The following is a 54,100-nucleotide window of genomic DNA, read 5'->3' on the forward strand; positions in this document are numbered from 1 at the left end:
GGTTATTAACATCTTACAATAGAGTGCCGTTTATGGGCATTTTTTTATGAAATTTTAAGAGTGTTGCACTTAATATTACAATCCGTCATATAGAATTAATTGATTTACTGTTTACATTTGTCTTTGTACTCTATTTACTTCACTCGATATTTTATCAATTTGTAGCCTTTAAACGAAAAGTGGACTATATTATAACACTTGGTTCTGGTATTCGGAGCGAAGAAGTTACGCCGTTATTGAAAAGCCGCTTAGATAAGGGGATTGAATATTACTATAAAAATAACAATGCGTATATGGTTGTATCAGGTGGACAAGGTCCTGATGAACCGATACCAGAAGCATTAGCAATGGCACGATATTTGTATAAACAAGGTATTCCAGAAGATAAAGTGATTATTGAAGATAAGTCAACAACAACACTTGAAAATATGAAGTTTTCTAAAGAGAAAATAGAACAACATATTGGAAATGAACAACAAATTGATGATAAAACAATCGTATTTACGACAAATAACTATCATGTCTTACGTGCTGCGATTTATTCTAAAAAAGCGAATTTGAAAGCGCATGGTATTGGCTCACCAACTGCCTATTATTTCTTACCGACAGCGCTTATTAGAGAATATATTGCGCTGATAGTGATGAATAAAATAGGTTTCGGTATATGCTTTGTACTCTATTTAATATTGGCAACTTTATTATTTATTAGAGTGTAACGCTTAGATTGTATATTTTTTTATAATGTTATTAATATTTAATGCTGAACTGAAGTACAATAAAGAAATTTTTAATATAGCAGGCTAGAAGCTAAGACAATTTGTGGTCTTAGCTTCTTTTTTTGAGTTTTGGTATTGATGTTTTGAATTCAGTACGTTGATAAGTGCTTGTGTAAAATTAAGATACGTTTATTTTAATCAAAATAGGTAATGAAACAGTAAGATAGATATTGGTAGATTAATGAGAGGGTGATTGTAATGGACTGGGAAATTGTAAATTTAGATATGACTTTTAAAGTGAAAGCAGATATAGAAACAGTATTTAAAGCGTGGACGGAACCGAAGTTATTTAAACAATGGTTTATGACAATGCCACAAACGAATAAAGTGGCGGAAAACACTTTAGAAGTCAATGGTGACTGGGAAATTGTGGACGTAAGAGATGGCATAGAATATAGAGCGATTGGCACGTATATAGATATCGTAGAACCTTATAAATTAATATTTTCATTTAAAATGCCACAATTTAGTGAATTAGAAGATATCATCACGGTAGAATTTATAGATTTACAAGACGAAACCGAAGTTAAATTCAATCACGGTATAAAAGTTCAAATAGATGATAAGCAAAGTGAACAAGAAATAGAAAAAGCTAAAAGTGATGCGAAATCACAAACAGAAGCAGGTTATGAAATGATGTTCAAAGGTTTAAAACACTTATGTGAAACAGAATCAAATGCGTAATAAAATTTGCGTAACAGATTGCATCTTAGCATGATATAAAAATAACCACCGCTGTCAGCAAAATATAGGCAGAGGTGGTTTTTCTATGGAAATATATGTGTTGTTACGACAGGAAATTATTAATAGCATCGACCAAACTGTAGATACCTAAGAAGGATACGACAAGAACAACAACGCCGCCGAGAAGATTGAGCCACAGCGTATTGACGTAATGCCCCATAAGATTCTTCTTATTAATAATAATAAAGATCAGTATGGCTACAATGGGCAATATAATACCATTAAGTGCTTGCGCAACAAGTAAAACTTGAAGCGGTTCAAAGCCTAATGCAGACGTAATAATGCCAATGATGATAATGGTTGTAAATACAGCTTTATACTTCTTGCTCTCCATACCGCCTTGCCAGCCAAGTAAGCTGCTTATTGTTGCAGCGGCGCCTGTAGGTGAAGCAATGGCAGAAGAAAGACCTGCTGCAAATAACCCAATACTTATCACGAAAGGCGCTGCATTACCAAGTACAGGTTCGAGTGGTCCAGCAAGTTGAATGACACTTGTTACTTCTTTACCTTGTATTAAAGTAGCAGCAGCGATTAAAATAGCAGCTGAAATGATACCGCCAATCGTAATTGAAATTACTGTATCCCAACGTGCGTATTTGAGTTCTTTTATATCTCCAAAGCGTTCGTGTACTGCTGTGGAATGAATGAAGAAATTATAAGGTACTACAGTCGTTCCTATAAGTGCGATGACAGTTATGATAGAACCATTTGGAATTGAAGGGATAAACATACCTTTTAAAATACCAGTAATATCTGGTTTAATCACGATCATTGTGGTTACAAAAATAATGCCCATTATTACCATAAGTACAAGCATGATTTTCTCTAAAAAGCGATAATTGCCAAATAATCCAATGAGTAAGATGATGACACCGATAATAGGGGCAACCCAGTGCTCAGGCAAATGTAATAAATAAGAAGCACCAAGCGAAGTACCTATTAAATCACCACTAATATATGCCGCACAACCAATCGTAACGGGAATTAATGTAAACCATACAATGATGAGTTTGCCAATGCTATGTTTAAATAAATCTTGTATCGCCTCACCCAAGCCTTCACGTGTAACGAGCGATAGGCGAATAATCATTTCTTGTAGCACGATTGTCGCAATAATAGAAAAAGCGACTGCCCATAATAAACTATAACCAAAACCAGCACCACCTTGCGTCATTGTTGTTACGGTGCCTGGTCCAATAAATGAGGCAGTGATAATCATCCCAGGGCCAATTGAACGTAGAATCTTCTTAGCATCTTTGAACAATGTAACCACTCCTCAATTATTTTGTTTGATTTAAATAAGCGACGTGGCCAGCGAGTACATATAAGACTGCTGTAGAGACAAAGTGTGCTGAGTTTTGATTGGTGTCCATCATTGGATAGACTTCAACATAATCCATTCCGCAAAGGCCGAGTTGGCCAAATTCATGAATCATCGTCAATAATTCATAGGAACTTAATCCATTGCCATCGACAGGGCCACCTGGGTTGAATGCGAAATCTAAGACATCACTACAAATCGTTAGGTAAACCACATCGACATCCTTTTGTGCTTGTGCATAAATATTGCGTGCATAGGCTTTTAAATCTTGAGCTTCACGAATGTCATTGATGGTCAAAGTGACCGCACCAGCTTCTTTAGCATATTTTCCAGTAGCTGGTTTATTGCGTGGACCATGAATACCTGTGTGAATAATGCTTTCATTGCGTATACCTTCCGTTTCGTATAATCGCATAAAAGGTGTGTTACGTGCATATGCTTCACCTTCATAATCAGGCATATTATCGTAGTGTGCATCTAAATGTATAATACCGACTTTCTTCCCAGTTTCTGTGAGCGCTTTAAGTATAGGATATGTTACGCCATGCTCGCCGCCAAAACCAACTAAGAATTTACCGCTTTCCCATAATTTCTTGGCAAAATCCGTAATATTGTCATAGCTCTGTTGATTATCGTGAGCAACATATGGAATATCCCCAGCATCTCCCATAGTCAGGTGTTCACTAATATCAATATGGTCTAATTCTGGTAAATATTGACTGTATCGCGCAGAGCATACACGGATTTGTTTCGGTCCTAATTCGACACCAGTGTAGTCTCCCCATGTACTTTCTCCTTCAAAAGGTGCACCATATACGATGACATCTGTATCTAATGTGTTTGTTTGAGTGAGATTTTTACTGTTTAAAAAACAAGGTACATTACCATAAATATTGTTCTTCATCATGTATTTCCTCCCCTTTGTTGTAGATAAGTATATAGATTATTAATTTGCATTTCAAATAAATCTGAAAATTCGAACATCTAACAAACAAATGTAGTAGAAGGTGAATGTGATTAAAGTAGTTGACTGACAAATTAATTATTTATTTTGATATTTTAATTCTTTAAAATGATAAAAAACAAAAGGGCTAATAATACATTGTTATTAAAATTTATTTATATCATTAGTTGTAATTTTCAGAAAAAAAGAATATTATACAACCAAGCATTATTGAGAAATATACGTGTATGTATTACATTAGTTTATTTTATGAAACAAAGGGGCTAATAAACTAAGTATATGGGTTTGATGATGCTTAAAAACAATTGAATGGGGCAAGATTTATGACAAATACTTTGAATAGAGAGTTGAGCAATAGACATATTCAACTTATTGCGATTGGTGGTGCCATAGGGACTGGCTTATTTTTAGGGGCTGGGCAGTCCATTAGTTTAACTGGACCATCTATTCTACTCACTTATATTATTGTCGGTTTTGTATTATTTATGTTCATGCGTGCAATGGGGGAGATGTTGTTATCTAACACAGAGTATAAGACATTCGCCGATATTGCTCATGATCAAATTGGTCCGTTTGCAGGATTTGTAACCGGATGGACGTATTGGCTAACTTGGATTACGTCAGGTATGGCGGAAATCACAGCAGTGGCAAAATACGTCGAGTTTTGGGTACCAGATTTACCAAACTGGATTACATCTTTATCTTGTATTTTGATACTGATGGCGTTTAATTTAACAAGTACGAAAATGTTTGGAGAATTAGAATTTTGGTTTGCAATTATCAAAGTATTGACGATTGTTGCATTAATTGTCGTTGGTATTGTCATGATTGTGTTTGCAATGCAGACACCTTACGGGAAAACGGGTGTATCTAACATATTTAATAATGGTGGACTATTCCCACATGGTGCTTCCGGATTTTTCATGTCATTCCAAATGGTTGTATTTTCATTTACAAGTATTGAAATACTTGGTATTACAGCCGGTGAAACTAAGAATCCAGAGACAACAATTCCGAAAGCGATTAACAGTGTGCCAATTCGAATCTTATTATTCTATGTAGGTGCGCTTGCAGTTATGATGTCAATTATTCCATGGCAAGATATTGATCCAAATAACAGTCCATTCGTGAGCTTATTTGCATTAATCGGGGTACCATTTGCAGCTGGTTTAATTAATTTTGTCGTATTAACGGCAGCATCATCAGCGTGTAATAGTGGTATTTTTGCAAACAGTAGAATCTTGTTTGGTTTATCAGAGAAAAAACAAACACACCATTTATTAATGAAAACAAATAAAAAAGGTGTGCCATATATAGCAATCTTAGTGACATGTTTATTATTATCCATTACCGTGTTACTGAATTATTTTATTCCTAATGCAACACAAGTATTCTTTTATGTAACTGCGATTTCAACAATATTATTAGTCGTGGTATGGATGTTTATTATGCATTCATACAGTAAATATGTTAAAGCACATGCTAAATCACATGCAAAAAGTAAATTTAAATTACCAGGCGGTGTGCACTCGGCTCGATTGGTGCAACTATTCTTTGTCTTTGTGTTGGGTATCTTATTAGTCGTACCTGATACAAGAATGGGTGTCGTATTATCGCCATTATGGTTTATCTTATTAGGTTTGATTTATTTAAGATATACAAGAAAAGCGCGTAAATTAGAATTGGAGAATCAATCTGATTCCAAGATTAAAATGGATTAAGCCGGGAATAGCATGATAGAGTTACGAAATGCAGAACAACTTATGTATTGTTAATCGAAAGGGGCAGAATGATATGGATGCTGTATATTCGAAAGATGATCAAGGTGCATATCAAACCTTGAAAATCACAATCGACAAAGATGTTGCAACGGTCTTTCATTATCTAAGTACTACAGAAGGTATACAACAATGGTTTCCGCAGTTAGCATTTGAATCACGACAAGTGGGCGGTAAAATGACGTTTCACATGGAAGGGCAAGACGATATGGAAATGGAAATCACTGCCTTCGAGGACAATGAAGCGATTGGTTATACTTGGGATAGTGGAACAGTAAGGTTTGATGTAATTGGTGAGGGCAATCAGACGATTCTCGTATTTGATGAATTTCTACCGTATGCCTTTCCACATATTGTACTCGATTTCTCAGGTTGGCAATTTCAAATGGAAAGCATAAAAAGCGTAGCAGAAACCGGGCAACCTATTGATCAAAGTGATTGTGATTTTGATAGTAAAAAGCAAGAAATCGCACAACAACTTGAATTAGAAGCATAAGACATATAAAAAAGCATCGGCCGAAGTACGATATGTACTTGGTCGATGTTTTTTTAATGAACTAAATCATTTACGTTATCTATTATTAAAATTTGTCTTTTAAATCTTTTGCTTTATCTTGTGCTTGATCTTTAACTTCTTGTTGTTTGTCTTTATCGTTTTTCACTTCGTCTACTTTGTCTTGCGCTTGGTCTTTAAAATCATCAAATTTACTCATTATAAAAGCCTCCTTTATGATTTGTGACACCAGTACTTTTCCACTTAAAAACATTATTAAACATTTTTATGTGGTTTTTATGTGGAATATTTGAAAATAAATATTTGGCTGAGATTGAAAACTTTGTAAAAATTGTGGAGAAAATAGGCTATATATTTTATAATATGGTAGATTATGCGCAACAGAACAATTTAATGGAGGTTTAATAATGGAATATACTTTACCAAATTGTCCAGAATGTGACTCGAGCTATACATATGAAGATGGCAACTTACTTGTTTGTCCAATGTGTAGCCATGAATGGTCAGCTGCTGAAAACAGTGAGAATGAAGAAGCAAAAATTACAAGAGATGTAAATGGTCATGTCCTTGAAGATGGGGACTCAGTAACAGTAATTAAAGATTTAAAAGTAAAAGGTACATCATTTGTCATTAAGCAAGGTACTAAAGTGAAAAGTATCCGTATCGTAGAACCAGAAGACGGTCATGATATAGACGCTAAGGTTGATAAAATCGGCTTAGTCGGATTAAAGTCTTCACTTGTGAAAAAGTTAAAAGGCTAATTATCAAGACAACCTGCATTTAATGCATTAAACCCCTCACTATTCGGCGTAGTGAGGGGTTTTTGATATGATTTAATCGTCTATTTTACTTTTGTAGTGCTTGCGAAGACCCTAGTTCAACACAAAATTGACTATCTTTAAATTAAAGTTCTTTAGGTAGTTTATAGTTTAAACTATGCTGTAATCTGAAGTAACCAAATGTTTCGTTAACGAGTCGCTTTTCTACCATGCATAAAGTAATAAAGTACGATTGAAAAGATAACGAGTATGGCCATTGTGACATATAAATTGCGGTAACCCATGAATGGGATGAGAATACCTAGAATAAATGGACCAATGCCTGCACCAAAGTCTGCGAACATATAGAATGTAGACGTTGCTAATCCAATTTTCGATTTAGGTGATTGTTGAATAGCAATGGCTTGGGCACTTGGAACGATTGTACCGTAGCCAATACCTACAAAGATTGCTGATATGAGTAATAACAGACTTGTATGTGTTAGCGCTAAAAGTGTTAAGCCAAGTGTGAAACTGATTAATACAGGATACATGATTTTATTTTCGCCGTAATTATCATAAATTTTACCGGTAAATGGACGTGTCACAAATGTGCTGACTGCATAAACAATAAAGAAGAAACTAGATGCAGTAGCGAGATTGATTTGTTCAGTATAAACCGTTAAGAAAGATAGCACACTTGAATAAGCAATACCCACGAAGATAATGACAAATGAAATTGGTAGTGCTTCTTTTTGGATATAAGCGCCCAATCCTTTTGTTTCAGCATTATTACTTTTAGTAGGTTGTGCTTTTGGTAAACGTTTTACAAATAACGCAGCGATAAATGCAATAAGTATAATTACGAGACTAACTACGAATATTGATTCAAAACCAAAACGTTGGTTTAAAATAATTCCACAAAATGGTCCAATAGCAGATGCGGTTGGAACACTCAGTGCATAATAGCCGATCCCTTCGCCTTTACGATTTTCAGGAATAATTCTAGATGAAATTGTACCAGTTGCTGTCGATGCTAATCCAAATGCGATACCATGCAATAGGCGAACAATCATTAATATCGCTAAACTATGAATTGCGAAATATAATCCGACTGTAATAATGGAGCAAATGATACCGAAGAGTAATACGTTTTTGGGTTGTAAATAATCAATCACGCGTCCGGCGGCAAGCCGTCCGAATAACATACCAATAATGAAAATACCGGCAGCTAAACCGCCCATACTTTCAGATGCGTGAAATTTATCTATTGTAAATATGGTAACTGTTACGATTAATGTATAATGAATTAAATACATTAAGAAATTGACCAATGTGATAAAGATAAAGTCTTTCGACCAGAGTTTATCGTACATATAATAACCGTCCTTTAACTATTTTGTCTGTACTATTTATTATAATGATTAATATATGCTAATGTAAAATTAGTATTTTTGATATTTCCATAAGTAACGCTTATATAAAAGAGGTGAGTAAATGAATTTTGAACAACTCGCATACGTTCAAAAAATATATGAAACTGAATCAATCGTCCATGCTGCAGCAGCAATGCATATTAGTCAATCTGCAATGAGTCAATCGATTGCCAACCTGGAGTCGGAGTTAGACGCTAAACTATTTGAACGGTCGCGTAAAGGGACGTTGCCAACAGATATTGGTAAGAAGTTAATTCCACGTATGATTAATATTTTAGAGGCGCAAGATGAACTGTTATCGGAAGTTGAAGCGATACATGCAAACATTTCAGGTTCATTAAAAATTGCAACGATACCAACGCTTTTTAACAAAATTGTTCCAAAAGCATTATCAGCGTTTAAACAAGATTATCCGCATATTGAAGTAGAAGTCATTGAAAGTGATCGTGATGAAATATTGAAAATGATAGAGATGAATACGGTGGATATAGGACTAATTGGTAAGACAGAAACGGAAACGTTTGGTCCACAAATTGATATGCATGCATTGAATATTGCTACAGATTTTAAGTTGATAGTTCCTAAAAAATCTAAATTAGCGTTACAAGATACGGTTCAAATGGAGTCCATCAGTGCCTATCCGTTTGTTTTATATGATCGAAACTTCTATCACCATAATTTCAAACAATTTGAAGAAGAAAATGGCCCCTTAAAAATCGTATTTCGTACCAATAATCCGAGTGTATTGATCAAAACGGTGTCAGAAGGTTTAGGTGTCAGTATTGTATCTAGTTTGATGTTAGAAGATGATCCATTTATCTTAAATGGGTTGATTGAAACGTTGCCGATTGGTGCACCATTTGATTATTATATTTATTTTACAGCCATCTCTCATTCAGATAGAAGTAATGCACGGACGATACAAACATTTATCAACTATTTAAGAAAATAAAATAGCGCCTATAAAAAAAGTGGGACAGAAGTCAATTTCTAAAAGAGATTTCGATGTCCCACTCCCAATAAGCGCGATTATTTTAAGTTATTGTATTTTATTTAAGAAATGATGGAAATGCGATAAATCTGATATTTGTCGGTTACAAACTGTACTATCGAAACAAATATAGTCGCCTTTTTTAGTATATTGTCCATCATTGGCTGTACGTGTTTTTCTCATAAATAGGCTAACACGTGATTCTTTATTACAAATTGAACAGAAGCCTTTGACTGTTTGGTTTGAAATATCACCATGAAAACCTTCAAGTTGACCTAATGTATTGTAATAAATGATATATTTTCTGTTTGAAGCAATATCATTCCAACCAATGAAGGTACTTTCTTTAAGGATTTCTTCACTGATTAGTGGTGTTTTTAATTTTTTGATTTTCCTAAATACCTTATCGACTTGCTTTTTAGTCGGATGTTCAAACGGGATGACATAGGATTGTAATGTTTCTAACACTTTTTCTGCTTGGCCCTTTGTTAATTGAACATTCATTAATTTTTCTACTTCTGAGTGAATCGTCGCATCTGGCGTTGGAAATGTGTTAAGGATTTCCTCGCGTGTGACGTCTTTAATAGAAGCAACCGTATTGGGATCATTCACCGAATTATAGACATTGACTAAGTGAGCGATACGTTCTTTTATATAATTAAATTGATAAGGTTGTATTTGTGGTTTCATTTTTAAAATTCCTTTCACATCTTGTTTGTCTGTATGCATAAGAAAGATGCTTTGTGAAAAGGAAATTGCTTACAAAGCATCGACTACTTAAATCGTCTGCTTTGTATTAATAATGTGGCATTTTTGTGCAACATATTATCATCTCCAAAAACGTTTAATATATATCTTATATCAACATCGGCAAAATATGTCAAATTTGTAAGTGTAAGTGGGGGACCTGTGCTGATGTTTTTAGATAAATAGCAAGATAAGTAATTAAAAAAAATCGTCCTTTGTAGCCGTAAAATATTAGACATTAGCGATGTACCTTGCTAAAATCCAATAGAATTGTTCACTCAATGTATACAGTAAAGCGCTTTTATTGTATAATGTGAGTGAAAATAAGAGTGTTGTCCACTTCAGAAATACATTACATTTTTTGTAATATACAAGGGAGATAGAAATATGAAAAAAATTATGATTACTGGTGCATTAGGACAAATTGGTACTGAATTAGTTGTAAAATGTAGAGAATTATACGGGAATGATAATGTTTTAGCTACAGATATTAGAGAACCTGAAGCAGGCGCTGCCATTGCTGATGGACCATTTGAAATATTAGATGTAACAGACAGAGAACGTATGAATGAACTTGTTGAATCATTCAAACCAGATACAATGATGCACATGGCTGCATTATTATCGGCAACTGCTGAAAAAAATCCATTATTTGCATGGGATTTAAATATGGGCGGTTTAATGAATGCGTTAGAAGTTGCTCGTGAACATGGATTACAATTCTTCACTCCAAGTTCAATCGGCGCATTTGGACCGTCAACACCGAAAGTAAATACACCTCAAGTGACAATTCAACGTCCGACATCTATGTACGGTGTGAATAAAGTAGCTGGTGAATTATTATGCCAATACTACTTTGACAAATTTGGTGTAGATACACGTAGTGTGAGATTCCCTGGATTGATTTCTCATATTAAAGAGCCAGGCGGCGGTACAACAGATTACGCTGTAGATATTTATTTCCAAGCAGTGAGAGAAGGAAAATATTCAAGCTTTATCGCTAAAGATACATTTATGGACATGATGTTTATGGATGATGCGATTAATGCCATTATTCAACTTATGGAAGCGGACGGTGTTAAATTAATTAACCGTAACGCTTATAACTTAAGTGGTATGAGTATTGAGCCAGAAATGGTTAAAGAAGCAATTCAAGAACATTATCCAGACTTCAAATTAGATTATGACGTTGATCCAGTAAGACAATCGATTGCAGATAGCTGGCCAGATAGTATCGATGTAAGTTGTGCGAGAGCTGAATGGGGCTTTGATCCACAATACGATTTAAATAAAATGACAAAAGTTATGTTAGAAGCTATTGAAGCAAAAGAAAAAGCATAGGGAGTGGGACAGAAATCTAATTTTATATTAAAGATTTCGTAGTCCCACCCCGGCAAAGATGACTAGGGTTGAAAAAAGCTTGATATAAGCGCATTTTCAATTCAGTCATCTACTGCCTAATTTGACACGAGCCTGAGACATCTATTTATGTCCCAGGCTTTTTAATTTTTAAGCAAGCGGATATTATTTTGGGGTGTAATACAACGTATAGTTTTTATGGCACCATTATTGTTATTGTATTTGAAATTTTTTGAAAATTATTGAACAGCAAACGTTGGATTGGTATAATTTAATATATTACTTAAGAAATGAACATTGGGAGGAAATCATCATGCCAGAAAAAATTAAGTTTGTACAACGTGAAACGCTAAAAGAAAAGCCAAATCCAAGTGAATTAGGTTTTGGAAAATACTTCACAGATTATATGTTAAGTTTCGACTATGATATTGATCAAGGTTGGCATGATTTAAAGATTGTGCCTTATGGTCCAATCGAAATTTCTCCAGCAGCACAAGGCCTTCATTATGGTCAATCAGTATTTGAAGGTTTGAAAGCATATAAACATGACGGCGAAGTTGATTTATTCCGTCCATCAGAGAATTTTAAACGTATTAATAAATCATTGGCACGTCTAGATATGCCTCAAGTAGACGAAGCAGTACTACTAGAAGGATTAAAACAATTAGTAGATGTTGAACGTGATTGGGTACCTGAAGGCGAAGGACAATCATTATATATTCGTCCATATGTGTTTGCGACAGAAGGTATCTTAGGTGTGCGTCCGTCGTATTCATATAAATTACTAATTATTCTATCACCATCAGGCTCATATTATGGTGGTGCATCATTAAATCCAACGAAAATCTATGTAGAAGACCAATACGTACGTGCAGTACGTGGTGGTGTGGGCTACGCCAAAGTTGCAGGTAACTATGCAGCGAGTTTATTAGCGCAATCGAATGCTACAGCATTAGGCTATGACCAAGTATTATGGTTAGATGGTGTTGAGCAGAAATATGTGGAAGAAGTAGGTAGTATGAATATCTTCTTCGTTGAGAATGGCAAACTGGTAACGCCTGAATTAAACGGCAGTATTTTACCAGGAATTACACGTAAAACTGTCATTGAACTTGCTCAGAATCTAGGCTATGAAGTGGAAGAACGTAAAGTATCTATCGACGAACTCATTGAAGCACATAATAAAGGTGAATTGACTGAAGTCTTTGGTACAGGTACAGCAGCCGTGATTTCTCCAGTAGGTCAGTTAAAATACGGAGAAACAGAAATTGTAATCAACAATAATGAAACAGGCGAAATTACGCAACGATTATACGATAATTACACTGGTATTCAAAGTGGTAAACTTGAAGATCCACAAGGTTGGAGAGTCGTTGTTCCAAGATATTAATATATAAATGCAGCAAGCTAGAAACGATTACTTAATTCGTCGCTAGCTTGTTTTTTTGATAAGATATTCAATTTTTAGGGTTAGCGTTATAGATGATTGAGGCGATACCTAAGCCAATTAAAAGGAAAATCAACAAATAAATAGAAAAGTTATTAGTACGAATATAGAAATAAAATAGTGAAAAATGGAGCAATGCCGCGATGAAATACACAGGTATGAAGCCTGGTTTCCAAAATATAGAGTCTTTCATTTCATTATTCATTGCATAACCTCCACTATTAAAAGTTCATAAAAGTTAATAGGAATTGAAAAACGCTTATATTATGCTTTTTTCAAACTTAGTCATACTTGCCGAGGTGAGGCAAAGAAATTTTTATTAGAAAATTTTATTCTGTCCCACTCTCATTAAAAATTATTTAGAATCATCTTCTATAGCACTTTCTTCTTTCATGCCCTCTTTAAATCCTTGCTTAAAAGCGTCTACACTATAAAAACCACTTACGATAACCATAGCAAAGGCAAGTATAGCAATACCTTTATACCAACTTGAAGGCGTCATTGGCTTGTCTCTTTTTGAAAAATAAACCCCAATAATTAAAGAAACGATAATAAATACAATGATATAACCCATCTTTAACACCCATTTGTTTTTGTTGAATGTATGACACAATATATATTGTTGTTGATTATATCCTAACACAACCAATAAGCATTGCAACTTTGCATTATTTTAAAATAAGAAATGTTTAAAGGACATGATTTGTTTAGTGAAACAATTTTGTATTAAAATATAATAGATAATAGATTTTAACTTAGGAATTTATAGGAGCTGTTCACGTAATGAAGTGGATTTTATTTGATAAAGATGGCACGATAATTTATTTTGATCGCAGTTGGATGAAGATTGGATTACAACTTGTCGATGATTTTATGGAAACATATGAGCACAGTATTGAAGATAAGTCAGCAGCATATGCGCATCTAGGTGTAGTAGATGATGAAATATTACCAGGAACAATTATGGCTTCAGGTGCACTGGATGAGATGATACAAGCCTTTTGTGATATAGCGAATCAAGACGTAACGCAATGGGCACAACGTCGTAGTCAAACGTTAGTAGACAATAGAGTGCCAGAAAATGTAGTTGTTGAAGGTATGTCAGAAACCTTGAAAACGTTACAACATCAAGGATATAAGATGGGAATCGTAACGAGTGATTCTAAAAAAGGTGTGGAGCAATTTTTAGAAGTAACTGATTTTGCACATTTCTTTGATGTTGTGATTTCTACGGAAGCGGATGCAGTTGAAAAACCTAATCCAGAAGTGTTGAATCCATTGTTTCAGCAGTACGATGTAGCGCCAGAGGATGTTGTTATTGTTGGTGATACAGCTAATGATATTCAAACGGGTGTTAATGCCAAGTTAGGTTTGAAAATTGCTGTACTGACAGGAGTAGGACTAGAACATGAATTCACACAGGCGGATTATGTTGTTAAGACGGCCAATGAAATTGTAGAGATATTAAATAAGTAGTTGGCTAAGCTAATATAGCATTAGCGATGTGCTCGAGACATACAGTTTAACTGTGTTCCAGTTTCATATGATAATGAGGTGATTGGATGATAGATGGAAAATATGCAGATTATCAATCAGAAACATATAAAGTTGTAGACATTAATGGCAATGAAGTTAAATTAGTGACTGAAGATGCGCACGCTTTAGCAAATGGTTTTGAGGCGGAAACAAGTAAACATACGGCGCATACACTTTATTATAAGCACGTGCCACGTGAAGATATTGATGAATTATACATGTTACAACAGGAAGCGAGATATGCTGGCGCAGTATTTGATTTATACCAAGACACAGAAGGTCAATTATATATCGGCACTGCAGATCAAGATAAAGCGAGTGCGTACGGATTATCACAAACAGTTGATCAGTATTATAGTAAACGCGTAACCGACGATGAAATTGAAAAGATAATTAACCGAAGTCCGATTGAATAAATAATAAGACTAGCGTAACCCAAAAAGCACGAGACTGGGACAAATATGTTGTCCTAGCCTCGTGCCATTTTATATCAAGATTAACGTTGATCGACTTTACGATATGTCTGAATGACATGGCGAATTTTATCGATAACAGGATTTAATGATTCTGGGTCCTCATGTAAATCATATTCATTGATGTTTACACGCACAACTGGACAGGCATTGAATTCGCTAATCCAGTCTTCATAACGTTGGAACAATTTCTTCCAATATGTTGCATCCGTTTCGATTTCCATTTGACGGCCACGTTGTTGGATACGACGTATAACATCGTCGTAATCACATTCTAAATAAATGAGCACATCTGGTTTAGGGAAATACGGTGTCATAACCATTGCATTGAATAATTGCGAATACGTTTCAAAGTCTTCAGGACTCATCGTGCCTTGTTCTTGGTGCATTTTCGCAAAAATATCGACATCTTCATAAATGGAACGGTCTTGGATAAAGCCACCACCATATTCAAACATACGTTTTTGTTCTTTAAAGCGTTCTGCTAAAAAATAAATTTGTAGATGGAAACTCCAACGTTCGAAATCATTATAAAATTTATCTAGATAAGGGTTATGATCTACATTTTCAAAAGATGTTCTAAAGTTAAAACGATCCGCTAAAGCTTTCGTTAGGGTGGATTTACCAACGCCAACGGTACCAGCGATTGTAATAATAGCATCTTGCGGGATACCATAGTTATTCATACTCATGTCCTCCAATCAGTGGGTTCACTAATTCTAAAATATATTGATAATCTTTGTCATATTTCATAAAATCAAGTTGTGTTGTATCTATACGGATGACACGCGCACCATCAGCTTTTAAAGATTCGTAATATGCATTATAGTCATGTTTTAAATTTAATAAATAGTCGTCGGCGATTTGATGTTCAAAACTACGATTACGATGTGCGATGCGTGCTTTTAAAGTTGCTAAATCAGCATCTAAAAAGATAATGATATTAGGCATTTCTAAATCTTCTGTTAAAATATCATAGATTCTTGAAAATTTATTATATTCTGATGAAGTTAAGGTGTTGTTTGCGAAAATTTTATTTTTATGAATGTGATAGTCGCTAACAATACCATCTTCAATTAATGCGAGATCTTGAAATTGCTTGTATCGGTTACATAAAAAGAACATTTCTGTTTGGAAACTCCATTTTGAAATATCTTCGTAAAAATCTGATAGAAAAGGATTTTCTGTAATAATTTCTTTTTCTTCATAAAAGTTATAAGTTTGACTCAGTTTATGTGTTAAAGAAGACTTGCCGACGCCAATCGGGCCTTCCACAGCAATAAATTGTTTTTTCATATTAAACGCTCCAATGTTAAAATAGACAATAAATATTGTACCATATGTGAGGTGTGTGAGATACATGACAAATCATCAATTTTATATGAAGGCTGCCATAGAAGAAGCTAGAAAAGCAGGCGACATAGGAGAAGTACCAATCGGTGCGGTTGTTGTAAAAGATAATGAAATTATTGCACGGGCCCATAATTTACGTGAATCTGCACAAGATCCTACTGCACACGCCGAGCATATCGCGATTCGTAAAGCAGCTATGGTAGTTCAAAGTTGGCGATTAGAAGGATGTCGCTTATATGTGACATTAGAGCCATGTGTGATGTGTGCAGGAAGTATCGTAATGAGTCGAATTCCGCATGTTATCTATGGCGCGAAAGACTCGAAAGGTGGCTGTGCTGGGAGTCTCATGGACCTTTTACAAGAGCCTCGATTTAATCATCGGGCACATGTCGAGACAGGCATTTTAGAAACAGAATGCAGTCAGTTGCTAACAGACTTTTTTAAAAATATAAGAAAACAAAAGAAAATCAGTCGAACAGAGGATAATACAAATGTATAAACATTTGGTAGAATATGATTATGTTACAAAAATGTGGCGAATTCGCACGTAATGTCATTATCTTTGTGTTATCGATTTTACAAAGGAAAGAGGTAAATAAATGATCAATTTAATTGCTACAGATATGGATGGAACGTTATTAAACGCGGCACATGAGATATCAGAAGAGAATATTAAGGCAATCAAATATGCACAATCTCAAGGAATTACAGTCGTTATTGCGACAGGACGTGCGTTTTATGAAGCGAATGCACCTGTAAATCAAACAGATTTGAAACTACCTTATATCTGTTTGAATGGTGCAGAAGTTAGAGATGAGTCGTTTAATATTATGAGTACATCTAATTTAAATCGAGAACTTATCAATAGAATTACGACAGAATTGAAGCACGAAGATATTTATTATCAAGTGTATACAAATTTAGGAATATATACTGAAAACCCACAACGTGATTTGGAAATTTATATTGATATTGCTGAACGTGCAGGTCAAAAAGCGGATGTCGAGAAAATTAAAGCAGGTATTCAAAAACGTATCGACAACGGCACGTTAAAAGTTGTAGAAAACTACGACAAAATTGAAGATACGCCTGGTGAAATTGTGATGAAAATATTAGCTTTTGATAGCGATTTAGACAAAATTGATCGCGTAAGTGAAAAATTGGCGCAATCAGAAAGTCTTGCTATTTCATCATCATCTCGAGGTAATATTGAAATTACGCATTCGGATGCTCAAAAAGGGATAGCATTAGAGACAATAGCAGAACGTCTTAATATTAAAATGGACAACGTGATGGCTATTGGTGACAATATGAATGATATTTCTATGCTAGAACGCGTTGGTTATTCAGTTGCTATGGATAATGCAGCTCCAGAAGTTAAAGAAATTGCTGCTTATACAACTACATCTAATGAAGATAGTGGTGTGGGTAAAGCAATTATGAAATTACTTCAAGATAACAACCAAAAATAGTATGAGGTGGAATTAGTAATGAAAGGATTAATCATAGTAGGTAGTGCCAAAATAGGTTCGCATACAACGGCACTGTCTCAATATTTAAAAGGTCACTTTGAAGAACATGACTTTGAAGTAGATATCTTTGATTTAGCAGAATCTCCAATACATCAATTAGATGTTTCTGGAGCTTCAAATCCTAGCGAAGATTATAAACAAAATCTGCAAACATTGAAAACAAAGGCGCGTGAAGCGGATTTCTTCGTGTTGGGTAGCCCAAATTATCATGGTTCATACTCAGGTATATTAAAAAATGCACTCGATCATTTAACGATGGATGATTTTAAAATGAAACCTGTAGGATTAATTGGTAACAGTGGTGGTATCGTGAGTTCTGAACCATTATCACATTTACGTTTGATTGTACGTTCACTTCTAGGTATCGCTGTACCAACACAAATCGCAACACATGATACAGATTATAAAAAATTAGAGGACGGTACATTTTATTTAGATAACGAAGAGTTTCAATTACGTGCACGCTTATTTGTGGACCAAATTATCTCTTTTGTTAAAAATAGTCCGTACGAACATTTAAAATAATAAGTGTAACTAAATAAGCCACTCAATTCTGTAATAAACAGTATTTGAGTGGCTTAAATATGTTTTGTTGTCTTATTCTATGGTAATTATTGACGATACAATCAACTGATATTGTTCTAATATTTCATTAATACGTTTAAAATCAATGTCATATAAATAAATGCGTCTTTCATCATGTTCATCTCGAGATTTTTTGAAAAGGCCTAAACGACTTAAATTATTAATTTGTATAGAAATAGGTGTGTTATCAATATTTAAGTTGTTTTTGAGTTCTACAGCGTCTATTTTCACTTTATTGAGATATTTAAGTTTATCTAAAATAATAATTTCTAAGAAGCTCAATTTTAAATTTTGTTTTATTGCTCTTTTGATAAGATTACGATGTTCTTCATATAAAATTGTATTCATAGGTGTCTTCTCACTCCATTTTAAATAACGGTTGAATTTAAGAATTCAGCAGTTTAAAAAATTGATTTAGTCTGGTAGATCATGCAGAGTTTTTAATCATTTTAAATAGTGTAGTTTGTGATTGATGTGGTAAATACTTTGAGGTTAATTCAAATAGTTCAAAGGGCATCAAACTAGTGGGCCAACTAATTTGATAAATTCTATATATGTACATTCATGAATATAGTAAATGTCACTTGGAAAATACGTTTCAAATATTGTGTTTTTAGAATTGAGATTTTAAAGAGATATTTTAAGAAGTACAACATTTCTTAGCTGTGATTCATTGATGAAACTTCTATCATAAATGCATAAATAGTTTCACTAAACTTAGTAAAAATGAAATAAAATTTCTGCATAATAATTTTAATATGAAAATTGTATAAATGACATTAGCTAAATTTAATTCTTTACATGCATTGTTTTAAAATTTTTTAATAATCGAGAATTTTATAGCTATTATTTTAATCAAGAGCATCAAAATTTTACACTGACAAATTAGTAGTAAATTTTGTTTAAAAAATAATTTACATGTAAAACGCAGTTATTAGTTAAGAAATAGGGTTGGGACAACGAAATCTTTTTATAAAATTTTATTTCTGTCCTAATTCCTAGGATTACAGAAAAAAGAACGTATCATGAGTGAGACGATATAAAGATAGTTTTTGCATGTGCAAGATGGTACAATTCAACTGTAATTTAATTTAAATTGATGAAAAAGGTGATAGTTAATACTTTTTACATCAAAGAACTAAGTTCGTAAAAATAAAGGAGAATTAAACACTTTACCAGCGCTAGTTTCAAAGTCAATACCCTTTGTATAGATTTCCCTAGATTTTCATGTAATATCATGATATTATGAATTCACAGAAGTCACATGTAAATGTGGGAACTTCTATAATAGATAGAAAAAACACCTAGCCAGGCTGCCAACCAAAGACTAGGTGCAAAAACATAGCACATATTACAGAGGTCTCAAACTCACAATATGTATCACAATCAGCCTATTCAGTTAGGTGCTCTCGTTACTCTAATAACGGGAGCTTATTTTTTTACCTTGTTACACTTATAAACAATATATAGAGTTCCAATAATCTGTAATGCAATTGATAGGTTTATCTCAATATTAATTGTCATGTGTTATCACCTCACAATCACAACCAAATATCATAGCTGTAAAGTGATACACATTTCGTAATAGGCTCTATGTTTTGTAATTTTATTATACATAGTTCTTTGGCTTAATCAATATGTTTGTATAGTAAAACGATACTATGTATTTGCTAAACATTAATTATTAATATTTCAAATTAAAAGGGATGGATTAGGTGTTAAATGTGAATTACGTATAGTGGTATGCTGAACTTAACAAGAAGGGTATTGAAGTTTCATTATAATTATTCGACTACAACTCAAAATATATTACGGGCAAATAAAACGTAAATAACCCCTTCGCAGTATTTCGCGAAGGGGTTGTCTACGTTAAGAAAGTCTGGGACATAAATAGATGTCCCACTCGCTTGTATATTAAAAAAATGTATATTATTTTCTATATTTTAGTTTGGCGAATGCGTCATGTTGATGAATTGATTCTTCATTACGACATTCGATATCAAATCCGTCTAGCCATTCAAAATCTACCAAATCAGCAGCAATTAAGCGTATTAAATCTTCAACAAACCTTGGATTTTCATAAGCGCGTTCTGTAACACTTTTTTCGTCAGGACGTTTCAAAATAGGATATAATACTGAACTTGCATTTGCTTCCATAGCATCTAAAATCGTATCTTTATAGTCTTCAGTCAAAGCTGCATCTTTATTAATGTAAGCTTTAACTGTGACGATACCGCGTTGATTGTGCGCTGAATATTCACTGATTTCTTTTGAACAAGGGCAGAGCGTTGTGACTGCAGCCTCAATCGTAATTTCTTTGCGCGTTACATCTTTTTGATCGATAGCCAAACCATAAGTGACATCTGCATGACCAACAGCTTTAATCTGAGTCACTGGACTGTAGCGGTCAAAGAACCATTTTGCAGAAACATCTAAACCAGCGGCATTTTGATTCATATTTTTTTGTAAACTGCGTAATACTTGATAAAGTGTATCGAAGTCTAACTCAATACCGTTATTATAGTGTTTTTCGACACTTTCTAAAATACGGCTCATATTGATACCTTTTTCATCTAAATTCAAACTTGTTGAAAAGCTAAAGTTTCCAGCTGATTGGAAACGATCAACAAATACAGGATAAATTAGGTTTTTGATACCTACTTCTTCAATTTCAAATAAAAAGTTTTTATTTGTGCTTTGTAAGTCTTTCATTTCTTCTTTAATCGTTGGTTTCGTACCTTCAATTGGGTCAACGGAGCCGAAATGTTTCCATCGACCTTCACGTGTAGATAAGTCAAATTCTGTCATGCTATTGCCTCCACTTAAGATTCAAAGTTATAAGTCCAATAAGGTTCTACTTCTAAGAAACTGTGAGCTTCTCCAGACACTTCTGGCGTTGCCAGTTGTTTCAGGAATGGTCCTGTTTGAGATGCGTGCGCCTCAAATGCGCGAAGTTTTACCTCTTTATAATCACTGATCTCATTTAGAATATCAGGGGCACCTAATTTTTCAGATGCATCATTACTAAATGCTACAAGTTGTAAACGTGGTCTTTCAGATGCGGGCATACGACCTACTGTTCTAACGACTGCCTCAGCCGTGGCTTCATGGTCTGGATGTACTGCGAATTGAGGATAGAAAGAAATAATGACAGATGGTTGTAATTCATCAATTAATGATTTGACCATTGCATCCATTTCATCATGTGGCTCAAATTCTACAGTTTTATCGCGCAATCCCATTTTCCGTAAATCTGTAATGCCAATTGCATCCATTGCGTCTTCTAATTCTTTTTCACGAATATCCGGTAATGTTTCGCGTGTTGCAAAAGGTGGGTTTCCTAAATTACGGCCCATTTGACCTAAAGTTAAACATGCATATGTGACCGGTACTCCATTATCAATATAGCGTGCTAATGTGCCAGCAGATGAGAAAGATTCATCATCTGGGTGTGGAAAAATCACTAATACTTGACGTTCCTCTGACATGATATATCCCTCCTTAAGCTTTAAATGGTTGCGTGCTAATTTCTAGAGCAGCTGCCAATTGTCCTTCGTAGTTAAATCCAGCTAATAGAAATTCGCCATTATCATTGATTTCATAATGTGTTAAACCTTGAACATATACCCAACCATTGTCTTTCAGTTTAAGTCCAACGCGAAATGGGTCTTTGTTGCCACCTTTAAGTTGTGCGTGTTCAAAGGTAACTTGTATGTTTCGTAAAAAGGTGCCTGCATTAAATACACGTTGATCAAAATGTGCGGCATATGCACCATTTGTTGTTTCAACATGCAGGTAGACCGCTTTATTTTCAAAAGATGAAAGTAAAGATTGCACGTAAGATGGGTCTATTTTTTCCAAATGATAGCCTCCTTGTATTTAAAATTCATTTATCGAATAGTCTTCATTTAATATTTGTTGAAAATAGTCTATGTCTTAGTTTAAACTGACTCGACTACATTTTCTACCACAAAAGTGAATTTTATAAATTATGCGTGAATTTTTGTTTATCTATCTATTTTACTAAAAAAGTGATAATAAATGTATCACTCTGCTCAATTATCGGGAAATTCTTTATTATTTATAGTAATTGAGTTATAGATTTCAATTGCTTTAATTCGCCAAAGAAACACGTATAATGAATCTTGTAATAGAAGAGTTGTGAAGTTCGATAGTATTTACTAATTTATGGGGGTAATGTAAATGAAGATAACAAATCTTGGGACACGTAGATATGCTTCGTTCTATGTGGCGTGCGAATTATATAAGCAAATGAGCCAACAGAGCCACAGTAAATTGGGATTGGCTACAGGTGGTACAATGGTAGACATGTATCAATTTCTAGTGGATTTATTGCACAAAAATCAATTGGATGTCAGTCACGTTGAAACGTTTAATTTAGATGAATACGTGGGGCTCGATACGCAACACGAGCAAAGTTATCACAGTTATATGGATAAGATGTTATTTAAGCAATATCCGCATTTTAATATAGAACGAACACATATTCCAAATGGGAATGCAGATGATTTAAATGCTGAAGCACAACGATACGAAGCTTTAATTAACCAAATAGGACCAGTCGATATCCAAATATTAGGTATCGGTGAAAATGGACATATCGGTTTCAATGAACCTGGTACAGATGTTAATAGCGCGACACATGTTGTGAATTTAACTGAAAGTACAATTCGTGCCAATAGTCGCTATTTTAATAATGAAAATGAAGTGCCGAAACAAGCAGTTTCCATGGGATTATCTACGATTTTGAAAGCGCAAAGAATTATTTTGTTAGCATTTGGAGAAAAGAAAAGAGCGGCTATAGAGCAGTTGACACGTAACGAGGTTAATAGTGATATTCCAGCATCCATCTTACACGCTCATCCAAATGTTGAAATTTATGTTGATGACGAAGCGGCACCAAGATCATAGCATATCGTTTTAAATTTTAAGAAACGGGTAGACATTTTAAGTGAAAGATTTTAAATAATCAGAGTCATTAAAGGACTTTAATCATTTATTTCAAGAAGGGACGGATCATATTGGAATTACAACTTGCAATTGATTTATTAAATAAAGAAGAAGCAGCAGAACTTGCAAATAAAGTTAAAGATTATGTAGATATTGTAGAAATTGGTACACCAATTGTTATTAATGAAGGTTTACCAGCAGTTCAACATTTAAATGATAATATTGATGGCGTTAAGGTCTTAGCAGACTTGAAAATTATGGATGCAGCAGACTACGAAGTGAGCCAAGCGATTAAATTTGGCGCAGATGTTGTTACGATTTTAGGTGTAGCTGAAGACGCATCAATCAAAGCTGCAGTTGAAGAAGCACATAAAAATGGCAAAGAATTATTAGTGGATATGATTGCCGTGCAAGATTTACAAAAACGTGCAAAAGAATTAGATGAATTAGGTGCTGATTATATTGCGGTGCATACAGGTTATGATTTACAAGCTGAAGGTGAATCACCATTAGAAAGTCTTCGCCAAGTAAAATCAGTTATCAATAATTCTAAAGTTGCAGTAATTGGCGGTATTAAACCAGATACTATTAAAGAAGTTGTGGCTGAAGAACCAGACTTAGTTGTAGTTGGTGGCGGAATTGCGAATGCAGACGACCCAGTTGCAGCAGCAAAACAATGTAAAGATGCGATTGAAGGCAGATAATATGACTGAGATCACAAATTATCGTCTAATCTTAGATGAATTAGCAAATACACTTAACCATATAAAAGATAGTGAAGCTGAAACCTTTGTATCAAAAATCGTTGACGCGAGACAGATTTTTGTAGCAGGTAAAGGGCGTTCAGGCTTTGTGGCTAATGGTTTTGCAATGCGTTTGAATCAATTAGGAAAAAGAGCGCATGTCATTGGTGAATCAACGACGCCTTCAATTTCTGAAAAGGATTTATTTATCGTCATTTCAGGCTCTGGTTCAACTGCACACTTAAAATTACTGACAGACAAAGCGCAAGATGTGGGTGCTGAGGTTGTACTATTAACAACAAAACCAGATTCGGATATTGGCGAACGTGCTGATGCAGTAATAGAATTGCCAGCAGGCACTAAATACGATGCTGAAGGTTCATCACAACCATTAGGTAGTTTGTTTGAGCAAGCATCACAAATCTTTTTAGATAGTATTGTCTTAGATTTGATGCCTAAACTCAAAATAGATGAAACGATGATGCAACAGAATCATGCAAATTTAGAATAACAGAAGTATAGTGTATTAAATTTGAATCTATATTAAAAACCAAAAATTAATTTAAGCTGCGAAGCAATCTATGAACTAGGTTAGTTTCGCAGCTATTTTTTTAATTTATTTTAGATAGTGGATGAAAGGTTATGGAATCGAACACTAAGTTTAACAGGGTTTTCTGTTAATTATATAAAAAAATGGGATTGGTAACCACAATGAGACTGATTTTGAAATATAAATGGTTATTGTAGGCAAAAATAAGATTTAATATGCCGTAAAAATGGGATGGTTATGACATTGAGCGCCATTTTGATTTTTGATTAAACTTAGAGTTAATAAACGAGCGAAATTTAGGTCGTAATGTTAACATGATTTATATAATAGTTTACAAAGAGTGGGATGAAGATGCCAAAATTACTAAAGCAGATACAATATTTTTCAAAAATAGCACCTAATCGCAGTGCCTTGTGTTTTGGGTCAGATAGAATTACATACGGACAGCTTAACGATGAAATCAATCGACTTGAGCTACAACTAACTCAAATACCTAAGGAGAGCTTTGTGGGGCTCATCGTTCAGAAACCTAGAATGACTATGATCTTATACTTGGCATTATTGAAGCACGACTGTGTACCATGTGTCATTGATATTCGATGGTCCCAAAAGCAAATTGATCAGATTGTGGCGCAATACAGCATTCCATATCTCATTAATGATGATTTAGAAATAACAGCTACGGATGAACTTCACAATGTATTGGAATGGCGTCGAGACTTATTACATATTGGATTTACTTCTGGAACGACAGGTCTGCCAAAAGCATATTATCGGGATGAACGTTCGTGGATTGCATCCTATGAGGCGACCGAAACCTTAATGAAAGATACGGTACATACATTAATAGCACCTGGACCATTATCGCATTCACTATCACTATTTGTGTGTGTGTTTGCTTTATATAGTGGGAGAAGTTTTATTGGTCAAGAACAGTTTGATGGATGGTTATTATTAGAAGCAATAGGCCAAGAGCCACAAGACAACGCAAGTGCCTTATTTGTTGTACCGACGATGCTTGTTGCATGCTTTGATGCTCACAAAGCCATACAAAAATTGCGCTATGTGTTTACTACAGGTGATAAATTGTCGGATCAAGTCAGAGAGAAAGTGTATAAATATTTTCCACATGCGCTGCTTATTGAATTTTTCGGAACATCAGAAGCAAGCTTTATTAGTTATAACTATCATAATGAAGCACCCACAGCATCTGTTGGTAAGCCATTTCCAAATGTCGAAATTCAACTTGAACAGCAAGATTCACAAGGTATAGGACAATTGAATATTAGAAGTGATATGACATTTAGTGGGTATGTTTTGGATGAGTTTAGTAAAAACGATTGGATTAGTGTTGGAGATTTCGCTTCTATAGATCAACAGGGCTATTTGTATTTACATGGTAGGCAACATGACCGCATGATTATTGGGGGACGAAATGTGTATCCTCATGAGATAGAAAATGTTGCCAAAGCTTATCCAGAAATAGATGAAGTGGTGTTGTTGAGTGAGCCACATTCGAAGTTTGGAGAAATTGCAGTATTACTTTATGTAGGTAAGACCAAAATTGCTTATAAAGAGATGAGTGCCTTTTTTAGCAAGCACTTGGCTAGATACCAAATACCATCAAAAATAATTAAAATACAACAAATGTCTTATACACAAAGTGGGAAAATTGCACGTAATACAATGAAACAGCGCTATATGAAAGGAGATTTTTAAAATATGAAAGATATTGTCATAGTAGCAGCAAAACGGACACCATTTGGTAAATATGGAGGTGCGTTCAAACATATAGAACCAGAAAATTTATTGAAGCCATTATTTGATTATTTTTCAGCGCAATACCCTGAAACTATGGCTGACGTAGATGATGTTATCTTAGGTAATGTCATTGGTAATGGTGGCAATATTGCGAGAAAAGCGTTACTTGAGGCAGGACTGAACACACAAATTCCTGGACTTACCGTGGATAGACAATGTGGTTCTGGATTAGAGTCAATTATGCAAGCATGCAGAATGATTCAATCTGGTGCAGGTTCAATTTATATTGCAGGTGGTGTAGAAAGTACAAGTCGTGCACCTTGGAAGATTAAGCGTCCGCAATCTGTCTACGAGACGCAGTTACCTGAATTTTATGAGCGGGCATCATTTGCACCCGATGGTCAAGACCCATCCATGATTGAAGCAGCTGAAAATGTAGCGCAAACATACAATATTAGCAGAGAGGATCAAGACAGCTACGCTTATCAAAGTCATAGAAAAACGATTAAGGCGTACCAACAACACATTATTTCCCGAGAAATACTTCCAATGCGTGTGAAAGGAGAAACATTACATCAAGACGAGAGCATTAAATCGCATTTAGATGAACGATTACTAAGCCGATTGAAACCATTAATAGCAGGTGGTTCTGTGTCTGCAGGTAATTGTTGTATGAAGAATGATGGTGCGGTACTTTTACTTATTATGGATAAAACAACGGCACTTGCCCACGGATTTACGAGTGGTTTGTCATTTAAATTAGGTGTGACTGTGGGTGTTGATCCAAAACTCTTAGGCATTGGGCCTGTGTCAGCAGTAACGCAATTATTGACTAATAGTGAATACAATATGAATGATATTGACGCAGTGGAATTAAATGAAGCCTTTGCTTCGCAAGTCTTAGCGAGTCAGAGAAGATTAAATATTCCTATTGAGAAACTTAATATCCATGGTGGGGCAATAGCTACAGGTCATCCTTATGGTGCGAGTGGTGCTGCACTGGTGACACGTTTATTTTATATGGAAAATCATAACAGAACCATTGCTACGATGGGAATTGGGGGAGGAATGGGAAATGCAGCCCTATTTGAACGATGGTCATGAAGCTAATATAATCCAGTTTGATGTTGAAGAAGTAGATGCATATAAACAATTATTTAATGATACTTCTCCGTCTAATCTAGTACCGCCATTATATTGTGCCAAATTATGGCCCCAGTTTGAATTGTTTCAGTCATTTATGAAAAAAGCAATATTATTGAAAGAAACCCAAGTTACTCAAATATATGATTTAGAAGTAAATTCACACTATTTAGCAAAAATTTACATAATAGAACAGAAGAAAGTACGACAATTTATGAAATATATCTTAAAATTAGAAATTAATAAAAATGAATATAACTGTATAACTATTACTCAAACTTTCATGGAGAGAATTTAAAATGATTCAAATAACAAGAGAAACAGTTGAACAATATTTGAAATTAACCAATGATCAAAATCCTATACACGATCAAATTGCACCTGGACAAATGGTCGCACAATTAATAATTTCACAACTACAATTAGATTGGTCCTCATTTAAAATTAAATATGTGGAAAGTATTGAAATAAATGAAATTATTAATTATAAGTATAACGCTGATAATAAGGTGATTGTGTCGAATGAATATGGGAAAATTAGGATGAAAATTTTTAAAAATTAAAAATAGAAAACGATGTCCAAACATATAAAATATCTATATAAAAATGTTTTTAAATAAAAAGACATGTCATATTTAATATACATTTTATGTATAAAAATTTATGAATAATACTTTTTGAATCGCAAAACAGTTTGACAATATTAATTTACTCCGTATAATTATGTAACATATTAAGGGAGTGGACATATTCATGGATTATGAAAATGATTTTGATAAAAGTAACATAAATAAGGTAGATGCGAAAACAGCTAAAAAAACTGTGTTTGCTACAGGTATCGGAAATGCAATGGAATGGTTTGACTTTGGTCTATACTCATATTTAGCAGTCATCATAGGACAGAACTTCTTCAGTTCAGTAGAAAATGATCAACTGAAAATGGTATTTACATTTGCGACCTTTGCAATTGCATTCTTACTTCGACCAGTCGGTGGTATCATATTCGGTATTATTGGCGATAAATACGGTAGAAAAGTAGTACTGACAACAACCATTATTATGATGGCGTTCTCGACGTTACTTATTGGGTTGTTACCAACATATGATCAAATTGGTGTTTGGGCACCGATATTGCTCTTACTCGGTAGAATTTTACAAGGATTTTCAACAGGTGGAGAATATGCAGGAGCAATGGTCTATATTGCTGAATCATCTCCAGATAAAAAACGTAATACGCTTGGTTCTGGTTTAGAAATCGGGACATTGTCTGGTTATATTGCGGCATCGGTATTAAGTGGTTTATTGTTCTTCTTTTTAAGTGAGGATCAAATGGCAACATGGGGTTGGAGAATTCCATTTATTTTAGGGTTATTCTTAGGAATATTTGGTTTTTATTTAAGAAGAAAATTAGAAGAATCACCTGTATTTGAAAATGAAATTGCAACGAAGCCAAAAAGAGATAATGTTGGTTTCTTAACAATTATAAGATATTACTATAAAGATATTATTGTATGTTTTGTTGCAGTTGCATTCTTTAACTGTACGAATTATATGGTAACTTCATACTTACCATCATATTTACAAGAAATTGTGAAGATGGATAGTGCAACTGTCTCTATATTAATTACATTAGTGATGGCGGTCATGATTCCATTAGCACTCATGTTTGGACGTCTTGCAGATAGAATTGGTGAGAAAAATGTATTCTTAATAGGATTAGTAGGTACAGCTGTATTTAGTATCTTGGCTTTTGTACTTTTACAATCAACTTCAATTGTCTTTGTTATTGTAGGTGTCTTTGTCTTAGGATTCTTCCTATCAACATATGAAGGAACAATGCCAGGTTCGTTACCAACCATGTTCTATACACATATTAGATATAGAACATTAGCAGTAACATTTAATGTTTCTGTATCTCTATTCGGTGGGACTACACCATTAATTGCCACTTCACTCGTTGCGAAGACTGGAGATCCATTGGCACCAGCTTACTATTTAACTGCAATGAGTATTGTCGGTATCATTGTCATTACATTATTACATGTTAGTACGTCAGGTAAATCATTGAAGGGTTCTTATCCGAATGTTGAAAATGATAAAGAATTTGATTACTACGCAAATAATCCTGATAAAGCTTTATGGTGGGCGAAAGATAAGCGTGTTTAAATAAATATCTTGAATCCGAGGAATGTGTTGCCGCAACGTCATTAAGATGTTGCGGCAATTTTTTTATTAAACAATTGTTGATTATTGTAAATTTATAAAGCTAAACGATTATCTTTACATAATAAAAAAATTATATGTTATGGTTGAACTTATATTAATAACAATGAAATGAGGCTGATGGATATGGCATTATCTGTTGAGCAATATTGGAGAAAATTTATAGAGACTTTTCCAGAATATAAGGGCGTGCAATTTGAAGCATGGTCTTTTGGAATTAATGAAGATGAACTAGCTGATTTAGTTAAGAAAGGTGAAAAAACTGCGACGACAAGTGGTTATGAGACCTATAAAGTAGAAGGCGAAAAATTGCCTGAAGTTGGAGAAATTAGCGTAATTCTAAATGAACAAGGAAATCCACAATGTGTTATTCAAACGACGCGCGTGTATCAAGTACCTTTTAATGAAGTTACAAAGCAGCATGCATTTCTCGAAGGAGAAGGGGACAAATCATTAGCGTATTGGCGTGAAGCACACGTCGCCTTCTTCAAACCTTATTATGCGTCATTAGATATTGAATTTAATGAAACTTCAATGATGGTCTGCGAAGAATTTAAAGTACTTTATGCATAAAAATAGTGGTACATGAGTTAGAACTGCTTCGAGGTTACTCTCCAAGCAAACAAAGGGGACAATCTTTGTCTAACCATGTACCACTAAGGGTGTGTGTTTATAGGGATGTTTTATTCAAGTATGTTTAAGGGGACAACTTAAACATACTTTTTTGTTTTAATACATATTTCTTAATAAGGGGAGTTAATTGTATATCGTTTCTTCTGGTTTCGCTTATTGCCATTTCTGTTTCATCTTGGATGTGTTGAAAATGAAACTAGTAACTCAATTTCATGTTATCAATGTCATTTTCTAGTAGAGAGAGTAACTTATATAATTCAGTCTTGTTGAAACTTTCATCGAATTTAACAGAAATTGTTTTGAAAGTCTGGGTGATAATTTCATATATTGGGTTACCATTTTCAAAAGCTTTCTTGTAGATAATCATGTTGTGTTCCCTCCTTCATCTCTCTACACTACATATAATAATAGAAATCTATGCGAAATACATGAGTCTGTAGTATCAACTTTAAATAGGACTAACGTCGTATATTATTAGAAAATTCAATTAAAATCATTTTAGGAGGTCATAAGTGTTGATTTAATAAGATTTGCACTACATTAAAATGTGTGTATAATATTGTTTCTTTTAGTTTAAATTTGCACTTTAGGTAATACTGCCGTAACATTGTAATCGAATCGTAACATAACATAATATGATTCAAAAAAAGGAATGGAGTGATACAGTATGAATAAGATTGCAAAGACTTTTGTAGCTGGTAGCATTGTATTGGGGACTGCATTAGGCGTAAGCGTTTCTAACGTAGACGTATCACAAAATGAAACACAAGCAGCAACAACACCTTATTATCACTATGATGGATACGCAGGTAATAATCCTAGTTTTTTACTAAATGGACAATTTAAAAATGGAGTTAAATATAACAACGTTACATTTAATGGTGTGAAAATCAGTAGTAAAACTACAGGAAATACAACAATTAAAAAATATGATCAAGCGTTTTCGGGTTATTCTAAAAAACACAAAACAGCGAGCAATGTAAATATACCTATAACAAGAAACCTAACATATAGCCAAGTGAAGAAAGCATATGGTAGTGAACTTCATAAAATGAAAGAACCGGAGAAAAAATCTAAAGGTTCAGGTGTTTATTATTATAAACCAAGCCAAGAAGGCGCAGCAGTGTACTTTGAAATGACAAATAGCAAAGTTACTGAAGTGAATATTGGTTATGGCGGTTATGGTGCATAAAGTAGCATGAAATCAATATTAGAATTAAAGTAATAATATAGAAAAACGCACACTCAAAATTTCGAGTGTGCGTTTTTTTCATTTTTATACTTCTGTAACTTCTACATCAATATGTTCAACGCGGTTATAAGCTCCGTGGTCTACTGGACCAACGAAATCATTCATCTTCCAACCATTTTTAATCGCAGAAGCAACAAATGCTTTAGCAGCAATCACAGCTTCTTTAGGTGATTTGCCATTTGCTAAATAGGCTGTAGTTGCAGCAGCAAATGTACAGCCTGCACCGTGATTATAGCTTTGTTGGAACATGTCTGTCGTTAATTGATAGAATTGTTCTCCATCATAGTAAAGGTCATATGACTTGTCTTGATCTAGCGCTTTACCACCTTTAATAATAACGTGTTGTGCACCTTGTTGATGGATAATTTGAGCGGCTTCTTTCATATCTTCTATAGATTTTAAAGTACCTAAGTTTGATAGTTGTCCAGCTTCAAATAAATTTGGTGTGACAACAGTTGCTTTTGGTAGTAAATGTTCAATCATGGCATCTGTATTACCAGGGTTGAGCACTTCATTTTCCCCTTTGCATACCATGACTGGGTCTACTACAAAGTAATCTGCACCAGATTCAACAAATGCTTCGCCAGCACGTTTAATAATTTCTTGTGTGCCTAACATACCAGTTTTTACTGCATCTGGCCCAATTGAAATTGCTGTTTCTAATTGTTTTTCAAATACATCGAATGGAATTGGTGTTACATCATGAGACCATGATGCTTTATCCATTGTCACGATAGATGTTAACGCTACTATACCGTAAGTATCAAGTTCTTGGAATGTTTTTAAATCTGCTTGCATACCAGCGCCAGCACTTGTATCTGAACCGGCAATTGTTAATGTTTTTTTCAATGCCATGGAATTTCACTCCTAAATATCTTTTACATGTATCATACCACGTTTATCAAGTATGCAAAATAAAGGAAGGTTGAATGGGAGGAATTGGCTATGTGAAATAGTTTCTACGACAAAACAAAGTTGAAGAAATATGTTGTGAAATGTAAGGATAAGTCATATGCTCGCTCACATAGAAGAAAAAGGATTACCTGATCTAAAGCTCAAAAAGTAAAGGAATACCTAGCCATTGAAGGCCATGCATAAACGCTACTAAACTTGTTGAAACAAGAAGTAGCGTTTATAATTTTTGCGAAGCAAAAAAGTATATAAAGGAATACATTCCCTAAAGAAGGAATACATTTGAGGTTTCAAATGCATAAGAGCGACTAAAAAACAAAAGTCGCTCTAATACTAATCTCGCCCTCGAGAAAGTACCACTTTATATGTTAATATATCATTGAGGTGAGTGACATGGAATGGTCGGACGTTTTTCACGACATAACAACGAAGCATGATTTTAGTGAGATGCATGATTTTTTAGAAAAGGAATATACGACACAGACAGTATATCCCGATAGAGAAAATATTTATCAGGCATTTGATTTAACTCCGTTTGAACAGGTAAAGGTAGTTATACTAGGACAAGATCCTTATCACGGGCCAAAGCAAGCGCATGGTTTAGCATTCTCAGTTCAACCCGATGCGAAATTCCCACCATCATTACGGAACATGTATCAAGAACTTGAAGAGGATATTGGTTGTGTCAGACAATCACCACATTTACAAGATTGGGCGCGTGAAGGTGTACTTTTATTAAACACAGTGTTAACTGTACGACAAGGTGAAGCGCATTCTCATAAACATATTGGCTGGGAAATATTTACCGACGAAGTCATACAAGCGGTATCAGAACATTTGAATCATGTTGTGTTCATATTATGGGGCAAACCTGCACAACAAAAAATCAAGCTCATTGATACATCAAAACATCATATTATTCAGTCACCACATCCAAGTCCATTATCAGCATATCGAGGGTTCTTTGGTTCTAAACCCTATTCAAAAGCAAATACATATTTAGAAGAAAATGGCATTCCACCCGTGCAGTGGTGTGAGAGTGAGGCATAAAATGGAAAAAGACAAAATAATTCAATTGATAGAACAAGAATTGGTACAGGCAGATGAAGCGAGCACTCAAGCGGATTTTGAAAAACATATGTACGCGATTCATACCTTAACGTCGTTAGTCACAGAAACTACGACAAAAGCAACATATAGTGATAATAGTTTTAATGTTTCGGCGTCATTTCCATCATCAACGAAACAGCAATCGACAAAGACCACTCAAGGTATCTCTAATGAAGAAATTAGAGCAATGGGTGGTAAAGTGTCAGGGACAAATAATTCAAATGTGACTTCTAATTCTACCTTGTCTTCCGATAAATTAGTTACGGATGACAATATAGGCAATGGTGACTCAATTTTTGATTTTTAAAATTTTAACAAGAATAGGTGTGAAACAATTATGGTGAAAGTGTTTATAATATTAGGTGCCTTAAATGCGATGATGGCAGTTGGTACAGGTGCATTTGGTGCACATGGTTTAGAAAATAAATTATCCGACAAATATATGTCAGTTTGGGAAAAAGCGACTACGTACCAAATGTATCATGGGTTAGGTCTACTGGCTATTGGTATCATTAGTGGTACGACGTCTATTAATGTTAATTGGGCAGGATGGCTATTATTCTTTGGTATTGTATTTTTCAGTGGTTCACTCTACATTTTAGCGTTAACGCAAATCCGTATTCTTGGCGCGATTACACCAATTGGAGGCGTACTATTTATCGTAGGCTGGTTGATGTTAGTCATTGGTACATTTAAATTATAGATTTATATTTGTTATAGGATTCATCTTGGGGGTATAATACAACTCACGAGGTGAATTTTTTTATGAGTCAAAATGATAAACAGATAGATAGAGGAGATTTAAAGCAAAACCTCTCTGAAAAGTTTGTGTGGGCAATTGCTTATGGATCTTGTATAGGATGGGGTGCATTTATATTACCAGGTGACTGGATTGGACAATCGGGGCCAATTTCAGCGGCGATAGGTATTGTTATTGGTGCGCTATTGATGATACTCATAGCTGTAAGTTATGGTGCATTAGTTGAAAGGTTCCCAGTTTCAGGTGGTGCCTTTGCATTTAGTTTTTTAGGATTTGGGAGATATGTGAGTTTCTTTTCTTCATGGTTTTTAACTTTTGGTTACATATGTGTGGTTGCACTCAACGCAACGGCATTCAGTTTGTTGATTAAATTCTTACTACCGGACGTGTTAGAAACTGGAAAATTATATACCATTGCAGGTTGGGACGTCTATATTACTGAAATCTTGATAGCATCGCTATTATTAATTGTATTTATGTTTATCGCAATTAAAGGTGCGAGCGTTTCAGGTTCGCTACAGTATTACTTCTGTGTTGCGATGGTTATTACAATTTTACTATTGTTCTTCGGTTCATTCTTTGGAGGCAATTTCTCTTTAGAAAATTTACAACCTTTAACAAATGAAAAAAAAGGTTGGTTTACTTCTATAATAATGATTGTAGCAGTAGCGCCATGGGCATATGTCGGATTTGATAATATACCACAAACGGCAGAAGAATTTGATTTTTCACCAAATAAAACATTTAAATTAATTGTATATAGTCTCTTAGCTGCGGCATTTACGTATGTGTTAATGATTTTATATACTGGTTGGTTGAGCACAAATGCGAAGAGCCTAAATGGTAATTTATGGTTAACTGGTGCTGTGACGCAAGAAGCCTTTGGATATATTGGCTTGGCGGTATTAGCAATCGCAATTATGATGGGAATATTTACTGGATTGAATGGCTTTTTAATGAGTTCAAGTCGTCTATTGTTCTCGATGGGACGTTCAGGCATTATGCCTTCTGTCTTTAGTAAATTGCATAAGAAATATAAAACGCCATATGTGGCAATTATCTTTTTAGTTGCGGTAACATTAATTGCGCCATGGTTAGGGCGTACAGCGTTAACGTGGATTGTAGATATGTCTTCGACAGGTGTGTCTATTGCATACTTTATTACATGTTTATCGGCAGCTAAATTATTTAGCTATAATAAAGCGAGCAATACTTATGGTCCGATTTATAAGACGTTTGCGATATTAGGTACGATTGTTTCATTTATCTTCTTATTGTTATTATTAGTACCTGGTTCACCAGCATCACTGTCACTTCCTTCTTATATTGCATTAGGAGGATGGCTCGTGATTGGATTAATCTTCTTTGCTGTACGTTATCCTAAATTGAAATTGATGGATAATGATAAATTGAGCAAATTGATATTAAACCGTTCAGAAAGTGAAATTGTAGATTTAATTAATGAGAACAAGGTAGAAAACACGAATAAATAGATTTTATTATGATTGTTTTACGAATATAGCATAGAAAACTAAATAAATAGCATTTTGAAACAAGTAGCAAGCCTTAATGGTATGCTGCTTGTTTTTTTATTATATTGAATCCATAATAAAGAAGAATAATGATCAAGGTATGGGAGATAGGTTTATGAATAAGGAAGATTTATTACTAACGAATATTAAAAATGTCCATGATAAAATTGTTTACCTTAATAAACCAGTAATGGAATCACGTTTAGAAGGGTATACATCGACTGAAATCCATTGTATTGAGGCCATCGAGAACAGTGCACAGCCGAATGTGAGCCAAATTGCTCAAACATTATTTATGACACGTGGTGCAATCAGTAAATTAACTAAAAAATTAATTAAAAAAGATGCAATTTCTAGTTATAAAAATCCAGATAATAAAAAAGAGATTTACTTTAAACTCACAGATAAAGGACGCGAGGCATTTAATACGCATGAACAGCTACATAAAGAGTTTAAACAACGTGATGCACAAGTCTTTAATACCATCACAGATGATCAATATGAAGCGATGATGACATTTTTAAATCATTACAATGCACATTTGGAAAAGGAAATACATGATAAAGAAAAATAGATAGAAATTGCTAAAATCATTACTTAGAGCATTTGAACAATATCATTTTATTTAACTAGTACTATGAAAATATGGTTTCGTAAATACAGTGGAATAATCTTGCTTGAATAAATAGATAACAATGACTTATAGAGATTAACGTGAATATTTTGTTGACAAGGAAACGAAACGAGAGTAATATTTTGTTGACGAAGAAACAAAAGGAGCATGAACACGTGAAATCTATAGATAAAATACCTACAAATATAATGATTGCTGCTTGGGCAATAGCGCTTGGTGCGATTACGCCAATGCTTGATGCTACAATGATCAATATCGCAATTAAAGATTTAACTCAGACATTTCATACGACGTTAAGTATGATTCAGTGGGGTATTACGGGCTATCTACTAGCATTGGCAATTGCAGTACCTATTTCGGGGTGGTTAATGAATCAATATAATAGTAAATATATTTTTATTTCAGCAGTCGTTGGTTTTGGTATAACTTCATTGGCAACAGGATTGAGCTGGAATATATTTACATTTATTAGTTTCCGGTTGTTGCAAGGCTTTAGTGCAGGTGTGATAACGACATTAATGTCAACGATGTTAGTATTGATTGCAGGACAAAAGTATATCGGTCGAGTCATTGCGATTGTTAGCACACCTATGATATTAGGGCCTATCTTTGGACCGGTACTGGGTGGGGTGATTATTCATTTTGCAACATGGCACTGGATCTTTTTTATAAATATCTTTGTGACCATTGTTGCAGTGCCTATTATGATGAAACGATTGCCAAACTTTTCACCAGTTAATAAAGAAAAGAAATTGGATTTTATAGGTATAATGAATTTAGCATTGATAAGCGTGACATTACTCTATGGTTTAGTACAAGCATCCAAGTTCGGTTCATTTAATAATCCAGTGACGTATATCAATATGATCGTTGGGGTGATTTGTATTATAGTTTATATTATTTATAACCGTATGAAACAGTACAATACAGTCTTACCGACAAATCTATTTAAATCTCGCAATTTTTTGGCTTGTAGTTTAGGATTATTTCTAGCTAATGTTGCAATATTAGGTCCAATGATTATATTGCCTCTATTCTTTCAACGTTTTCAGCATTTCAATGCAATTGAAACAGCGATTATGCTAATGCCACAAGGACTAGGTATGTTAATTACACGTCCTTTAATTGGTAAAATTATAGACAAGTATGGGGGGAGAAACATTGTACTTATTAGTACGATGATTGTACTCATAACATCTGTTCCATTTATGTTTATTTCTGGTCATACACAAAGCATTTGGATTGGGCTCATCTTATTTGTAAGAGGTTGTGCAGTTGGTGGCGTGATGTTGCCTTTGACAAGTTCTGCATATTATGGATTAGAAAGAGAAAAATTATCTGAAGCGGGTGTAGGAATTAATATCATAGAAAATATTGGTTCTAGCTTTGGTTCAGCACTTATTGCAACAGTTGTAGCAACTGTCATACATTCAATGTCTGTGAATCTGCCAAATGAATTAACTGCATATCATGCTGGCTTTTCAGTTGCAGTCATTGCACTAATCGTTTTATTGATACCTGCGTATTTTATCCATCAAAAAACAAATCAAGTGCCATCGACATCATCTTTGTAATAAAGTAAAGAAAGAACGTTTTGACTAAAAGAAGATAATTGGTCTTTTGCTCAAAAAAGTATGACACCTTAAACAAAAGGAATTTATGATTGTGTGAAAAAATAGCCACATCAGCTCTAAAATCAGAGTTGATGTGGCTATTTACATGTGGCTTAAACTCTTTTTTTACGTATTTTTGTACCGGAAATAATGAGTTTTGATAATTGGTCTGCAAATAACAGTCCAAGTGCGATTGCGCCAGCGATGAGCGTCACTTCAAGCATTGTGTTAATGGCTTTACTGAATTCTAGAAGCACTAGGTTTTTTGTAGCATCAAAAGCTAGGCCACCTGGTACAAGCGGAATGATACCAGGAATCATGAAAATAATAACAGGCTCTTTTTTTGATCGAGCCATCACTTGACTTAAACAACCAAGTGCAAGACTGCCGAAGAAACTTGAATAAATCGTATGTGTATTTAAACCATCGAAAAAGAATGTATAAACCATCCAACCACAAGCACCTACGATACCTACAGTGTTGTATAAGCGTTTTGGCACATCGAATATAACACCAAAAAATAGGGAAGCAGTATAACTAAATATAAAGTTTAATATCCAAAACATAAACATTGCTCCTAAAATATAATAAGTATTGTACTAACGCCTGCACCAATTCCAAAGGCAGTTACAAGTGCTTCTAATGATTTGGTTGTGAACATGAGCATGTGGCCACCAAATAAGTCTTGTATAGCATTCGTAATAAGTACTCCGGGAACGATAGGCATGACGGCAGCGATAATGATTGTTGGGACGGATCCACCAGGTATCAGACTGTGACCAATAATGGAAATACCACCTATCACAAGTGCACCTATAAATTCTGGGATAAATTGTGCATGTAATTTTTGTTGCAATACTTCTACAACGATGTATCCTAATGATCCTGCGAGTAGTGCGGTAAATACATCAATTAAATAACCACCTTGCAAATATAAGAAACTGACTGATATGACCGCAGCAGCTATAAATTTATATAGAAGATAGTGATTTTTAATACTTTGTTCATTATAAATCTTTTGTAATTCTTGAAATGCATCTTCTAAAGAAATGTCACCTGTTGCGAGACGTCTAGAAATACCATTCGTACGTGAAATGCGATGAAGATTTGTATCGCGTGTTCTAATTCTGTACATACGCGGATAGGACTCATCATGAAGCATAAAGTTAATAACAGTATTTGTTACGAAGCTATTACTTTCTTTGTGTCCTAAAGTCGTTGCAATGCGTGTCATAGTATCTTCAACGCGAGAGCCCTCAGCACCAGATTCTAATAAAATTCTGCCTGCCAGCATGATGACATCTTTTGCCATTTTTTCATCGTAACTTTCTATTGCTTGATTATATATCGTCATTTAATCACCAATTATAATTTATTTAGCTAGCGCCATGCGCGGTAATCGCACTAGTGTTAACCTTAAAGTAATATTTTTTATTGTAACATTTTATTATTGGAATTTGTTATTAGAATTGGAATATGAATCACAAATAGAAAGAATAGGAATTAAAAGGATTAAATTAATGCGGTTATGTTTCAAATATTTCAAATAGGTTAAAATAGTATTAGTTAACTGTTACAAATGTATGTTGGGTAGCGACAATGTACAACAGTTAATCTTTAAATTAAGTAGTGGTTAAGTTCTCCCAAACACACTACATTCAGACGAGGCTGAGGCATTTAAACTATGTCTCAGCCTCATAAAATTTAACGAATAGTATACATATAATAAAACAAGCTAAGACATGCATCATGTCTTAGCTTGTTGTGTTGTGCTTTTAAAGCTATATAGTTTATAAATTGAATAATGTTGGTAAGCTATCTTCTGTAATAATATTGCCTACATAGAAACTACCAAAGTCACCATAACGTGCAGTTGTTTCATCAAATCTCATTTCATAAACGATTTTTTTGAATTGTAGAGGATCATCTGCAAATAAAGTGACACCCCATTCAAAATCATCGAAACCAACAGAACCAGTAATGAATTGTTTGATCTTGCCAGCATATTTTCTGCCGATTTTACCGTGTGCATACATTAATTCTTGACGTTTTTCTAATGGTAACATGTACCAGTTGTACGTTTCGTTACGTCGTTTATCCATTGGATAGAAACAGATGTATTCAGTTTGAGGTAACTCAGGGAATAATCTCGGTTTGATATGAGGATTTTCATAAGGATCTTCGTCTGATTTGCCAGCGAGATAGTTACCTAACTCAATAATCGAAACATAGGAATATGTTGGAATTAAGAAATCAGTAATTCTTAATTTATTAAATTCATTTTCAAAAGCATTTAAATCTTTCATTTCTGGACGTAATGCCCATAAAAGTATGTCCGCTTTCTGACCAGTAATATTATAAAGTGCATGATCACCTACATGGTTTGTACGTGCCTCTTGATGTTTATTTAAAAATGATTGTAGTTCAGTTACGAGTGTTTGACGTTCTTCATCTGGTACTAAACGTAAACTTGACCAATCAATTGCGTATAATAAATGTAAACTATACCATCCATCTAATGTTTCTGGTGCTTGTGGCATTTAAATCGCTCCTTTATTTATGAAAAGTTCTATGTCTTCACTTCAAAATTTTACCATAAAGAAACCCTTAAAACATAAGCAAATGATTACAAATTGGTGACATGGAATTCTGTTGGAAAATAACGTATAATGAGAAACGTAAAATCATATGAAAAGAAATTTGAGGAGGCACCCTAATGACGTTATTAGATGTATTACAAGAAAAACTTACAGGTAAAAATGTGAAAATTGTCTTGCCAGAAGGTGAAGATGAGCGTGTGTTGGAAGCTGCAACACAATTAAAAAATACGGATTATGTAGCTCCAATATTATTGGGTAACGAAGCAAATGTAAAAGCTTTAGCGAGTGATAAAGGCTTTGACATTTCAGGTTTAGAAATTATTGACCCTGAAACAAGTGAATTAAAAGGGGAATTAGTTTCTGCATTTGTAGAACGCCGCAAAGGTAAAGCAACTGAGGAACAAGCTCAAGAAATGTTGAAAGATGTAAACTACTTCGGCACAATGCTTGTTTATACAGGTAAAGCAGATGGACTTGTAAGTGGTGCAGCGCATTCAACAGGTGATACGGTACGCCCAGCATTACAAATTATTAAAACTAAACCTGGCGTATCTAAAACGTCTGGTATATTCTTCATGATTAAAGATGATCAACAATATATTTTCGGTGACTGTGCGATTAATCCGACACTTGAAGCGCAAGATTTAGCAGAAATTGCAGTAGAAAGTGCGAAATCAGCGAAAAGCTTTGGTATGACACCGCGTGTTGCTATGCTAAGCTTCTCAACAAAAGGTTCTGCGAAGTCAGATGATGTTGAAAAAGTATCTAATGCAGTTGCGTTAGCTCAAGAAAAAATTGAAGCGGATAACATTGAAGACGTTATTGTTGATGGCGAATTCCAATTCGATGCGGCAATCGTACCAGAAGTTGCTAAGAAAAAAGCGCCAGACGCTAAGATACAAGGTGACGCAAATGTATTTGTATTCCCAAGTTTAGAAGCGGGTAATATTGGATACAAGATTGCACAACGTTTAGGTGGCTTTGATGCAGTAGGTCCAGTGTTACAAGGACTTAACTCACCAGTGAATGATTTATCTCGTGGCTGTTCAACAGAAGACGTATACAATTTATCAATAATCACAGCTGCGCAATCATTACAATAATGGACCTTGCAAGTAAATATTTTAACGGTGCAGATTGGCGCTATATAGATCATTCTTCGGGTTTAGCGCCAATGCAATCTTTTGCTTTTGATGATACTTTTTCAGAAAGTGTCGGCAAAGACTTATCATGCAGTGTAGTACGCACTTGGGTACATCAACATACAGTAATTTTAGGAATTCATGATTCAAGGTTGCCGCATTTACAAGATGGTATACGCTATCTTACTGAAGAACGTGGTTATAATGCGATTGTTAGAAATTCAGGCGGCCTTGGTGTGGTCTTGGATCAAGGTGTGCTCAATATTTCTTTACTCATCAAAGGGAAACACGATGTGACGATTGATGAAGCATTCTCAGTGATGTATTTATTGATTGCTAAAATGTTTGAAGATGAAGATGTCGAGATTGAAACGCATGAAATTGAGCAATCTTATTGCCCGGGTAAATTTGATTTGAGCATAAATGGGAAAAAATTTGCAGGCATCTCACAAAGACGTGTACGTGGTGGCATTGCTGTTCAAATTTATTTATGCGTCGAAGGAGACGGCAGTGAACGTGCAGATATGATGAAATCTTTTTATGCACATGCGTTAAAAGGAGAACAGACAAAGTTTTCGTATCCAGATATTGATCCACAATGTATGGCATCGTTAGAAACACTATTAAATAGAACAATTACAGTTCAAGATGTGATGTTCCAACTATTGTATGCCATCAAAGATTTAGGGGGCCGTTTGAATATGGAACCTATATCAGATGATGAATGGCAACGTTACGAAGGTTATTTTGATAAAATGATTGAACGAAATGCAAAAATAAATCAATCTATGGATTAAACTATAATTGAACCAGAATACTTACTTGACCGTAAAGGTAGGTGTTCTGGTTTTTCTTATTTATAAAGAAATTTCTAATAGTAGATACTTATATTTGTTGAATTATAGTATTGAAATAAGTAATATAGTGAAAGTATAGTTTAAAATTTTAAAAACGAATAAAGTGCATTTTATAAAATGTTACATTGTGAATATGTAGTAAAGGCAATTTATAATGAAAAAGTGCGGACATTAATTAGTATCAGGTGTTAATTTTGTGGTGAAAATTACTTTTTGAGCATTTTAAATTAGTAAAATATGGCTAGAGTCGTATGGCAATATATGAAATTTATGAGATAATATACAATGGTATTTTAACAAAGTGATGCAACAGTAGCATTTTAGTGTTATCGATGGATAACTAACGGGTAATGTTAGTTTTGGTGCAAAATTAGCGATAAAAGAATATATAAAGCTAATAGACAGTGTGGTGTAAATCACATGACATCATTCTAGCGTTCGCATGTTAGACTGAAACATGTATATAATTTCCTGGGAAATAGCGCACAGATATATTAAATGAATGATTAAATATGGGCATATAAAGTGTAATTGAACGTGTGAACTCACATAAATTTAAAGAAAAAACTAAAGGTGATTGAAAATATGGCACAACAAGGATACGGGGAAGCGAATGGCAAGGTGATTTTGATAGGTGAACATGCCGTTACGTTTGGTGAACCAGCAATTGCGATTCCATTTACAACTGGAAAAGTAAAAGCAAAAATAGAATCTCTAGCAGACTTGAAAGATTCTTATATTAAGAGTGATGTATTTGACGGTGCATTACATAAAGCACCGGAACATTTAAAAGCGGTGATTACTCGCTTTATTGAAAAATATAATATTGAAACACCAGTAAAGGTAACGATTGATACAAATCTGCCACCGTCTAGAGGTTTAGGCTCTAGCGCAGCTATGGCGGTTGCTTTTGTGCGCGCGAGTTACGATTATTTGAATGAGCCATTAACGGATGAAGTGTTGATTGAAGAAGCTAACTGGGCAGAACGTATTGCGCATGGTAAACCGAGCGGTATCGACACCCAAACAATCGTTTCAAATAAACCCGTATGGTTTAAACAAGGGTCGGTTCAAACGCTTAAACCTTTAGATTTAAATGGATATATGATTGTAATCGATACTGGCGTACGCGGTTCTACTAAACAAGCAGTAGAAGATGTACATAATTTATGTAAAACAGATAGTGCATATCTGCAATATGTTGAACATATTGGTACACTTGTACATGAGGCAAGTGAAGCTATCGAACATCATAACTTTGAACAATTAGCTACAATCTTTAATTTGTGTCAAGATAATTTGAGAACACTAACAGTAAGTCATGACAAAATAGAAGAAATATTGAAGGTTAGTAAAGAAAATGGAGCAATTGCTGGGAAATTAACTGGCGGTGGCCGTGGTGGAAGTATGATTGTACTTGCTTCTAATTTAGAAACGGCAGAGCAAATTGCTGCTTCAGCCAAACAATTGGGCGCACATCATACTTGGATTGAGTACTTAGGAGGGTAATTAAGTTGGTGAATAGTGGTAAAGCACGTGCACATACAAATATTGCACTGATTAAATATTGGGGGAAAGCAGACGAAACGTATATTATTCCTATGAACAATAGCTTGTCTGTGACGTTAGAGCGATTTTATACTGAGACGAAAGTAACTTTTGACCCTGAATATACTAAAGATATCTTGGTATTGAATGGCGAAATGGTTGAAGGTAAAGAAGCAGAAAAAATCAGTCGCTATATGGATATCGTTAGAGCGCAAGCAGAGACAACGATGTATGCACGCATCGAAAGTGAAAATTATGTCCCTACTGCTGCCGGTTTAGCATCTTCAGCAAGTGCTTATGCCGTATTAGCAGCTGCGTGTGACAAAGCTTTAAACCTTGGATTATCTGGTAAAGCGTTATCCAGATTAGCACGTAGAGGTTCTGGATCAGCGTCAAGAAGTATCTACGGTGGCTTTGTAGAATGGGAAAAAGGGTATGATGATGCTACATCATACAGTTTTCCTATTGAAGCAGATCATTGGGAAGATGATTTAGCAATGATTTTTGTTGTGATTAATAATAAATCGAAAAAAGTTTCTAGCCGTGCGGGCATGTCTCTAACACGAGACACTTCACGCTTTTACCAATATTGGTTAGACCACGTAGATGAAGATATCACTGCTGTTAAACATGCAATTAAACAAAAGGACTTTAAAAAAATGGGTGAAGTCATTGAGGCAAATGGATTGCGTATGCATGCTACAAATTTAGGTGCACAACCACCATTTACATATATGGTAGATGATAGTTATCTCGCTATGAACGTTGTGCATCAATGTAGAGAAGCTGGGTATCCTTGTTACTTTACAATGGATGCTGGACCAAATGTGAAAATTTTAGTAGAAAAGAAAAATCAACAAGCTGTGATAGATGCATTACATCAATTATTTAGTGAAGAACAAATTATTGCGAGCGACATTACAAGTACAGGCGTTGAAATTATTGAGTAAGGAAGAGATAACATGATTCAAGTTAAAGCACCAGGTAAACTTTATATTGCAGGTGAATATGCAGTCACAGAACCTGGCTATAAATCTGTATTAATTGCAGTGGATCGGTTTGTAACGGCCGCAATAGAAGACGCGACTGCATCTCAAGGCACAATACATTCTAAGACATTACATCATGATCCTGTAACGTTCCAAAGACATGAAGATAAAATTGTGGTGTCAGATGTACATGCAGCAAAGCAATTGAAGTACGTCATTACTGCCATTGAAGTGTTTGAACAGTATGTGCGCAGTAATCATATACCTTTGAAACATTTTAACTTAACGATTGATAGTAATTTAGATGATGCAAATGGTCATAAATATGGTTTGGGCTCCAGTGCTGCTGTACTTGTCTCTGTTGTAAAAGCATTGAATGAATTTTATGAAACACATTTATCAAATCTTTATATATACAAATTAGCAGTCATCGCTAACATGAAATTACAAAGTTTAAGTTCATGTGGTGACATTGCAGTAAGTATATATACGGGGTGGTTAGCATATAGTACATTTGATCATGAATGGGTCTCTCAACAAATCGAAGATACCTCTGTTAATGATGTGTTAAATAAAAATTGGCCCGGTTTGCACATAGAGCCATTACAACCACCTGAAAATATGGAAGTATTAATTGGATGGACGGGTTCACCAGCATCTTCACATCATCTCGTGAGTGAAGTGAAACGTTTGAAGGCGGATCCTACGTTTTATGGTAAGTTCCTAGAGCGTTCTCACCTCTGTGTTGAAAAGCTTATCCATGCTTTTAAGACGAACCATATTAAAGGTGTCCAACAGATGATTAGAACGAATCGCGAAATTATTCAATCCATGGATAAAGAGGCTACGATTGATATAGAAACTGCGCATTTGAAAGTTTTATGCTCTATAGCTGAAAAACATGGAGGCGCTGCTAAAACATCAGGCGCTGGTGGTGGAGACTGTGGTATTACTATAATTAACAGTGATGTAAATAAACAGCTGATTTACAAAGAATGGTTAGAAAACGAAGTGAAACCATTAGAATTTAATATATATCACGGTCAATAAAATGGTTGTGTATTAAACAGTATGCTTATCTAGCGAGGGCATACTGTTTTTAATTTATGTAGACATATTTGGACAAAGAATAATATATAGTAAAAGTGCAACATGGGAATGATTTTAAAGGTTGAAATTTTATCAAAAGAGCGTAAAATAATTAGAGTTAAAGATACTGAAATGAGCACGCATAAAAATATAGAGTCGATTGTTATACAATGACGTATGAGGTGTGAACACTGAGAAAGGAGAGGTTGTAGGTGCAAAATAAATTTCTGATTTGTGATGACTGCCAAGGTGTGAACTGTAAATCCCTTGAAAAAAAATTAACAAAATTAGACCCAGATGCAGAAATCGAAATAGGTTGCCAATCATATTGTGGTCCTGGTCGTCGCAAGACATTTGCTTTTGTGAACAATCGTCCCCTTGCTGCACTCACTGAAGATGAACTGATGGATAAAGTTGTTAAGCAACTGCAAAAACCGAGAGACCCAGAGGAAGAGGAACGTCTAAGGTTACGAAATGAAGAACGTAAACGTCGAAAAGAAGAGCAAGATAAGAAATTAAAAGAGAAACTTGCCAAACGTAAAAGTGCACAATAATTAAATATAAAACGGCGCAATTGAGTTGTGGTTTAGTCTAAGGAATTAGATGAAATCGCAACTTTTTTAGTTATTATAAAAAGTTAAAGGATTAAGTATTAAGCAGTTGAGCAAAATGATTTAAGGTGGCATAATGACGTGATAAATTTGAAATAGATAGTCTTATAGATATACAAACTGGCTCTTAGATGATTTGTCCTTAGATAGTTGTTAAATTCAATATAAAAGGGTAAATAGTAAATATTAAAACTTGTTATTGTGCGCAATGGCATTCATGGAAAGCATTATGTTCTGAATTTAGAACACGACGACAAGTAATGATGTCAGATTTGATATTTATAAAAGGAGCGAGATAAATATGACTGAAAAAGTACAAATTGGAAAATCAGATGTTAAAGTGACGCCAGTGGCATTAGGTGCAAATGCTGTTGGTGGACATAATTTCTATAATAATTTAGATGAAGAACAAGGGAAAGAAATTGTTCGTACAGCAATTAGAAATGGTATGACACTAATAGATACGGCATATATCTATGGGCCGGAACGTTCTGAAGAATTAATTGGTGAAGCAGTCAAAGAATTTGCGAGAGAAGATTTTGCGATTGCTACTAAAGGGGCGCATTATATTGATGATAATGGAAACGAAAAGTATTCTAATGATCCAGCGTTTTTAAGAAAACAAGTGGAACAAAGTTTACAGCGCCTACAACTAGATTATGTCGATGTATATTATATTCATTTCCCAGATGAAAACACACCAAAAGACGAAGCGGTAGCTGCATTACAGGCATTAAAAGAAGAAGGTAAAATTAAAGCCATTGGTGTATCTAACTTCAGCTTAGAACAGTTGAAAGAAGCGAATAAAGATGGTTATGTTGATGTTGTTCAAATGGAATATAACTTACTTAATCGTGAAAATGAAGCGATTTTTGATTATACGTCAGCTAATAACATTACCTTTGTACCTTACTTCCCGTTGGTATCAGGCTTACTTGCAGGTAAGTACAACGAGAATGCAGAATTTGACGACATACGTGCTAAAAATCCTGAATTTCAAGGTGAACGTTTTAAAGAAAACCTTGATAAAATAGAGCAATTACGTGGCATTGCAGAAAATCATCGCGTAGATGTTGCACATATTGTCTTGGCATATTATTTAACTAAGCCATCGCTTGATATTGTGATTCCCGGTGCTAAACGTCCAAATCAAGTGGTCGATAATTTAACGACGTTAGATGTTACGTTAACGGACGAAGAAATTGAAAAAATCAACGAATTATTTCCTGGAAAATAGCTAGCAGTGGGGAGTATTTAAGTTTGATTACTCACGATTTATTTTTATAATGTTTTATTAAAAGATATACATGGATTGTATGATATATCGCTTCTATTTTTGAGCAAATAGTTTAAATAATAATAGTATTTTATATAAACTATTTAGTAATTCTGAATTTTAGTGTAGAATTATCAAATATATTTAGTTAATTTATGGAAATGCATATTTATGAATTTTTTGGGATACTTTTAAAACGGTAGTAGAAGGAGCATATTATGATCACAGTTTTATTTGGAGGTAGTCGTCCAGAAGGTAATACTGCGCATTTAACTAAGATGGCCATAGATGGACATGACTACGAATGGATAGATTTAACAAAATACCAATTAAATCCAGTTAGAGATGTTAGACATGATGGGAAGCATATAACATCTTATGACGATGATTATAAATCAATTATAGACAAAGTGTTGGAGAGTGATACGGTGATTATTGCATCTCCAGTCTATTGGTATAGCGTATCAGCGTCTATAAAAGCATTTATAGATCATTGGTCTGAAACTATGATGGATCCTAAGTATAGCGATTTTAGAACGAAAATGGCGGAAAAAGATTTCAGATTGATTATTGTGGGTGGAGATTGTCCGAAGGTTAAGGCTAAACCATGTATTACACAAATCAAATATAGTCTGGAATTTTTAGGAGCTACACTAGACGGATATATCATTGGAACGGCTGAGAGACCAGGAGATATTCAAAAAGACGTCTACGCATTGAATCGTGCTAAAGAATGGCAGCAAACGTTAGATCAATCATAAATTTAATTAGAGTGTTTGGGTGATTTTTCAAATTGCCCAAACCTTTTTTGTATAGATAGTTAAAGTATTTTGAATATTAAAGATATGATATAATGTAGCTATTATTACCTATCTTAAATAGGGGGAGAGCAACATGCATAAAATTAGAAAAGCAACACCAGAAGATGTTGTAGGCATCAGAGATGTAGCAACGAAAGCTTGGTATAATACGTACTTAAATATATATGCGGCTAAAACAGTTAATGAGTTACTAGCTGCTTCATATAATGAACAGCATTTACTTAAACGCTTAGAAGATCAATTATTTTTAGTTGTGGAAGAAGAAGACGAAATCATTGGTTTCGCAACGTTTATCTATGGGACAGAATTATTTTTATCAGCGCATTATGTTAGACCATCATGGCAGCATCATGGTTATGGCTCTAAGTTATTAGAAGAAGGGCTAGATTACTTTAAAGATCAGTATAATGAAGTCTTTTTAGAAGTTGATAATAAAAATGATGAAGCAGTGGCTTTCTATGAACAAAAAGGATTTGAAAAAATACGTTCGTATACACATGTCATGTATGGGGAAGCTATGGATTTAGCATTGCTACGTAAAACTAACCTAATGAGTGGTGTAGAAACCAAATAATAAAATAAGTGAATTTCAACGCGGCTCAATCGAATTCGTGACAATAGACTTTTATAATTTATAACCAAAACGATGAAAGAGACGTTGAAAAATAACATGTTCTAGTCTCGTGAATAGGAGGACTACATTGACATTTACAGCTTATGCAACGCAAAAGTTACCAGAGGAAAAAGTATTTAAAGATCCGATTCATAGATATATTCATGTCAGAGATCAAGTTATTTGGGATTTAATCAAGACAAAAGAATTTCAACGCTTAAGAAGAATCAAACAATTAGGGACACTGTATTTGTCATTCCATACTGCAGAACATAGCAGATTTGGACATTCGCTAGGCGTTTATGAAATCGTACGTAGACTTATTGATGATTCATTTAATGGTCGTGAAGCTTGGAACAATGATGACAGACCGTTAGCGTTATGCGCGGCTTTATTGCATGATTTAGGGCATGGCCCATTTTCACATAGTTTTGAGAAAATATTTAATACAGATCATGAAGCATTTACACAAGCAATTATTACGGGTTCTACAGAAGTCAATGCTGTGTTAAGTCGTGTATCGGATGATTTTCCACAACAAGTCGCCGATGTTATTAATAAAACACATGACAATAAGTTAGTTATTTCAATGATTTCTTCACAAATTGATGCAGATAGAATGGATTACCTGCAACGTGATGCTTATTTCACAGGCGTTTCATACGGTGAATTTGATATGGAACGCATACTTAGATTAATGCGTCCCTCAAAAGATGAAGTGCTGATTAAAGAAAGTGGAATGCACGCCGTTGAAAATTTCATCATGAGTCGTTATCAAATGTATTGGCAAATCTACTTCCATCCGGTAAGTAGAGGTGGGGAAGTATTATTAAATAATTGTTTGAAACGTGCGAAGCAATTATATAATGAAGGTTATACCTTTAAAATGTACCCAACTGATTTTGTACCGTTTTTTGAAGAAGCAATGACGATAGAGCAATACGTTGATTTAGATGAATCCGTTGTACTTTACTATTTGAAAGCATGGATTAATGAAGAAGATGAAATATTAAGCGATTTATCTCGCCGCTTTATTAATAGAGACTTATTTAAATATATGCCATTCGATGGTTCCATTATTACAATTACTGAATTAACTGATCTCTTTATACAAGGAGATATTGATCCTAATTATTATTTCGTCAGTGAATCATTCTCGGATTTACCATACGACTATGATCGACCTGGCTCAGATCGCCAACCGATTCACCTATTAAAACGCAATGGCAAAATTCGTGAAATAAGTAGTCAATCATTGGTCATTCACAGTATCACGGGGATTAATAGAGAAGACTATAAGTTGTATTATCCGAAAGAGCGTATCGCAGCAATTGAAGATGAGCAAGTTAAAAACGCAATAAATAGTATTTTAGATGAATTGAATTCCTAATCATATAGATAGTACAATAATTAGCAGATAATCATAGTATGCATAGATACACATTGGAGGTGCAATTGTGGCTGAAAACAAAGGCTTTAAATTTAATATCATTAAAAATGATCCGCTTGATGGACATAAAGGAACTAATATTGGTTCGATTAGTTTAGATAATGTAGCACCTGTCTTTATAGATGTGCAAAATAAAGAAGCATTTATCGACATTGGTGGTATGCACGCGCGTTCGAGCGTGGAAAAAGGTGTTAAGTGGATTAACGATAAAGAAACGGTCGAAGGTGAAGAAGCCAAAGAGTATTGGTTGTGTTGGGTCACAACTGAACGAGGCGAGCATGGGCCGTATTATGCCGGTGTAACAGGTTGTTATTTATTAGTGAACAAAAGTATTCGTAGAGGATATAAAAGCATGTCTGAACATGTCAATATGATGGATAAATCTATGAAACATCAAATTGAAATTGAGCATATTGGTGAGGAAAACAAGGCAGTCTTGAAGGATTTTCTTCAAACACATGATTTAGACATGTGGAACAATTCGGAAAAAGCGCTACATGAAGCACTTGAAAACTAATCATGGTATATATAGGCTGGGACATTATTTATGTCCCGGCTTTTTTAGAAGTAAATAACGTTGCAAGCCAACATGTTTGTACAAGGAAAAACGATTTCGTATCTGTAATGCGCCTATCATATGTGCTATAATGGTCTGTATTATTTTAAAAGATTAGGGTGAAACGTACATTGGAAAACAATGTTGATATCCAAACGAAACAAGTTGTGAAACAGTTTGATAATAAAGAGAAATTCACAGTAAAAACACAAGGCTCTTGGCAAAAACGTAATGCAGAATTTATACGATATCAAGAAGAAATTGATAATATCACTGTAAATGTTACTGTCAAAATAGAATCGTCAGGCGTAAAAATTATTCGCAAAGGCGAAATTAATATGAATCTGCATTTTGTCGAAGGTGCAGACACGATGACGCTATACGAAATTAATGGTGGACGTATTCCATTAACTGTACGCACACATTCAATTTTACATTTTGTGATGGATGATGGTGGCAAATTAAAAGTACACTATGATTTAATACAAGATGACGAGAAAATGGGCACATATCAATATGAAATCACTTATAAGGAGCAATCGTAGATGAATATAATTGATCAAGTCAAACAAACATTGATTGAAGAAATTAATAACAGTGTTATTAAAGCACAACTTGCTGACGCGAGTGAAATTCCAGAAATCAAAGTAGAAATACCAAAAGATAATGCCAATGGAGATTATTCAACAAACATTGCCATGGTACTAACAAAAATTGCGAAACGTAATCCGCGTGAAATTGCACAAGCTATTGTAGATCACTTAGACACATCCGCAGCTAATGTTGAAAAAGTGAAAATTGCTGGACCAGGTTTTATTAATTTCTATTTAGACAACAGTTACTTAACTGAAATCATCACTGAAGCAATTAATAAAGGGGAACAATTTGGAAGTACAGAACATTCAAATGGCGAAAATATTTTATTAGAATATGTATCTGCAAACCCTACTGGTGATTTACATATTGGTCATGCACGTAATGCTGCTGTAGGTGATACACTTGCGAATATTTTAACGGCAGCGGGTTACAATGTAACGAGAGAATATTATGTTAATGATGCAGGAAATCAGATTACGAATTTAGCACGTTCTATTGAAGCGCGTTTCTTTGAAGCACTTGGCGATGATTCGTTTGAAATGCCTGAAGGTGGTTATCATGGTAAAGACATTATCAATATTGGTAAAGATTTAGCAGAAAAACAACCTGAACTTAAAGATTTATCAGAAGATGAACGCATTAAGACATTTAGACAACTAGGCGTCGATTATGAAATGGAAAAATTAAGAAAAGACTTAGCGGACTTTAATACACACTTCGATAATTGGTTTAGTGAAACGTCATTATATGAAAAAAATGAAATCACTGAAGTATTAGATAAGATGTCTGAACTTGGATATACGTATGACCAAGACGGTGCGACATGGTTACGTACAACAGACTTTAAAGATGATAAAGACAGAGTATTAATTAAAAATGATGGTAATTATACGTACTTCTTACCAGATATTGCTTACCACTTTGATAAGATAAAACGTGGCAATGACACGCTTATTAACTTATTTGGAGCAGATCATCACGGTTACATTAATCGTCTAAAAGCGTCACTAGAAACTTTTGGTGTAGACAGTGAGCGCCTTGAAATTCAAATAATGCAAATGGTACGTTTAATGCAAGACGGACAAGAAGTCAAGATGAGTAAGCGTACGGGTAATGCAATTACATTACGTGAAATTATGGATGAAGTAGGTGTCGATGCGGCTCGTTATTTCTTAACAATGCGTAGTCCAGATACACACTTTGATTTTGATATGGAACTTGCAAAACAAGAGTCTCAAGATAATCCTGTGTATTATGCGCAATATGCACACGCACGTATTTGTTCAATCTTGAAACAAGCAGCTGAACAAGGTATCACACCATCTACAGATGCGGATTATTCATTAATTACCAATGATAAAGCGATTGATTTATTAAAGAAAGTTGCTGAATTTGAAACAACGATTCAAAGTGCTGCCAAACATAGAGCACCACACAGAATCACTAATTATATTCAAGATTTAGCGTCACATTTCCACAAATTCTACAATGCTGAAAAAGTATTAACAGATGATGTAGCAAAAACAACAGCATTAATTGCATTAATTGACGCTGTTAGAATCACATTGCGCAATGCGTTAGATTTAGTTGGTGTTAATGCACCTGAATCAATGTAATTAAGAGAAAATATTGAAAGCTAGCATCAAGTTTATTCTGGATGAAGACATAAATATGTCCATTCGAATGACAAAGGATGCTAGTTTTTTTATTAGATGAATTGTCAATTTAACTGCAACAGACTTACAGTGAAAATTTCATAAGGTGTACACCAATTAAGACACTTTCTTGGTCGATGATTTA

General features: G+C 34.5%; 60 protein-coding genes. 42 read left to right on the top strand and 18 right to left on the bottom strand.

Annotated elements, in window-relative coordinates:
- Positions 1–179 precede the first annotated feature (179 nt).
- Both ACSULM_RS09780 and ACSULM_RS09785 read left to right on the top strand, forming a co-directional pair.
- Positions 180–716: a YdcF family protein gene (locus tag ACSULM_RS09780; RefSeq protein WP_436862427.1), complete on the top strand. Its 537-nt coding sequence runs from the start codon at positions 180–182 to the stop codon at positions 714–716.
- 258 nt (positions 717–974) lie between these two features.
- The gene (locus tag ACSULM_RS09785) at positions 975–1,460 is read left to right on the top strand and encodes an SRPBCC family protein (RefSeq protein WP_436862428.1); all 486 of its coding nucleotides are present in this window, start codon (positions 975–977) and stop codon (positions 1,458–1,460) included.
- A gap of 103 nt (positions 1,461–1,563) precedes the next feature.
- Here the strand turns inward: ACSULM_RS09785 and ACSULM_RS09790 are convergent, their stop codons facing one another.
- On the bottom strand, positions 1,564–2,784 hold the full coding sequence (locus ACSULM_RS09790; protein ID WP_436862429.1) for an Nramp family divalent metal transporter: 1,221 nt from the start codon (positions 2,782–2,784) through the stop codon (positions 1,564–1,566).
- Positions 2,785–2,800: 16 nt separating this feature from the next.
- The gene (locus tag ACSULM_RS09795) at positions 2,801–3,745 is read right to left on the bottom strand and encodes an agmatinase family protein (protein ID WP_436862430.1); all 945 of its coding nucleotides are present in this window, start codon (positions 3,743–3,745) and stop codon (positions 2,801–2,803) included.
- Between the two features lie 383 nt (positions 3,746–4,128).
- On the opposite strand from ACSULM_RS09795, the gene ACSULM_RS09800 reads away from it, so the two are divergent.
- Together ACSULM_RS09800 and ACSULM_RS09805 are read left to right on the top strand one after the other, a co-directional pair.
- Positions 4,129–5,526 carry an amino acid permease gene (locus ACSULM_RS09800; protein ID WP_436862431.1) on the top strand — a complete coding sequence of 466 codons (1,398 nt, stop codon included), beginning with the start codon at positions 4,129–4,131 and terminating at the stop codon, positions 5,524–5,526.
- A 73-nt stretch (positions 5,527–5,599) separates the two neighbouring features.
- A complete protein-coding gene (locus ACSULM_RS09805; RefSeq protein ID WP_436862432.1) occupies positions 5,600–6,079 on the top strand; it encodes an SRPBCC domain-containing protein in 480 nt (159 codons plus the stop codon).
- An 85-nt stretch (positions 6,080–6,164) separates the two neighbouring features.
- Here ACSULM_RS09805 and ACSULM_RS09810 read toward each other — a convergent pair whose 3' ends face one another.
- Entirely contained in the window at positions 6,165–6,296 is a 132-nt protein-coding gene (locus ACSULM_RS09810; protein ID WP_436862433.1) for a hypothetical protein, read from the bottom strand.
- A 208-nt stretch (positions 6,297–6,504) separates the two neighbouring features.
- On the opposite strand from ACSULM_RS09810, the gene ACSULM_RS09815 reads away from it, so the two are divergent.
- The gene (locus ACSULM_RS09815) at positions 6,505–6,858 is read left to right on the top strand and encodes a zinc ribbon domain-containing protein YjdM (RefSeq protein ID WP_436862434.1); all 354 of its coding nucleotides are present in this window, start codon (positions 6,505–6,507) and stop codon (positions 6,856–6,858) included.
- Positions 6,859–7,064: 206 nt separating this feature from the next.
- Here the strand turns inward: ACSULM_RS09815 and ACSULM_RS09820 are convergent, their stop codons facing one another.
- Positions 7,065–8,231 carry an MFS transporter gene (locus tag ACSULM_RS09820; RefSeq protein WP_436862435.1) on the bottom strand — a complete coding sequence of 389 codons (1,167 nt, stop codon included), beginning with the start codon at positions 8,229–8,231 and terminating at the stop codon, positions 7,065–7,067.
- A 121-nt stretch (positions 8,232–8,352) separates the two neighbouring features.
- Between ACSULM_RS09820 and ACSULM_RS09825 the strand changes: the two genes are divergently transcribed.
- On the top strand, positions 8,353–9,243 hold the full coding sequence (locus tag ACSULM_RS09825; protein WP_436862436.1) for a LysR family transcriptional regulator: 891 nt from the start codon (positions 8,353–8,355) through the stop codon (positions 9,241–9,243).
- A gap of 87 nt (positions 9,244–9,330) precedes the next feature.
- Here ACSULM_RS09825 and ACSULM_RS09830 read toward each other — a convergent pair whose 3' ends face one another.
- Positions 9,331–9,972, bottom strand: a complete 642-nt coding sequence (locus ACSULM_RS09830) for a FusB/FusC family EF-G-binding protein (protein WP_436862437.1) — start codon at positions 9,970–9,972, stop codon at positions 9,331–9,333.
- Positions 9,973–10,416: 444 nt separating this feature from the next.
- Between ACSULM_RS09830 and ACSULM_RS09835 the strand changes: the two genes are divergently transcribed.
- Together ACSULM_RS09835 and ACSULM_RS09840 are read left to right on the top strand one after the other, a co-directional pair.
- Positions 10,417–11,370: an NAD-dependent epimerase/dehydratase family protein gene (locus ACSULM_RS09835; protein WP_436862438.1), complete on the top strand. Its 954-nt coding sequence runs from the start codon at positions 10,417–10,419 to the stop codon at positions 11,368–11,370.
- Between the two features lie 331 nt (positions 11,371–11,701).
- Positions 11,702–12,778: a branched-chain amino acid aminotransferase gene (locus tag ACSULM_RS09840; protein ID WP_436862439.1), complete on the top strand. Its 1,077-nt coding sequence runs from the start codon at positions 11,702–11,704 to the stop codon at positions 12,776–12,778.
- Positions 12,779–12,845: 67 nt separating this feature from the next.
- Here ACSULM_RS09840 and ACSULM_RS09845 read toward each other — a convergent pair whose 3' ends face one another.
- Positions 12,846–13,028, bottom strand: coding sequence for a hypothetical protein (locus tag ACSULM_RS09845; RefSeq protein WP_436862492.1), 183 nt, complete (start codon positions 13,026–13,028; stop codon positions 12,846–12,848).
- Positions 13,029–13,190: 162 nt separating this feature from the next.
- Complete coding sequence (locus ACSULM_RS09850; RefSeq protein WP_436862440.1) at positions 13,191–13,409, bottom strand: hypothetical protein; 219 nt, start codon at positions 13,407–13,409, stop codon at positions 13,191–13,193.
- A gap of 209 nt (positions 13,410–13,618) precedes the next feature.
- Here ACSULM_RS09850 and ACSULM_RS09855 point away from each other — a divergent pair, with 209 nt between their 5' ends.
- Entirely contained in the window at positions 13,619–14,311 is a 693-nt protein-coding gene (locus tag ACSULM_RS09855; protein ID WP_436862441.1) for an HAD family hydrolase, read from the top strand.
- Positions 14,312–14,397: 86 nt separating this feature from the next.
- Positions 14,398–14,787, top strand: coding sequence for a hypothetical protein (locus tag ACSULM_RS09860; protein WP_436862442.1), 390 nt, complete (start codon positions 14,398–14,400; stop codon positions 14,785–14,787).
- Between the two features lie 80 nt (positions 14,788–14,867).
- Here the strand turns inward: ACSULM_RS09860 and ACSULM_RS09865 are convergent, their stop codons facing one another.
- Both ACSULM_RS09865 and ACSULM_RS09870 read right to left on the bottom strand, forming a co-directional pair.
- Entirely contained in the window at positions 14,868–15,530 is a 663-nt protein-coding gene (locus tag ACSULM_RS09865; RefSeq protein WP_436862443.1) for a deoxynucleoside kinase, read from the bottom strand.
- The gene (locus tag ACSULM_RS09870; RefSeq protein ID WP_436862444.1) at positions 15,523–16,140 is read right to left on the bottom strand and encodes a deoxynucleoside kinase; all 618 of its coding nucleotides are present in this window, start codon (positions 16,138–16,140) and stop codon (positions 15,523–15,525) included. Before ACSULM_RS09870 ends, ACSULM_RS09865 begins: the two co-directional genes overlap by 8 nt.
- Positions 16,141–16,204: 64 nt before the next feature.
- On the opposite strand from ACSULM_RS09870, the gene tadA reads away from it, so the two are divergent.
- The 3 genes from tadA to ACSULM_RS09885 all read left to right on the top strand — a co-directional run bounded on the left by tadA (position 16,205) and on the right by ACSULM_RS09885 (position 18,254).
- On the top strand, positions 16,205–16,696 hold the full coding sequence (gene tadA / locus ACSULM_RS09875) for a tRNA adenosine(34) deaminase TadA (protein ID WP_436862445.1): 492 nt from the start codon (positions 16,205–16,207) through the stop codon (positions 16,694–16,696).
- Between the two features lie 100 nt (positions 16,697–16,796).
- Positions 16,797–17,669 (top strand): Cof-type HAD-IIB family hydrolase, encoded by an 873-nt coding sequence (locus ACSULM_RS09880; protein WP_436854920.1) that lies wholly within the window; start codon positions 16,797–16,799, stop codon positions 17,667–17,669.
- A gap of 18 nt (positions 17,670–17,687) precedes the next feature.
- Positions 17,688–18,254: an NADPH-dependent FMN reductase gene (locus ACSULM_RS09885; RefSeq protein WP_436854921.1), complete on the top strand. Its 567-nt coding sequence runs from the start codon at positions 17,688–17,690 to the stop codon at positions 18,252–18,254.
- 72 nt (positions 18,255–18,326) lie between these two features.
- Here ACSULM_RS09885 and ACSULM_RS09890 read toward each other — a convergent pair whose 3' ends face one another.
- The 4 genes from ACSULM_RS09890 to ACSULM_RS09905 form a co-directional block, all read right to left on the bottom strand.
- Complete coding sequence (locus tag ACSULM_RS09890) at positions 18,327–18,662, bottom strand: transcriptional regulator, SarA/Rot family (RefSeq protein ID WP_436862446.1); 336 nt, start codon at positions 18,660–18,662, stop codon at positions 18,327–18,329.
- A 1,581-nt stretch (positions 18,663–20,243) separates the two neighbouring features.
- The gene (gene folE2 / locus ACSULM_RS09895; RefSeq protein ID WP_436862447.1) at positions 20,244–21,122 is read right to left on the bottom strand and encodes a GTP cyclohydrolase FolE2; all 879 of its coding nucleotides are present in this window, start codon (positions 21,120–21,122) and stop codon (positions 20,244–20,246) included.
- Positions 21,123–21,136: 14 nt separating this feature from the next.
- The gene (gene bshB2 / locus ACSULM_RS09900; RefSeq protein WP_436854925.1) at positions 21,137–21,802 is read right to left on the bottom strand and encodes a bacillithiol biosynthesis deacetylase BshB2; all 666 of its coding nucleotides are present in this window, start codon (positions 21,800–21,802) and stop codon (positions 21,137–21,139) included.
- 13 nt (positions 21,803–21,815) lie between these two features.
- Complete coding sequence (locus tag ACSULM_RS09905) at positions 21,816–22,175, bottom strand: YojF family protein (protein WP_436862448.1); 360 nt, start codon at positions 22,173–22,175, stop codon at positions 21,816–21,818.
- A gap of 342 nt (positions 22,176–22,517) precedes the next feature.
- Between ACSULM_RS09905 and nagB the strand changes: the two genes are divergently transcribed.
- The 9 genes from nagB to ACSULM_RS09950 all read left to right on the top strand — a co-directional run bounded on the left by nagB (position 22,518) and on the right by ACSULM_RS09950 (position 30,278).
- Positions 22,518–23,246, top strand: coding sequence for a glucosamine-6-phosphate deaminase (gene nagB, locus ACSULM_RS09910; protein WP_436862449.1), 729 nt, complete (start codon positions 22,518–22,520; stop codon positions 23,244–23,246).
- Positions 23,247–23,356: 110 nt separating this feature from the next.
- Positions 23,357–23,989: a 3-hexulose-6-phosphate synthase gene (gene hxlA / locus ACSULM_RS09915; protein WP_069994239.1), complete on the top strand. Its 633-nt coding sequence runs from the start codon at positions 23,357–23,359 to the stop codon at positions 23,987–23,989.
- Position 23,990: 1 nt separating this feature from the next.
- Positions 23,991–24,539, top strand: a complete 549-nt coding sequence (gene hxlB, locus ACSULM_RS09920) for a 6-phospho-3-hexuloisomerase (RefSeq protein ID WP_436862450.1) — start codon at positions 23,991–23,993, stop codon at positions 24,537–24,539.
- A gap of 390 nt (positions 24,540–24,929) precedes the next feature.
- On the top strand, positions 24,930–26,297 hold the full coding sequence (locus tag ACSULM_RS09925; RefSeq protein ID WP_436862452.1) for an AMP-binding protein: 1,368 nt from the start codon (positions 24,930–24,932) through the stop codon (positions 26,295–26,297).
- A 3-nt stretch (positions 26,298–26,300) separates the two neighbouring features.
- Positions 26,301–27,443, top strand: coding sequence for a thiolase family protein (locus ACSULM_RS09930; protein ID WP_436862454.1), 1,143 nt, complete (start codon positions 26,301–26,303; stop codon positions 27,441–27,443).
- Positions 27,415–27,780 (top strand): hypothetical protein, encoded by a 366-nt coding sequence (locus ACSULM_RS09935; protein ID WP_436862456.1) that lies wholly within the window; start codon positions 27,415–27,417, stop codon positions 27,778–27,780. Before ACSULM_RS09930 ends, ACSULM_RS09935 begins: the two co-directional genes overlap by 29 nt.
- A gap of 1 nt (position 27,781) precedes the next feature.
- On the top strand, positions 27,782–28,045 hold the full coding sequence (locus ACSULM_RS09940) for a hypothetical protein (RefSeq protein WP_436862458.1): 264 nt from the start codon (positions 27,782–27,784) through the stop codon (positions 28,043–28,045).
- Between the two features lie 190 nt (positions 28,046–28,235).
- On the top strand, positions 28,236–29,648 hold the full coding sequence (locus ACSULM_RS09945) for an MFS transporter (RefSeq protein WP_436862460.1): 1,413 nt from the start codon (positions 28,236–28,238) through the stop codon (positions 29,646–29,648).
- A 183-nt stretch (positions 29,649–29,831) separates the two neighbouring features.
- The gene (locus tag ACSULM_RS09950) at positions 29,832–30,278 is read left to right on the top strand and encodes an ASCH domain-containing protein (RefSeq protein WP_436862462.1); all 447 of its coding nucleotides are present in this window, start codon (positions 29,832–29,834) and stop codon (positions 30,276–30,278) included.
- A gap of 256 nt (positions 30,279–30,534) precedes the next feature.
- On the opposite strand, the gene vraX is transcribed toward ACSULM_RS09950, so the two are convergent.
- Positions 30,535–30,705, bottom strand: coding sequence for a C1q-binding complement inhibitor VraX (gene vraX, locus ACSULM_RS09955; RefSeq protein ID WP_159427247.1), 171 nt, complete (start codon positions 30,703–30,705; stop codon positions 30,535–30,537).
- Between the two features lie 300 nt (positions 30,706–31,005).
- Between vraX and isaB the strand changes: the two genes are divergently transcribed.
- Complete coding sequence (gene isaB, locus ACSULM_RS09960) at positions 31,006–31,530, top strand: immunodominant staphylococcal antigen IsaB family protein (protein ID WP_436862464.1); 525 nt, start codon at positions 31,006–31,008, stop codon at positions 31,528–31,530.
- 84 nt (positions 31,531–31,614) lie between these two features.
- On the opposite strand, the gene thiD is transcribed toward isaB, so the two are convergent.
- Positions 31,615–32,445: a bifunctional hydroxymethylpyrimidine kinase/phosphomethylpyrimidine kinase gene (gene thiD / locus ACSULM_RS09965; protein WP_436862466.1), complete on the bottom strand. Its 831-nt coding sequence runs from the start codon at positions 32,443–32,445 to the stop codon at positions 31,615–31,617.
- A gap of 450 nt (positions 32,446–32,895) precedes the next feature.
- On the opposite strand from thiD, the gene ACSULM_RS09970 reads away from it, so the two are divergent.
- The 6 genes from ACSULM_RS09970 to ACSULM_RS09995 all read left to right on the top strand — a co-directional run bounded on the left by ACSULM_RS09970 (position 32,896) and on the right by ACSULM_RS09995 (position 38,112).
- Positions 32,896–33,552 (top strand): uracil-DNA glycosylase, encoded by a 657-nt coding sequence (locus ACSULM_RS09970; protein ID WP_436862468.1) that lies wholly within the window; start codon positions 32,896–32,898, stop codon positions 33,550–33,552.
- 1 nt (position 33,553) lies between these two features.
- Complete coding sequence (locus ACSULM_RS09975; protein ID WP_436862469.1) at positions 33,554–33,919, top strand: DUF5327 family protein; 366 nt, start codon at positions 33,554–33,556, stop codon at positions 33,917–33,919.
- A 33-nt stretch (positions 33,920–33,952) separates the two neighbouring features.
- Entirely contained in the window at positions 33,953–34,315 is a 363-nt protein-coding gene (locus ACSULM_RS09980) for a DUF423 domain-containing protein (protein WP_436855351.1), read from the top strand.
- Between the two features lie 62 nt (positions 34,316–34,377).
- Positions 34,378–35,865: an APC family permease gene (locus ACSULM_RS09985; protein ID WP_436862471.1), complete on the top strand. Its 1,488-nt coding sequence runs from the start codon at positions 34,378–34,380 to the stop codon at positions 35,863–35,865.
- A gap of 154 nt (positions 35,866–36,019) precedes the next feature.
- Positions 36,020–36,478, top strand: a complete 459-nt coding sequence (locus ACSULM_RS09990; RefSeq protein WP_436862473.1) for a MarR family transcriptional regulator — start codon at positions 36,020–36,022, stop codon at positions 36,476–36,478.
- 215 nt (positions 36,479–36,693) lie between these two features.
- Positions 36,694–38,112 (top strand): DHA2 family efflux MFS transporter permease subunit, encoded by a 1,419-nt coding sequence (locus ACSULM_RS09995; protein WP_436862475.1) that lies wholly within the window; start codon positions 36,694–36,696, stop codon positions 38,110–38,112.
- 152 nt (positions 38,113–38,264) lie between these two features.
- Here the strand turns inward: ACSULM_RS09995 and ACSULM_RS10000 are convergent, their stop codons facing one another.
- The 3 genes from ACSULM_RS10000 to hemQ form a co-directional block, all read right to left on the bottom strand.
- A complete protein-coding gene (locus ACSULM_RS10000; protein ID WP_436862476.1) occupies positions 38,265–38,717 on the bottom strand; it encodes a threonine/serine exporter family protein in 453 nt (150 codons plus the stop codon).
- A gap of 11 nt (positions 38,718–38,728) precedes the next feature.
- Positions 38,729–39,499 carry a threonine/serine exporter family protein gene (locus ACSULM_RS10005; protein ID WP_436862493.1) on the bottom strand — a complete coding sequence of 257 codons (771 nt, stop codon included), beginning with the start codon at positions 39,497–39,499 and terminating at the stop codon, positions 38,729–38,731.
- 442 nt (positions 39,500–39,941) lie between these two features.
- Entirely contained in the window at positions 39,942–40,691 is a 750-nt protein-coding gene (gene hemQ / locus ACSULM_RS10010) for a hydrogen peroxide-dependent heme synthase (protein ID WP_436862478.1), read from the bottom strand.
- A gap of 176 nt (positions 40,692–40,867) precedes the next feature.
- Between hemQ and pta the strand changes: the two genes are divergently transcribed.
- The 13 genes from pta (at position 40,868) to argS (ending at position 53,916) form a co-directional block, all read left to right on the top strand.
- Positions 40,868–41,854, top strand: coding sequence for a phosphate acetyltransferase (gene pta, locus ACSULM_RS10015; RefSeq protein WP_436862480.1), 987 nt, complete (start codon positions 40,868–40,870; stop codon positions 41,852–41,854).
- On the top strand, positions 41,854–42,690 hold the full coding sequence (locus ACSULM_RS10020; RefSeq protein WP_436854945.1) for a lipoate--protein ligase family protein: 837 nt from the start codon (positions 41,854–41,856) through the stop codon (positions 42,688–42,690). The genes pta and ACSULM_RS10020 overlap by 1 nt, the downstream gene beginning before the upstream one ends.
- Before the next feature lie 645 nt (positions 42,691–43,335).
- Positions 43,336–44,259 (top strand): mevalonate kinase, encoded by a 924-nt coding sequence (mvk, locus tag ACSULM_RS10025; RefSeq protein WP_436862482.1) that lies wholly within the window; start codon positions 43,336–43,338, stop codon positions 44,257–44,259.
- 5 nt (positions 44,260–44,264) lie between these two features.
- Positions 44,265–45,248, top strand: a complete 984-nt coding sequence (gene mvaD / locus ACSULM_RS10030) for a diphosphomevalonate decarboxylase (RefSeq protein ID WP_436862484.1) — start codon at positions 44,265–44,267, stop codon at positions 45,246–45,248.
- A gap of 12 nt (positions 45,249–45,260) precedes the next feature.
- Positions 45,261–46,337: a phosphomevalonate kinase gene (locus ACSULM_RS10035; RefSeq protein ID WP_436854948.1), complete on the top strand. Its 1,077-nt coding sequence runs from the start codon at positions 45,261–45,263 to the stop codon at positions 46,335–46,337.
- 251 nt (positions 46,338–46,588) lie between these two features.
- The gene (locus ACSULM_RS10040) at positions 46,589–46,930 is read left to right on the top strand and encodes a DUF1450 domain-containing protein (protein WP_069994262.1); all 342 of its coding nucleotides are present in this window, start codon (positions 46,589–46,591) and stop codon (positions 46,928–46,930) included.
- 358 nt (positions 46,931–47,288) lie between these two features.
- Positions 47,289–48,224, top strand: a complete 936-nt coding sequence (locus tag ACSULM_RS10045) for an aldo/keto reductase (RefSeq protein WP_436862486.1) — start codon at positions 47,289–47,291, stop codon at positions 48,222–48,224.
- A 257-nt stretch (positions 48,225–48,481) separates the two neighbouring features.
- Positions 48,482–49,024: a flavodoxin family protein gene (locus ACSULM_RS10050; RefSeq protein ID WP_436862487.1), complete on the top strand. Its 543-nt coding sequence runs from the start codon at positions 48,482–48,484 to the stop codon at positions 49,022–49,024.
- Between the two features lie 133 nt (positions 49,025–49,157).
- The gene (locus ACSULM_RS10055; RefSeq protein ID WP_436862488.1) at positions 49,158–49,658 is read left to right on the top strand and encodes an N-acetyltransferase family protein; all 501 of its coding nucleotides are present in this window, start codon (positions 49,158–49,160) and stop codon (positions 49,656–49,658) included.
- A 127-nt stretch (positions 49,659–49,785) separates the two neighbouring features.
- Entirely contained in the window at positions 49,786–51,087 is a 1,302-nt protein-coding gene (locus ACSULM_RS10060) for an HD domain-containing protein (RefSeq protein WP_436862489.1), read from the top strand.
- A gap of 67 nt (positions 51,088–51,154) precedes the next feature.
- The gene (locus ACSULM_RS10065; protein ID WP_436862490.1) at positions 51,155–51,664 is read left to right on the top strand and encodes a YwhD family protein; all 510 of its coding nucleotides are present in this window, start codon (positions 51,155–51,157) and stop codon (positions 51,662–51,664) included.
- A gap of 170 nt (positions 51,665–51,834) precedes the next feature.
- Entirely contained in the window at positions 51,835–52,248 is a 414-nt protein-coding gene (locus ACSULM_RS10070; protein WP_436854956.1) for a DUF1934 domain-containing protein, read from the top strand.
- Positions 52,249–53,916 carry an arginine--tRNA ligase gene (argS, locus tag ACSULM_RS10075; protein ID WP_436862491.1) on the top strand — a complete coding sequence of 556 codons (1,668 nt, stop codon included), beginning with the start codon at positions 52,249–52,251 and terminating at the stop codon, positions 53,914–53,916.
- Positions 53,917–54,100: the final 184 nt, after the last annotated feature.

Source organism: Staphylococcus caeli, from assembly GCF_051413795.1.
Taxonomy (GTDB): Bacteria; Bacillota; Bacilli; order Staphylococcales; family Staphylococcaceae; genus Staphylococcus; species Staphylococcus caeli_A.

What these genes read in the sequence shown, in the direction of transcription:
- ACSULM_RS09940 (WP_436862458.1), top strand. Translation starts at nt 27,782, where the DNA reads ATGATTCAAATAACAAGAGAAACAGTTGAACAATATTTGAAATTAACC.
- ACSULM_RS09850 (WP_436862440.1), bottom strand. Translation starts at nt 13,409, where the DNA reads ATGGGTTATATCATTGTATTTATTATCGTTTCTTTAATTATTGGGGTT.
- ACSULM_RS09785 (WP_436862428.1), top strand. Translation starts at nt 975, where the DNA reads ATGGACTGGGAAATTGTAAATTTAGATATGACTTTTAAAGTGAAAGCA.
- ACSULM_RS09800 (WP_436862431.1), top strand. Translation starts at nt 4,129, where the DNA reads ATGACAAATACTTTGAATAGAGAGTTGAGCAATAGACATATTCAACTT.
- ACSULM_RS09945 (WP_436862460.1), top strand. Translation starts at nt 28,236, where the DNA reads ATGGATTATGAAAATGATTTTGATAAAAGTAACATAAATAAGGTAGAT.
- folE2 (WP_436862447.1), bottom strand. Translation starts at nt 21,122, where the DNA reads ATGACAGAATTTGACTTATCTACACGTGAAGGTCGATGGAAACATTTC.
- ACSULM_RS09970 (WP_436862468.1), top strand. Translation starts at nt 32,896, where the DNA reads ATGGAATGGTCGGACGTTTTTCACGACATAACAACGAAGCATGATTTT.
- ACSULM_RS09815 (WP_436862434.1), top strand. Translation starts at nt 6,505, where the DNA reads ATGGAATATACTTTACCAAATTGTCCAGAATGTGACTCGAGCTATACA.
- ACSULM_RS10035 (WP_436854948.1), top strand. Translation starts at nt 45,261, where the DNA reads ATGATTCAAGTTAAAGCACCAGGTAAACTTTATATTGCAGGTGAATAT.
- ACSULM_RS09985 (WP_436862471.1), top strand. Translation starts at nt 34,378, where the DNA reads ATGAGTCAAAATGATAAACAGATAGATAGAGGAGATTTAAAGCAAAAC.
- ACSULM_RS09865 (WP_436862443.1), bottom strand. Translation starts at nt 15,530, where the DNA reads ATGAATAACTATGGTATCCCGCAAGATGCTATTATTACAATCGCTGGT.
- isaB (WP_436862464.1), top strand. Translation starts at nt 31,006, where the DNA reads ATGAATAAGATTGCAAAGACTTTTGTAGCTGGTAGCATTGTATTGGGG.
- nagB (WP_436862449.1), top strand. Translation starts at nt 22,518, where the DNA reads ATGAAGATAACAAATCTTGGGACACGTAGATATGCTTCGTTCTATGTG.
- ACSULM_RS09805 (WP_436862432.1), top strand. Translation starts at nt 5,600, where the DNA reads ATGGATGCTGTATATTCGAAAGATGATCAAGGTGCATATCAAACCTTG.
- ACSULM_RS10000 (WP_436862476.1), bottom strand. Translation starts at nt 38,717, where the DNA reads ATGTTTTGGATATTAAACTTTATATTTAGTTATACTGCTTCCCTATTT.
- vraX (WP_159427247.1), bottom strand. Translation starts at nt 30,705, where the DNA reads ATGATTATCTACAAGAAAGCTTTTGAAAATGGTAACCCAATATATGAA.
- ACSULM_RS09885 (WP_436854921.1), top strand. Translation starts at nt 17,688, where the DNA reads ATGAAAGGATTAATCATAGTAGGTAGTGCCAAAATAGGTTCGCATACA.
- ACSULM_RS09825 (WP_436862436.1), top strand. Translation starts at nt 8,353, where the DNA reads ATGAATTTTGAACAACTCGCATACGTTCAAAAAATATATGAAACTGAA.
- ACSULM_RS09930 (WP_436862454.1), top strand. Translation starts at nt 26,301, where the DNA reads ATGAAAGATATTGTCATAGTAGCAGCAAAACGGACACCATTTGGTAAA.
- bshB2 (WP_436854925.1), bottom strand. Translation starts at nt 21,802, where the DNA reads ATGTCAGAGGAACGTCAAGTATTAGTGATTTTTCCACACCCAGATGAT.
- thiD (WP_436862466.1), bottom strand. Translation starts at nt 32,445, where the DNA reads ATGGCATTGAAAAAAACATTAACAATTGCCGGTTCAGATACAAGTGCT.
- pta (WP_436862480.1), top strand. Translation starts at nt 40,868, where the DNA reads ATGACGTTATTAGATGTATTACAAGAAAAACTTACAGGTAAAAATGTG.
- ACSULM_RS09870 (WP_436862444.1), bottom strand. Translation starts at nt 16,140, where the DNA reads ATGAAAAAACAATTTATTGCTGTGGAAGGCCCGATTGGCGTCGGCAAG.
- ACSULM_RS09950 (WP_436862462.1), top strand. Translation starts at nt 29,832, where the DNA reads ATGGCATTATCTGTTGAGCAATATTGGAGAAAATTTATAGAGACTTTT.
- hemQ (WP_436862478.1), bottom strand. Translation starts at nt 40,691, where the DNA reads ATGCCACAAGCACCAGAAACATTAGATGGATGGTATAGTTTACATTTA.
- ACSULM_RS09835 (WP_436862438.1), top strand. Translation starts at nt 10,417, where the DNA reads ATGAAAAAAATTATGATTACTGGTGCATTAGGACAAATTGGTACTGAA.
- ACSULM_RS10020 (WP_436854945.1), top strand. Translation starts at nt 41,854, where the DNA reads ATGGACCTTGCAAGTAAATATTTTAACGGTGCAGATTGGCGCTATATA.
- ACSULM_RS09845 (WP_436862492.1), bottom strand. Translation starts at nt 13,028, where the DNA reads ATGAAAGACTCTATATTTTGGAAACCAGGCTTCATACCTGTGTATTTC.
- ACSULM_RS09925 (WP_436862452.1), top strand. Translation starts at nt 24,930, where the DNA reads ATGCCAAAATTACTAAAGCAGATACAATATTTTTCAAAAATAGCACCT.
- tadA (WP_436862445.1), top strand. Translation starts at nt 16,205, where the DNA reads ATGACAAATCATCAATTTTATATGAAGGCTGCCATAGAAGAAGCTAGA.
- ACSULM_RS09935 (WP_436862456.1), top strand. Translation starts at nt 27,415, where the DNA reads ATGCAGCCCTATTTGAACGATGGTCATGAAGCTAATATAATCCAGTTT.
- ACSULM_RS09840 (WP_436862439.1), top strand. Translation starts at nt 11,702, where the DNA reads ATGCCAGAAAAAATTAAGTTTGTACAACGTGAAACGCTAAAAGAAAAG.
- argS (WP_436862491.1), top strand. Translation starts at nt 52,249, where the DNA reads ATGAATATAATTGATCAAGTCAAACAAACATTGATTGAAGAAATTAAT.
- mvk (WP_436862482.1), top strand. Translation starts at nt 43,336, where the DNA reads ATGGCACAACAAGGATACGGGGAAGCGAATGGCAAGGTGATTTTGATA.
- ACSULM_RS09990 (WP_436862473.1), top strand. Translation starts at nt 36,020, where the DNA reads ATGAATAAGGAAGATTTATTACTAACGAATATTAAAAATGTCCATGAT.
- ACSULM_RS10045 (WP_436862486.1), top strand. Translation starts at nt 47,289, where the DNA reads ATGACTGAAAAAGTACAAATTGGAAAATCAGATGTTAAAGTGACGCCA.
- ACSULM_RS09820 (WP_436862435.1), bottom strand. Translation starts at nt 8,231, where the DNA reads ATGTACGATAAACTCTGGTCGAAAGACTTTATCTTTATCACATTGGTC.
- ACSULM_RS09890 (WP_436862446.1), bottom strand. Translation starts at nt 18,662, where the DNA reads ATGAATACAATTTTATATGAAGAACATCGTAATCTTATCAAAAGAGCA.
- ACSULM_RS09880 (WP_436854920.1), top strand. Translation starts at nt 16,797, where the DNA reads ATGATCAATTTAATTGCTACAGATATGGATGGAACGTTATTAAACGCG.
- ACSULM_RS09810 (WP_436862433.1), bottom strand. Translation starts at nt 6,296, where the DNA reads ATGAGTAAATTTGATGATTTTAAAGACCAAGCGCAAGACAAAGTAGAC.
- ACSULM_RS09975 (WP_436862469.1), top strand. Translation starts at nt 33,554, where the DNA reads ATGGAAAAAGACAAAATAATTCAATTGATAGAACAAGAATTGGTACAG.
- ACSULM_RS10055 (WP_436862488.1), top strand. Translation starts at nt 49,158, where the DNA reads ATGCATAAAATTAGAAAAGCAACACCAGAAGATGTTGTAGGCATCAGA.
- ACSULM_RS09795 (WP_436862430.1), bottom strand. Translation starts at nt 3,745, where the DNA reads ATGAAGAACAATATTTATGGTAATGTACCTTGTTTTTTAAACAGTAAA.
- ACSULM_RS09860 (WP_436862442.1), top strand. Translation starts at nt 14,398, where the DNA reads ATGATAGATGGAAAATATGCAGATTATCAATCAGAAACATATAAAGTT.
- ACSULM_RS09855 (WP_436862441.1), top strand. Translation starts at nt 13,619, where the DNA reads ATGAAGTGGATTTTATTTGATAAAGATGGCACGATAATTTATTTTGAT.
- hxlB (WP_436862450.1), top strand. Translation starts at nt 23,991, where the DNA reads ATGACTGAGATCACAAATTATCGTCTAATCTTAGATGAATTAGCAAAT.
- ACSULM_RS10050 (WP_436862487.1), top strand. Translation starts at nt 48,482, where the DNA reads ATGATCACAGTTTTATTTGGAGGTAGTCGTCCAGAAGGTAATACTGCG.
- ACSULM_RS09830 (WP_436862437.1), bottom strand. Translation starts at nt 9,972, where the DNA reads ATGAAACCACAAATACAACCTTATCAATTTAATTATATAAAAGAACGT.